This is a genomic window from Fertoeibacter niger (genome assembly GCF_009380135.2).
In the GTDB taxonomy this organism is placed as follows: Bacteria; Pseudomonadota; Alphaproteobacteria; order Rhodobacterales; family Rhodobacteraceae; genus Fertoeibacter; species Fertoeibacter niger.
In genome coordinates this window covers 114098-171070 of sequence record NZ_WHUT02000008.1, presented here as the reverse complement: position 1 = coordinate 171070, position 56973 = coordinate 114098, and the positions used below count along the sequence as shown (strand labels likewise).

General features: G+C 64.7%; 54 protein-coding genes and 1 riboswitch (2 of these 55 only partly in view). Of the genes, 34 read left to right on the top strand and 20 right to left on the bottom strand.

The features are described 5' to 3' along the window. The 5 genes from GEU84_RS14365 to katG form a co-directional block, all read right to left on the bottom strand. On the bottom strand, positions 1-967 hold the 5' portion of the coding sequence (locus tag GEU84_RS14365) for an ABC transporter permease subunit (protein WP_174539885.1). Its footprint begins 272 nt before the window's first position; the window shows 967 of its 1239 coding nt (coding positions 1-967); it begins with the start codon at positions 965-967; its stop codon lies beyond the left edge, outside the window. Next, positions 964-1782 (bottom strand): ATP-binding cassette domain-containing protein, encoded by an 819-nt coding sequence (locus tag GEU84_RS14360; RefSeq protein ID WP_152827269.1) that lies wholly within the window; start codon positions 1780-1782, stop codon positions 964-966. Before GEU84_RS14360 ends, GEU84_RS14365 begins: the two co-directional genes overlap by 4 nt. A gap of 74 nt (positions 1783-1856) precedes the next feature. Beyond that, the gene (locus GEU84_RS14355) at positions 1857-2903 is read right to left on the bottom strand and encodes an ABC transporter substrate-binding protein (protein ID WP_152827267.1); all 1047 of its coding nucleotides are present in this window, start codon (positions 2901-2903) and stop codon (positions 1857-1859) included. 217 nt (positions 2904-3120) lie between these two features. Beyond that, positions 3121-4005 carry an AraC family transcriptional regulator gene (locus tag GEU84_RS14350; RefSeq protein ID WP_152827265.1) on the bottom strand — a complete coding sequence of 295 codons (885 nt, stop codon included), beginning with the start codon at positions 4003-4005 and terminating at the stop codon, positions 3121-3123. A gap of 317 nt (positions 4006-4322) precedes the next feature. Next, positions 4323-6557 (bottom strand): catalase/peroxidase HPI, encoded by a 2235-nt coding sequence (gene katG, locus GEU84_RS14345; protein WP_152827263.1) that lies wholly within the window; start codon positions 6555-6557, stop codon positions 4323-4325. A 201-nt stretch (positions 6558-6758) separates the two neighbouring features. Here katG and GEU84_RS14340 point away from each other — a divergent pair, with 201 nt between their 5' ends. The 3 genes from GEU84_RS14340 (at position 6759) to GEU84_RS14330 (ending at position 9121) form a co-directional block, all read left to right on the top strand. Continuing rightward, positions 6759-7691 carry a LysR substrate-binding domain-containing protein gene (locus GEU84_RS14340; RefSeq protein ID WP_152827261.1) on the top strand — a complete coding sequence of 311 codons (933 nt, stop codon included), beginning with the start codon at positions 6759-6761 and terminating at the stop codon, positions 7689-7691. 330 nt (positions 7692-8021) lie between these two features. Beyond that, a complete protein-coding gene (locus GEU84_RS14335; protein ID WP_152827259.1) occupies positions 8022-8342 on the top strand; it encodes a nuclear transport factor 2 family protein in 321 nt (106 codons plus the stop codon). Further along, positions 8342-9121 (top strand): SDR family oxidoreductase, encoded by a 780-nt coding sequence (locus GEU84_RS14330; RefSeq protein WP_152827257.1) that lies wholly within the window; start codon positions 8342-8344, stop codon positions 9119-9121. Before GEU84_RS14335 ends, GEU84_RS14330 begins: the two co-directional genes overlap by 1 nt. A 148-nt stretch (positions 9122-9269) precedes the next feature. Here GEU84_RS14330 and GEU84_RS14325 read toward each other — a convergent pair whose 3' ends face one another. The 11 genes from GEU84_RS14325 to GEU84_RS14275 form a co-directional block, all read right to left on the bottom strand. Continuing rightward, on the bottom strand, positions 9270-10784 hold the full coding sequence (locus GEU84_RS14325) for an FGGY-family carbohydrate kinase (RefSeq protein ID WP_338144803.1): 1515 nt from the start codon (positions 10782-10784) through the stop codon (positions 9270-9272). Then, on the bottom strand, positions 10774-11619 hold the full coding sequence (locus GEU84_RS14320) for a class I fructose-bisphosphate aldolase (RefSeq protein WP_152827255.1): 846 nt from the start codon (positions 11617-11619) through the stop codon (positions 10774-10776). The genes GEU84_RS14325 and GEU84_RS14320 overlap by 11 nt, the downstream gene beginning before the upstream one ends. Beyond that, entirely contained in the window at positions 11616-13301 is a 1686-nt protein-coding gene (locus GEU84_RS14315; RefSeq protein ID WP_152827253.1) for a glycerol-3-phosphate dehydrogenase/oxidase, read from the bottom strand. Before GEU84_RS14315 ends, GEU84_RS14320 begins: the two co-directional genes overlap by 4 nt. A 59-nt stretch (positions 13302-13360) precedes the next feature. Continuing rightward, positions 13361-14353 (bottom strand): aldo/keto reductase, encoded by a 993-nt coding sequence (locus GEU84_RS14310; protein ID WP_152827251.1) that lies wholly within the window; start codon positions 14351-14353, stop codon positions 13361-13363. After that, positions 14350-15312 (bottom strand): sugar-binding transcriptional regulator, encoded by a 963-nt coding sequence (locus tag GEU84_RS14305; RefSeq protein ID WP_152827458.1) that lies wholly within the window; start codon positions 15310-15312, stop codon positions 14350-14352. Before GEU84_RS14305 ends, GEU84_RS14310 begins: the two co-directional genes overlap by 4 nt. 5 nt (positions 15313-15317) lie before the next feature. Continuing rightward, the gene (locus GEU84_RS14300) at positions 15318-16304 is read right to left on the bottom strand and encodes an ABC transporter permease (RefSeq protein ID WP_152827249.1); all 987 of its coding nucleotides are present in this window, start codon (positions 16302-16304) and stop codon (positions 15318-15320) included. Next, on the bottom strand, positions 16301-17794 hold the full coding sequence (locus GEU84_RS14295; RefSeq protein ID WP_241427699.1) for a sugar ABC transporter ATP-binding protein: 1494 nt from the start codon (positions 17792-17794) through the stop codon (positions 16301-16303). Before GEU84_RS14295 ends, GEU84_RS14300 begins: the two co-directional genes overlap by 4 nt. A gap of 88 nt (positions 17795-17882) precedes the next feature. Further along, a complete protein-coding gene (locus tag GEU84_RS14290) occupies positions 17883-18893 on the bottom strand; it encodes a substrate-binding domain-containing protein (protein ID WP_152827245.1) in 1011 nt (336 codons plus the stop codon). A gap of 350 nt (positions 18894-19243) precedes the next feature. Then, positions 19244-20071 carry an alpha/beta hydrolase gene (locus tag GEU84_RS14285; RefSeq protein ID WP_152827243.1) on the bottom strand — a complete coding sequence of 276 codons (828 nt, stop codon included), beginning with the start codon at positions 20069-20071 and terminating at the stop codon, positions 19244-19246. A gap of 9 nt (positions 20072-20080) precedes the next feature. Next, on the bottom strand, positions 20081-21541 hold the full coding sequence (locus GEU84_RS14280; RefSeq protein WP_152827241.1) for an NAD-dependent succinate-semialdehyde dehydrogenase: 1461 nt from the start codon (positions 21539-21541) through the stop codon (positions 20081-20083). Between the two features lie 14 nt (positions 21542-21555). Then, positions 21556-22755: an iron-containing alcohol dehydrogenase gene (locus tag GEU84_RS14275; RefSeq protein ID WP_152827239.1), complete on the bottom strand. Its 1200-nt coding sequence runs from the start codon at positions 22753-22755 to the stop codon at positions 21556-21558. A gap of 268 nt (positions 22756-23023) precedes the next feature. On the opposite strand from GEU84_RS14275, the gene GEU84_RS14270 reads away from it, so the two are divergent. Both GEU84_RS14270 and GEU84_RS14265 read left to right on the top strand, forming a co-directional pair. Next, positions 23024-23707: a GntR family transcriptional regulator gene (locus GEU84_RS14270; protein ID WP_241427698.1), complete on the top strand. Its 684-nt coding sequence runs from the start codon at positions 23024-23026 to the stop codon at positions 23705-23707. A 119-nt stretch (positions 23708-23826) separates the two neighbouring features. Then, positions 23827-24414, top strand: a complete 588-nt coding sequence (locus tag GEU84_RS14265; RefSeq protein WP_152827235.1) for a DJ-1/PfpI family protein — start codon at positions 23827-23829, stop codon at positions 24412-24414. 403 nt (positions 24415-24817) lie between these two features. Here the strand turns inward: GEU84_RS14265 and GEU84_RS14260 are convergent, their stop codons facing one another. After that, on the bottom strand, positions 24818-25918 hold the full coding sequence (locus GEU84_RS14260) for a ParB/RepB/Spo0J family partition protein (RefSeq protein WP_152827233.1): 1101 nt from the start codon (positions 25916-25918) through the stop codon (positions 24818-24820). Further along, the gene (locus GEU84_RS14255; RefSeq protein WP_152827231.1) at positions 25915-27219 is read right to left on the bottom strand and encodes an AAA family ATPase; all 1305 of its coding nucleotides are present in this window, start codon (positions 27217-27219) and stop codon (positions 25915-25917) included. The genes GEU84_RS14260 and GEU84_RS14255 overlap by 4 nt, the downstream gene beginning before the upstream one ends. A 478-nt stretch (positions 27220-27697) precedes the next feature. Between GEU84_RS14255 and GEU84_RS14250 the strand changes: the two genes are divergently transcribed. From GEU84_RS14250 to GEU84_RS14185, 14 genes are all read left to right on the top strand, one after another. Beyond that, positions 27698-28378 (top strand): DnaA N-terminal domain-containing protein, encoded by a 681-nt coding sequence (locus GEU84_RS14250; RefSeq protein WP_152827229.1) that lies wholly within the window; start codon positions 27698-27700, stop codon positions 28376-28378. Between the two features lie 40 nt (positions 28379-28418). After that, a riboswitch (TPP riboswitch) is annotated at positions 28419-28519 on the top strand. A 54-nt stretch (positions 28520-28573) separates the two neighbouring features. Further along, positions 28574-29377, top strand: a complete 804-nt coding sequence (thiD, locus tag GEU84_RS14245; RefSeq protein WP_152827227.1) for a bifunctional hydroxymethylpyrimidine kinase/phosphomethylpyrimidine kinase — start codon at positions 28574-28576, stop codon at positions 29375-29377. Then, positions 29374-30348: an FAD-dependent oxidoreductase gene (locus GEU84_RS14240; protein WP_152827225.1), complete on the top strand. Its 975-nt coding sequence runs from the start codon at positions 29374-29376 to the stop codon at positions 30346-30348. Before thiD ends, GEU84_RS14240 begins: the two co-directional genes overlap by 4 nt. Next, entirely contained in the window at positions 30332-30529 is a 198-nt protein-coding gene (gene thiS, locus GEU84_RS14235; protein ID WP_152827223.1) for a sulfur carrier protein ThiS, read from the top strand. Before GEU84_RS14240 ends, thiS begins: the two co-directional genes overlap by 17 nt. A gap of 2 nt (positions 30530-30531) precedes the next feature. Continuing rightward, positions 30532-31299, top strand: a complete 768-nt coding sequence (locus GEU84_RS14230; RefSeq protein WP_152827221.1) for a thiazole synthase — start codon at positions 30532-30534, stop codon at positions 31297-31299. Beyond that, positions 31296-31892, top strand: a complete 597-nt coding sequence (locus tag GEU84_RS14225; RefSeq protein WP_174539883.1) for a thiamine phosphate synthase — start codon at positions 31296-31298, stop codon at positions 31890-31892. Before GEU84_RS14230 ends, GEU84_RS14225 begins: the two co-directional genes overlap by 4 nt. Further along, positions 31871-32848, top strand: a complete 978-nt coding sequence (locus GEU84_RS14220; RefSeq protein WP_241427696.1) for a HesA/MoeB/ThiF family protein — start codon at positions 31871-31873, stop codon at positions 32846-32848. Before GEU84_RS14225 ends, GEU84_RS14220 begins: the two co-directional genes overlap by 22 nt. Next, positions 32845-33780, top strand: a complete 936-nt coding sequence (locus tag GEU84_RS14215; RefSeq protein WP_152827217.1) for an ABC transporter substrate-binding protein — start codon at positions 32845-32847, stop codon at positions 33778-33780. Before GEU84_RS14220 ends, GEU84_RS14215 begins: the two co-directional genes overlap by 4 nt. 13 nt (positions 33781-33793) lie before the next feature. Next, entirely contained in the window at positions 33794-34513 is a 720-nt protein-coding gene (locus GEU84_RS14210) for an ABC transporter ATP-binding protein (RefSeq protein ID WP_152827215.1), read from the top strand. Then, positions 34510-35241, top strand: coding sequence for an ABC transporter permease (locus tag GEU84_RS14205; RefSeq protein WP_152827212.1), 732 nt, complete (start codon positions 34510-34512; stop codon positions 35239-35241). The genes GEU84_RS14210 and GEU84_RS14205 overlap by 4 nt, the downstream gene beginning before the upstream one ends. Positions 35242-35296: 55 nt before the next feature. Further along, positions 35297-35938: a TetR/AcrR family transcriptional regulator gene (locus GEU84_RS14200; RefSeq protein WP_152827211.1), complete on the top strand. Its 642-nt coding sequence runs from the start codon at positions 35297-35299 to the stop codon at positions 35936-35938. A gap of 54 nt (positions 35939-35992) precedes the next feature. Beyond that, entirely contained in the window at positions 35993-37507 is a 1515-nt protein-coding gene (locus GEU84_RS14195; RefSeq protein ID WP_217438577.1) for an MFS transporter, read from the top strand. Positions 37508-37540: 33 nt separating this feature from the next. Next, on the top strand, positions 37541-38017 hold the full coding sequence (locus GEU84_RS14190) for a VOC family protein (protein ID WP_152827208.1): 477 nt from the start codon (positions 37541-37543) through the stop codon (positions 38015-38017). 10 nt (positions 38018-38027) lie between these two features. Then, positions 38028-38381, top strand: coding sequence for a DUF1428 domain-containing protein (locus tag GEU84_RS14185; protein WP_152827206.1), 354 nt, complete (start codon positions 38028-38030; stop codon positions 38379-38381). Between the two features lie 17 nt (positions 38382-38398). Here GEU84_RS14185 and GEU84_RS14180 read toward each other — a convergent pair whose 3' ends face one another. After that, positions 38399-40333 (bottom strand): MacB family efflux pump subunit, encoded by a 1935-nt coding sequence (locus GEU84_RS14180; RefSeq protein ID WP_152827204.1) that lies wholly within the window; start codon positions 40331-40333, stop codon positions 38399-38401. A gap of 1 nt (position 40334) precedes the next feature. After that, positions 40335-41522, bottom strand: coding sequence for an efflux RND transporter periplasmic adaptor subunit (locus GEU84_RS14175; RefSeq protein WP_217438576.1), 1188 nt, complete (start codon positions 41520-41522; stop codon positions 40335-40337). 167 nt (positions 41523-41689) lie between these two features. On the opposite strand from GEU84_RS14175, the gene GEU84_RS14170 reads away from it, so the two are divergent. From GEU84_RS14170 to GEU84_RS14100, 15 genes are all read left to right on the top strand, one after another. Next, on the top strand, positions 41690-42949 hold the full coding sequence (locus GEU84_RS14170; protein WP_338144809.1) for a glycerate kinase type-2 family protein: 1260 nt from the start codon (positions 41690-41692) through the stop codon (positions 42947-42949). A 108-nt stretch (positions 42950-43057) separates the two neighbouring features. Beyond that, a complete protein-coding gene (locus GEU84_RS14165; RefSeq protein ID WP_152827201.1) occupies positions 43058-44107 on the top strand; it encodes a substrate-binding domain-containing protein in 1050 nt (349 codons plus the stop codon). 187 nt (positions 44108-44294) lie between these two features. Further along, on the top strand, positions 44295-45527 hold the full coding sequence (locus GEU84_RS14160) for an ABC transporter substrate-binding protein (protein ID WP_174539882.1): 1233 nt from the start codon (positions 44295-44297) through the stop codon (positions 45525-45527). Positions 45528-45623: 96 nt separating this feature from the next. Continuing rightward, on the top strand, positions 45624-46571 hold the full coding sequence (locus tag GEU84_RS14155) for a carbohydrate ABC transporter permease (protein ID WP_152827197.1): 948 nt from the start codon (positions 45624-45626) through the stop codon (positions 46569-46571). Between the two features lie 5 nt (positions 46572-46576). Further along, a complete protein-coding gene (locus tag GEU84_RS14150) occupies positions 46577-47401 on the top strand; it encodes a carbohydrate ABC transporter permease (RefSeq protein ID WP_241427695.1) in 825 nt (274 codons plus the stop codon). Between the two features lie 3 nt (positions 47402-47404). Next, positions 47405-48409, top strand: a complete 1005-nt coding sequence (locus tag GEU84_RS14145) for an ABC transporter ATP-binding protein (protein ID WP_152827193.1) — start codon at positions 47405-47407, stop codon at positions 48407-48409. 72 nt (positions 48410-48481) lie between these two features. Next, positions 48482-49267 (top strand): ThuA domain-containing protein, encoded by a 786-nt coding sequence (locus GEU84_RS14140; RefSeq protein ID WP_152827191.1) that lies wholly within the window; start codon positions 48482-48484, stop codon positions 49265-49267. 4 nt (positions 49268-49271) lie between these two features. Then, the gene (locus tag GEU84_RS14135; protein ID WP_152827189.1) at positions 49272-50330 is read left to right on the top strand and encodes a Gfo/Idh/MocA family protein; all 1059 of its coding nucleotides are present in this window, start codon (positions 49272-49274) and stop codon (positions 50328-50330) included. Positions 50331-50475: 145 nt separating this feature from the next. Next, positions 50476-51528: a LacI family DNA-binding transcriptional regulator gene (locus GEU84_RS14130; protein WP_152827187.1), complete on the top strand. Its 1053-nt coding sequence runs from the start codon at positions 50476-50478 to the stop codon at positions 51526-51528. Positions 51529-51663: 135 nt separating this feature from the next. Further along, positions 51664-52986 carry an ABC transporter substrate-binding protein gene (locus GEU84_RS14125; protein ID WP_152827185.1) on the top strand — a complete coding sequence of 441 codons (1323 nt, stop codon included), beginning with the start codon at positions 51664-51666 and terminating at the stop codon, positions 52984-52986. Positions 52987-53105: 119 nt separating this feature from the next. Continuing rightward, entirely contained in the window at positions 53106-54035 is a 930-nt protein-coding gene (locus GEU84_RS14120; RefSeq protein ID WP_152827183.1) for a carbohydrate ABC transporter permease, read from the top strand. Further along, positions 54032-54970 carry a carbohydrate ABC transporter permease gene (locus tag GEU84_RS14115; RefSeq protein WP_152827181.1) on the top strand — a complete coding sequence of 313 codons (939 nt, stop codon included), beginning with the start codon at positions 54032-54034 and terminating at the stop codon, positions 54968-54970. The genes GEU84_RS14120 and GEU84_RS14115 overlap by 4 nt, the downstream gene beginning before the upstream one ends. A gap of 64 nt (positions 54971-55034) precedes the next feature. After that, entirely contained in the window at positions 55035-55223 is a 189-nt protein-coding gene (locus GEU84_RS14110; protein ID WP_152827179.1) for a hypothetical protein, read from the top strand. A gap of 2 nt (positions 55224-55225) precedes the next feature. Further along, positions 55226-56314, top strand: coding sequence for an ABC transporter ATP-binding protein (locus GEU84_RS14105; protein WP_152827177.1), 1089 nt, complete (start codon positions 55226-55228; stop codon positions 56312-56314). Between the two features lies 1 nt (position 56315). Next, positions 56316-56973, top strand: the 5' portion of a protein-coding gene (locus GEU84_RS14100) for an ABC transporter ATP-binding protein (RefSeq protein WP_152827174.1). 338 nt of this gene lie beyond the right edge of the window; the window shows 658 of its 996 coding nt (coding positions 1-658); the start codon lies at positions 56316-56318; the stop codon falls past the right edge of the window.

Below are 56973 nucleotides of genomic sequence, written 5' to 3'. Positions count from 1 at the left end.
GACGCGCCGATGACATCACCCCACCCAGTGCTGCGAACATCGAACACAGCATGAACGCGCTGATGTAGATGCGCCGCACATTGATGCCCGCGCGGCGTGCCGCCTCGGCATTGCCGCCAACGGCCTTCATTGACCGGCCCCATTGCGTGCGGGTCAGCGCGTAGTCCATCACCACCACCAGACCCACGAACAGCCCGAACATCCAGGGCAACCCGCGCCCAAGGTTCAGATAGGCAACCACCGCCACCAGCACCGCCGTGGTGATCGCGGCTTTCAGCAGCAGCCCGCCCGATGATCCTGCCGACAGATTGGCCGCCCGCCGCCGCGCATTTGTGCGCAGGCCGCTTGCCACCATCACGACCCCCGGCACCAGCGCCAGCGCATAGGACAACCAGGCGGGCATCATCAGCAACTGGCCGAAATTCACGAACCCCGACCCGTAGGGCAGGTTGATGGAACCCGTCGAACCCAGCATGTAAAGCTGCAATCCCAGCAGCGCCAACAAGCCCGACAGGGTAGAGACGAAACTCGGCATGCCCAGACGGTTGCGCAACGTGGCATAGGCCGCACCGATCAGCGCACCCAGCCCCAGCGCCACGCCGATGGCCACGGGCAAAGGCACGCCCTGCCCCACCCACAGCACACCCACCATGGCAGAACCAACCCCGCTCATCGAGCCCACGCTCAGGTCAATCTCGCCCAGCATCAGCACGCAGACGATGCCCAATGCGATGATGCCCACGGTGGAGCAGTCAAACAGCAGGTTCACCAGGTTGTTGGGCGACAGGAAAATCGGGTTCAGCGCGGTGAACACCGACCAGATGATCGCCAGCCCCACCACCACGGGCAATGACCCCAGATCGCCCGCCTTTACCCGGTTGAAAAAGGCGCGGATGGTGCCGCCAAGACCGGTGGCATGGGTGACGCGGCTGTCGCCACGGTCCAGTTGAATTTTCGGTTCGGTCACAGTGCATCCTCCGCCTGCGCGCGTCCGGCCTGAATGCGGCCCTCGCGCCGGGATACGGCATTGTCGGTGGCGCCGGTGATGGCACCCACCAGTTCCTGATTGCTGGCATCGGGGGTGAAAACGCCGTTGTTGCGCCCCAACCGCAGCACCACGATCCGGTCGGCCACTGCGCGCACATCTTCCATGTTGTGACTGATCATGATCACGCCCAGCCCCTTTTCGCGCACCCGTTCCACCAGGTTCAGCACCTCGGCGGTCTGGGCCACACCCAGCGCGGCGGTCGGTTCATCCAGCATGATGATGCGCGGATCCATCAGCAGCGAGCGTGCGATGGCCACGGTCTGCCGCTGCCCGCCCGACAGGGATGCAATGGGTTCGCGCACGGATGGAATGCGCGCGGCCAATTCGTGCAGCAGCGTCCAGGCCCGCACCTCCATCGCCACCTCATCCAGCCTGAGCGGGTTCAGCTCCTGCCCCAGAAAGATGTTGGCCACCACGTCAAGGTTTTCGCACAGGGCCAGATCCTGAAACACCGTGGCGATGCCCAGGTCCAGTGCCGCACTCGGACTGGCCATGGTCACGGGGCGGCCCTGAAAGGTGATCGTGCCCGATGTGGGCTGGTGCACCCCGGCCAGCACCTTGACCAGCGTGGATTTTCCTGCACCGTTGTCGCCCACAAGCGCCACAACCTCACCTGCATGCACGTCAAGGTCGATGCCGGTCAGCGCCGATACCGCCCCGAAATTCTTTGATATGCCTCTGAGGCTCAGCAAAACCTCGCCGCGCGGGGTGCGTCCGGTCGGTCTGTGCGCCATGGTCTTGTGTCCTTTCATGCGGGGTGGCCGGTGCCGTCCGGCGGGCCAGGGCCAGCCGGACGGCGGTTCATGCGTCATTCGATGCCAAGCTCGGCGCAACCGGCGGCATAGCGATCCACGCATAGTTCAGCGGCGGTGTTGATGCCCTTGTCGATGATTTCCGCCTTCAGGTTGTCGCGCGTGACCACGGCGGGCACGAAGAGTTGCGAGGGCGTGTCATACAGCGTCATTTCCGCAGCCGGGGTTTCGCCGTTCAGGAACTGCACGGCAATGTTGGCCGCCGCTGCCGCCACGATTTCCGAGGGTTTGGAAATGGTGTTGTACTGGTCGCCCGCGATGATCAGTTGCAGCGCCGCGATCGTGGCATCATTGCCCGTGACCGGCGGAACCGGGTCAACCCCCGCCGCCTTGAACGCCGCAATCGCGCCGCCGCCGGTGCCGTCATTCGCCGCCACGACGCCGATGATGTCAGCCCCGAACCGGGTGATCTGGCCCGAGGCCCATTCCTGCGCTTTTGGCGGGGCCCAGTCGGGGGTGTCAAACTCGGCCAGCGTCACATAGCCCGAGGCATCCAGCGCCTCGTCAATCCCGTCGCGGATAAGACCGGCCGCCGCATCGGTGGGCGAGCCGTTGATCTGCAACACGCCTGCGCCCGCCGGCACGCCGTCAGCCTTCAGCTTGTCCACCAGCGATTGCGCGATGGCCTTGCCGATGCCCTGATTGTCAAACGACACATAGTAATCGGCGGTCTTGCCGGGAATCGGGCGGTCATAGGCGATCACCTTGATGCCCTGCGCCTGCGCCAGGCTGACCAGCGAGGCGGCGGCGCTGCTGTCAACCGGGTCAAGCACGATGACCGTGGCACCTTGTGTGATGACTGAATTGAACTGCTGCTGTTGCAGCGCCACATCGGCATTGGCGTTTTGGTAGATTACCGTGCAATCGGGGCAAAGCCTGGTCATTTCGGCCTGAAAGCCGGGAAAGTCATGCTCTTCATAGCGGGTCGATGCCTGGTCGGGCATCAGAAAGGCCACGGTGCCGGTGGTCTGGGCAAAGGCGGCGCTGCCCAGCAGGCCCGCCATCAGCGCTACAGCGCCCGTCAGTTTCGATGTGCAAGTCATTGATCATCCTCCATGTTGACCGCGTGATTGTGGTGCGGCCAGACGGCGCGGGCCGCCGCCGTCAGGCCGTGGTGTGGCAGAGCGGCAGGCATGGCAAAGCTGTCCGGTGAAGGCTCCTCCGCCACCGTTGCCCTATCTGCTGGTCTGGCCGGGTATGCGCCGCGCCGCGCGGACCATGGGCCCGTTGCGCCGCAGCCGAAATCCTTTCCCCTTGGGGTTACGCCGCTTCGGCGGTGCTGTGGTTTTCCGCCAGCAGGTCGCGGAAGCGCGAGGGCGTCATGCCCTTTTGCACCTGAAACTGCCGGTTGAAGTTGGATATGTTGTTGAAACCCGACGAAAAGCACACATCAGTGATCTTCATCTGGTCGGCCCCCATCAGCAATTGGCAGGCCAGGTTGATGCGCAACCGGTTGACGTATTTCACCAGTGCCAGCCCGGTATGGCGGCGAAAGCTGCGCGAAAACGTGCTGGGGCTAAGGCCGGCGATCGCCGCCAGATCCTTTTCATTGAACGGTTCGGTCAGGTTGGCGTTGATATAGGCCAGCGCCTCGTTGATGCCCGTGGACATGAATCCCGAGGGATCGGGCAGATAGCTGGCGCTGGTCAGCGGGCGCATGTCGGCGGCGCGGCAAAGGATGCCCAGAAGGCCGATGAAAATCTCGATCCGCCGCAGGCCCTGCGCCGTGACCAGTTCGGCCAGCAGCGGCCCTGCGGCGCGGGCTGTGGCAGGGCCAAAGCAAGCGCCACGGCGGCTGGTTTCCAGCAGCGGCTCGCAGGCGGCCAGTTCGGGCAGCAGGGCCATCGCATCGGCGATGAACGGCTCGGAAAATTGCACCACGCGGCTGCGCAGCGGCACATCGGCCCCATCGGCCACGTCGCTGACCCAGTTGTGGGGCAGGTTTGGCCCGGTCAGCACCAGATTGCCCGGCTCGAACGACCCGATGAAATCGCCGACAAAATAGTGGCCGCTGGTGGCGACGACATGGTGGATTTCGTATTCCGGGTGAAAATGCCAGCGCACCGTATGATACGGATAGCCGTGTTCCCACGCCTTGAACGATTCCGATCGCCCGATCTGGACGACCTCAAGATCCGGTTTCATCCGCGCCTCCTCCCCGCGCCGATGCAGGCTTTCAGCCTGTTCAGCGCCCCCCGTCCGGCGGGTATACCCGTCTGGACATGGGCAAAGACTACGCCCCGACTCGGGGGTGGTCTACTACAGCCCTTGCAGTTTGCTGATACTTTTTTGCGCTTTTGGCCATGCCGCGGTGCGTCATTGACCAGCGGCACCGGCATGTCGCACCGATGCGGACCCCTGCAAAAAGCCAGGGCGGCGCTTCTTTTGAAGCGCCGCCCTGTTTCAGCGGGTGTGTCCGTCCCTATCTCCGCCGCCAGACGCGGCAGACCTGCGGCAAGGCATCAAGCCAGATCGAACCGATCCGCATCCATCACCTTGGCCCAGGCCGCCACGAAATCGCGCACAAAGCCCGCTTCTGCACCAGCACAGGCGTAAACTTCGGCCAATGCGCGCAGTTGCGAGTTTGACCCGAACACAAGGTCAACCCGCGTGCCGGTCCAGCGCAGCGCGCCGCTGGTGCGGTCGCGCCCCTCGTAGACGCCATCCGCCTCGGCGGCGGGTGCCCAGACCGTGCCCATGTCCAGCAGGTTGACGAAAAAGTCGGTCGTCAGCGCATGGGGCCGGGTGGTGAACACGCCATGCTGCGACTGCCCGGCATTGGCGTTCAACACGCGCAGGCCACCGACAAGAACGGTCATTTCCGGCGCGGTCAGGGTCAGCAGCTGCGCCCGGTCCACCAGCATCGCCTCGGCGGGAACGGTCAGTTCGGTCTTGAGGTAGTTGCGGAAACCATCTGCCACAGGCTCCATCACCGCGAATGATTCCACATCCGTCTGATCCTGCGTGGCATCGGTGCGGCCCGGGGTGAAAGGCACCTGCACCTCATGCCCGGCGTTTTTGGCCGCCAGTTCCACCGCAGCAGCGCCGCCCAGCACGATCACATCGGCCAGCGACACTTTCTTGCCGCCGGTCTGGGCAGCATTGAACGCGGTCTGGATGCCTTCCAGCGTGGCCAGAACCTGTGCCAGTTGGGCCGGCTGGTTCACCTCCCAATCCTTTTGCGGGGCCAGGCGGATGCGCGCGCCGTTGGCACCGCCCCGCTTGTCAGAACCCCGGAACGTCGAGGCCGAGGCCCAGGCCGTGCCAACCAGTTGCGGGATCGACAGGCCAGAGGCCAGGATAGTGTCTTTCAGCGCCGCCACATCCTGCGCGTCGATCAGCGCGTGATCCACCGCAGGCACCGGATCCTGCCACAGCAGTTCCTCGGCTGGAACAAGCGGCCCCAGATAGCGCGACCGTGGCCCCATGTCGCGGTGGGTCAGTTTATACCACGCGCGGGCAAAGGCATCGGCGAACTGGTCGGGGTTTTCATGGAACCGGCGCGAGATCGGCTCATAGATCGGGTCCATCCGCAGCGCGAGGTCACTGGTCAGCATGGCCGGGGCCTGACGCGCCGCACCCTCATGTGCCGCAGGCACGGTGCCCGCACCGGCACCGCCCTTGGGTGTCCACTGATGGGCACCGGCGGGGCTTTTGGTGATTTCCCATTCAAAACCGAACAGGTTGTCGAAATACTCATTGGTCCACTGGGTCGGCCGGGTGGTCCATGTCACTTCCAGACCGCTGGAGATGGCATCACCCGCCTTGCCCGATTTGTAGCTGCTGGCCCAGCCAAAGCCTTGCTGTTCCAACGCGCCTGCCTCGGGTTCCTTGCCGACCAGCGCCGCATCGCCTGCGCCATGGGTCTTGCCAAAGGTATGGCCCCCGGCAATCAGCGCCACGGTTTCCTCGTCATTCATCGCCATCCGGGCAAAAGTCTCACGGATGTCGCGGGCGGATGCCAGCGGGTCGGGGTTGCCATCGGGGCCTTCAGGGTTGACGTAGATCAGGCCCATCTGCACGGCGGCCAGCGGGTTTTCCAGCTTGCGCGAGTCGGCATAGCGGTTGTTCAGGTTGGTCGGGTCATTGCTGGCGATCAGCCACACATCCTCGGACCCCCAGTAGATATCCTCCTCGGGTTCCCACACGTCTTCGCGGCCACCAGCAAAGCCGAAGGTCTTGAAGCCCATGGATTCCAGCGCAACGTTGCCGGTCAGGATCATCAGGTCGGCCCAGGAAATCTGGTTGCCGTATTTCTGCTTGATCGGCCAGATCAGGCGGCGGGCCTTGTCGAGGTTCACGTTGTCGGGCCAGGAGTTCAGCGGCGCAAAGCGCTGCGTGCCCGAAGACGCGCCGCCACGCCCGTCACCCGTGCGGTAGGTGCCCGCAGAATGCCAGGCCATGCGGATGAAAAACGGGCCGTAATGGCCAAAGTCGGCGGGCCACCATTCCTGCGACTGCGTCATCAGCGCGCGCAGATCCGCGGTGATCGCGGCGATGTCCAGCTTGGCGAATTCTTCGGCATAGTTGAAATCCGCGCCCATCGGGTTCGACAGGGGCGAATTCTGGTGCAGCACCTTCAGGTTAAGCTGGTTGGGCCACCAGTCGCGGTTCGTGCGCCCGGCAAAGGTGGCCTGTTTGGCAACACCGTGCATCACAGGGCATTTGCCGCCGGTCCCGTTGTCATTTCCGTCCATCATTCTCTCCGTTCGTGGCTGCATGGGTCGCGCTGCGAGGCCGTGTTCGCGTGGTGACGCGGGGCAACGGGGGCTAGCAGTCATCGGCCCCGAATCCTTGCAGGCGAAACCTGCCTGCATTTCACGTCATTGCCGTAACTCTAGCAAAGCCCGCTGATTAGTTTAAGTTTGATTTTCTGATGAAGGCTATAAGGTTTGGTTATGAACAACCTGACACTGAAGCAACTGCGCTATTTCGAGGCCCTCGCACGCCACGGCCATTTCGGGCATGCGGCCGAAACCTGCGCCATATCGCAGCCCGCCCTGTCGATGCAGATCAGGGAACTGGAGGATACGCTGGGCACAGAACTGTTCGAACGTGGCGCGCGCCAGGTGCGGCTGACGAGCTTTGGTGAGGATTTCGCCCTGCGCGCCCGCGACATCCTGCGCGGGGTGGACGAGTTGGAGGATCTGGCCCGTGCGGCCCGCACCGGGCTGGTGGGCCGCCTGCGCATCGGGGTCATCCCCACGGTCGCCCCCTATCTGTTGCCGACGATCATCGGCAACCTGATGCAGATGAACCCCAGCCTTGATATCCATGTGCGCGAAACAGTCACGCCCAAGCTGATACAGGAGCTGGCGGGCGGGCGGCTGGATACGGCCATCGTGGCGTTGCCGCTGTCGGAACCCTCGCTGACCGAAGTGGCGCTGTTCACCGAGGATTTCGTGCTGGTGCGCGCCGCCGAAGAGGCGGGCAAGCCGGTGCCCAACCGCGACATGCTGCGCGAAATGCGCCTGCTGCTGCTGGAAGAGGGGCATTGCTTCCGGGATCAGGCGCTGTCGTTCTGCAACCTGCAATCGACCGCCCCGCGCGAATTGCTGGATGGCAGCTCACTTTCAACGCTGGTGCAGATGGTCGGAGCGGGGATCGGCGTGACGCTGATCCCTGAAATGGCGGTTGCGGTGGAAACACGCTCTGCCTCGGTCTGCATCGCGCGGCTGAAAAGCCCGCAGCCGTCGCGCACCATCGGCATGATCTGGCGCAAGACCAACCCGCTGGCCGCCCAGCTTGGCCAGATTGCCGAGGTTGTGCGGCAATCTGCCGACACCCTGCGTCGGAAAAATGCGCCGACCGGACCCTGCGACAATCCTTGACCCGTCATGTCCGGCAGTCGCCGCCACAGCGTATGAAAGGCCGAAAACCCGGCCGAGTGGTTGCGACGGGCAGGACAATGCGGGCTGAAACGGGGGCGTGGCGGCGGCCAGTCAGGCAACAGGCGGATCATGCGGGCGGTGCCACCATCCGCCACATCCGGCACGCCGCGCAAAATGGCCCAGGCCGCGCGATGGTTGGCATCACCTGCGGCGCTTTCAGCCCGGGCTCCGTCATTGTCCCGATGCTGTCATCATCAGATGCCGTTCTATACCGGTTATCGCCGCAAGTGCCGCGATCTATGTTGCCGTCAGACCAGACAGGAGCATGGCATGACCCTTCCCGCCCCGATACAGACCTATTTCACCGCCCAAGCCCCACAGGATGGCGCGGCCCTTGCCGCAGCCTTTGCCCCTGATGCCGTGGTGCTGGACGAAGGCGCTACGCACAATGGCCCCCAGGCGATCCGCCTCTGGTGGCTGGCGGCCAAGGCAAAGTATCGCCACAGCGCCGAGCCGCTGGACCTGACCGAAACCGGCGGAAAGACGGTGGTTCGCGCCCGGGTCAGCGGCGAGTTTCCCGGCAGCCCGGCGGTGCTGACATTCACCTTCGGGCTTGCGGATGACCGCATCCGCGATCTGAGGATCGGCTGATGGGCGGGTTTCTGAACTTGCAGGGCAAGCGCACCCTGATCACCGGCGGCACACAGGGCGCGGGTGCCGCCACGGTGGCGCTGTTTCGTGAACTGGGGGCAACGGTGCTGACCACAGCCCGCAGCCGGACCGCGACCCTGCCGGCCGAAATGTTCGTCGCGGCCGATCTGACAACGGTTCAGGGCTGCCAGGTGGTCGCCGGTGCCGTTCAGGACCGGCTGGGCGGGGTGGATATCATCGTTCACATGCTGGGCGGGTCATCCGCGCCGGGCGGTGGCTTTGCCGCCCTCGGCGAGGCGGAGTGGCAGGCGGAGTTGAACCTGAACCTGATGCCCGCCGTGCGGCTGGACCGTGCCCTGCTGCCGGGCATGGTGGCGCAGGGCAGCGGCGTAGTGATCCATGTCACCTCGATCCAGCGCCTGTTGCCCCTGCCCGAAGCGACCACGGGCTACGCCGCCGCCAAGGCCGCGCTGTCGGTCTACAGCAAGAGCCTGTCAAAGGAGGTCGCGCCAAAGGGCGTGCGGGTGCTGCGCGTGGCCCCGGGCTGGATCGAGACCGAAGCCTCGGTCCGGCTGGCCGAACGCCTGGCAGAAGAAGCGGGCACCGACACCGAGGGCGGCAAGCAGATCATCATGCAAGCCTTGGGCGGCATACCCCTTGGCCGCCCTTCGACCCCCGCCGAAATCGCAAACCTGATCGCCTTCCTTGGGTCTGACCGCGCGGGCAGCATAACCGGAACGGAATATGTCATCGACGGCGGCACAGTGCCCACCGCCTGAGGGTGAGAACCGGGCCGGGCAGCCGTGGCTGCGGCGCAATCGGGCAGGGCCTGCACCGACACGACCCGCGGCATGGCACAGTTGCGGTCAGACGGCAGGCCAGCACGACGCCCGCCATGCACGCGCCCTTGATTTGGCCATGGTGCCGTCATTGGTCGTGGCTGCGCAATCCTGCAAGATCGGCCCAGAAAGGCTCCATCCTTTCGGTCAGGCGCTGCCACACGGCAAAGCGGCGCTCATGCAGGGCGCGGCGCGCAGGATCGGGGAAAAGCTGCGCCTTGCACGTGGTCATCGCCGCAACTGCCGCCTCCTCGTCAGGGAAAAGCCCTACTCCGACGGCAGCGGCCATCACACCGCCAAGCGCCCCGGTTTCCTCGGCGATGCCAAGGCTGACCGGCAGGCCCAGCACATCGGCCATCATCTGCGGCCAATGTGGTGATCGCGTGCCGCCGCCCGACAGGGCAACCTCGGTGATCGCCGCCCCGGCGGCGGTCAGCACACCGACATGGCGGCGATGCTCGAACGCCACACCTTCATAAAGCGCGCGCAGCATGTGCCCTTCGTCATGCCAGCCTGCCAGACCGTAGAACCCGCCGCGCTGCTGCGCGCCGTGGCGGCCACCATACAGAAACGGGTGAAACATCGGGTCATCCGGCGCAACCCCGGCCCGGCCCACCAGATCATTCACCATGGCAAAAGGATCGTCATGATGCGCGCCCCGCTCGATCAGCGCGCGGACATACCATTCCAGATTGGCCGCCGACGTGGCGCTGTTGTCCATATTGGCAAAGCGCCCGGGGCCAAACGCCGCCACCATGAACACATCCGCATTGCGCACAGGTGCATCGGCAAACACCTGGTTGACCGACCAGCTGCCCAGCACAACAGATGCCGCCCCTGCCCCGACCGCGCCCGACCCCAAGGCGGAAGCCACCACATCGAAATATCCGGCAACCACCGGCGTGCCCTCGCGCAGCCCGGTTGCGGCAGCGGCGGCTGGCGTCACATGGCCCACCACATCGGTTGGCAGTTTCAGCGGCGGCAGCAGGGGCATCGCATCGGCTAGCCCGTAAAGCGCCATCAGCCCCGCGTCATAACGGGCCGCGGGCAGGCACAAAAGCCCGGCCCCCGACATGTCGGAAATCTCGGTGGCGCGCTGCCCTGTCAGGTGGCAGGCGATGATATCCTTGGCAAAGCACAGGGTTGCGGCCTTTGCATAGACCTCTGGCCGGTGCGCCTTGACCCAGGCCAGCAGCACGGGGGTTTGCGCGGGCCAGGGCCGTTGCAGGCAGATCGCATGCAGATCGGGCCCCACCGCACGGTCAAGATCGGCGGCCAGACCGGCGGCACGGGTATCAAGTGACTGGATACCCAGCAGCGCCGCGCCGTCACGATCCAGCAGGTAAAGCCCGTTGCCATGCCCGGCCAGACCCACGGCGGCAATCCGTGCCGGATCGGCCCCCGCCGCCGCCAGACAGCCGGAAATGGCCACCTGCGCATCGGCCCAAAGCCCGGCCACCGGGCGCTCGACCATGGCGGGCGCGGGTTTCAGGGTGGCACCATCCACGCCATGCCGCGCGATCTGGCGACCTGCCAGATCGAAAAGCACCGCCTTCACCACGGTATTGCCGATGTCGATGCCCAGCAGCAGGTCACGCGCCACGGTTGTATACCTCCCACGCGGCTTCGCCGCTGGCACCCTGATGGATGATCGCCATCAACGCCGCAACCACTGCCCCCGGATTGGCATGTTGATAGATGTTGCGGCCATAAACGAGCCCCCTTGCCCCCTGCGCCACCAGTGCCGCCGATTTTTGCAGAACAGCGCGCAAATCCTCTTTCCCGCCACCGCGCGCCAGCACGGGCACGCGGGCAGCCTCGACCACGCGATGAAAATCCTGCGGGTTCGACGTGGGATCGGCCTTGATGATGTCAGCCCCCATTTCCGCCGCCAGCCGCACCAGAGTGACGATCTTTTCCGCGTCACCGTCCACCTGATAACCGCCGCGCACGTCATTGGGCAGCATCACCAGCGGCTCGATCATCAGGGGCATGCCATAGCGCGAACAATCGGCGCGCACCCGTGCGATGTTCTGCACGCATTGGCGGAACAGTTCCGGCTCGTCGGGCAGCATGAACAGGTTGACCACCACGCAGGCGGCATCCATCTCGACCGCCGGCAGAACAGGGTCGGCGGCGTTCTGCAACTCGGCCCACATGACGCGGTGGCGCGTGGCGTTATAGGGGTTGCCCATGTCCAGCCGCAGCACCAGCGCGGGTTTGTCACGCTCGGGGCGGGTTTGCAGCAGATCGGCCTGACCATAGGCCATCTGGATCGCATCGGGCCGCGTATCCACCAACATGCCCACCACGCGGCCCATATCCTCCAGCCCGTTCAGAAAGCCGGGCTCGTTGCAGACGCCGTGATCGACGGCCACATCCAGACAGCCGCCGTTGCGGAACATGCGGTTCATCCGAACCTTGGGGGTGATCTTCATGGCAGGGCTCCTTCCGGTTGGGTCAGCCTGACCCCGTGATAGGTTTCAAGGTCGCTGAGAAAGCGCGTGATTTCGGCCGTTGTCCGTGCGTCGGACCAGCCGCATTCGCGCGCCATGACGCGGGCGGTGGCGCTGATCAGCGGCAGCGACAACTGGCCACGGATCGCCAGCGGGCTGCGCCGTTGCAGCACGTCGGCCAGATGACAGGCATGTTCATGCCGGATGGCCCAGACCACCTCGCCCGCTGTCATCGGCACGCCCGGCAGCGGGTCATCCTGCCCGGTGCAAAAGGTGGCAACCGCTGCGGCGCGGCTTCCGTAGAGATCCGCCAGATGCGCCGCGCGGTGATCCGACAGCCCGTGGTGCAGGGTCAGGTTTTCCACCAGACCGGGGCCATATCCGGCCCCGCCGCCGATGGGCAGGTCGCGGGTGCTGACACTGCGGGCAAGGCCAAGGTCGGCCAGCACAAGATCGACGGTATCCTCGGCAAAGGCGCGGTAAGTCGTCCATTTGCCGCCCACCATGCCGATCTGCGGCACCGCCCCGCCCAGCCGCCGCACCGCATGCCCGCGAGAGATGCGCCCGGTGAAATCGGCGTCGCTGACCGGCAGCGGGCGGATGCCCGCATAGCTGTAGACGATCTGCGCGGCGTTGATCGGGACGCCGGGAAACAGCGCACCGATTGCGGCAAGGATATAATCCCGCTCCTGCGGGCTGCACGCCGTCCGGCCCGCCTCGTTCACCCGCAGATCGGTAGACCCGGCCAGCACCCGGCCCAGATAGGGAAACACGATGCAAACCCGGCCATCGGCATTCTCGAAATAGATCATGTGGCCGTTCAGCGCCGCCGCCAGCGCCGGATTGTCGAGAATGAGGTGCGACCCCTTGGTGCCCGACACCAGCCTTTCGTTCAGCCGCGCACCCAGCGATGCGGCGGTGTCGTCAATCCAGGCGCCGGTGGCGTTGACAATCATCCGGGCGCTGACAGGCAGGGTTTGCCCGGTTTCGCTGTCGGTCAGCACAAGCCCCCGTGCCCCATGCGTCAGCCGGGCATAGTTCAGCGCAACGGCACCCGCGTTCTGCGCGCTGGCATCGCCGATCAGTTCCAGCCCCAGGCGTTCCGGGTGCGAAATCCAGGCGTCGTGATAGGTGGCCGAAAACCGCAGGTCGGGCCGCAGATCGGGAAAGGCCGCCCGTGTTGCCATCCGGCCGCGAAAGCGGTGGCGCGGCAACACCCGCCTACGCCCTGTGATCGCATCATAAAGGGCCAGCCCCAGCTTGATCGGCAGCGCACCGCGTGGGCGCGGCCGGCCGGTAAAACCCAGAAACCCCAGTGCGGCATTCGCCAGACCCGAGGCGAAACGGTCGATGGGAATCGTCGTCGGCAGCGGCCGCACAAGATGCGGGGCGTTGCGCAACAGCCGGTCACGCTCGATCAGGCTTTCGCGCACCAAGGATATCTCGCCATTCTCCAGATACCGCAGGCCACCATGGATCATCCGCGAAGGGGCCGCGGAACAGCCGGAACAGAAATCGCTCATCTCGACCAGCAGCACCCGCAGGCCCTGATGCGCCAGGTCGTGAAAGACGCCGATGCCATTGATCCCGCCGCCCACGACGATCACGTCAAAGGCCGGGTTGGCTGTGATGCGGTCGATCCTTTCTTGCCGGGCGTCAGACATGACTTCTTCCTTTGCGGGAACGCGCCCCGCATCTGTGGTCTTGCAACATTGCTTTCAGTTCAGGTGGTTGCCGGTTCCAGGTGGGTCCGGGCGGCTACTGTGATCGCGTCAATCTCGGCTGGGGCAAGGTGCAACTGCCCGGCTTCGGCATTCTCGCGCGCCTGCTGGGCGTTGCGGGCGCCGCACAGCGCAAAGGTCAGCCCCGGCTGCGCCAGTGTCCAGGCAATCACCACCTGCGCCGGGCTTGCGCCTTGGTCCGCCGCAATCGGGCGCACCACCTGCATCACCCGGTCCACCCGCCCGCGGTTTTCCGGGGAAAAGCGCGGGTTGCCTTGCCGCTGGTCATCCCCGGCAAACACCCGGTCAGCCCCGATACGCCCGGACAGAAGGCCAAGCGCCAGCACCGAATAGCCCATCACCGCAATGCCCGCATCGCGGCAGGCGAGCAGATGGGTTTGTTCAATACGGCGTTCGACCATCGAGTATTCCTCCTGCACCGCTGCAATGCCGCCCTCTGCACGGTAGGCGGCCAGATGATCGGGCGTGGTGTTCGAGGCGGCAAAGGCCAGTATCTTGCCCTCGCGCTGCAAATCCTTCAGCGCGGCCACCGTTTCGGCGACGGGGGTGGTGGGGTCTTGCCAGTGGGTGATGTAAAGGTCGATCCGGTCGGTGTTCAGCCGGGTCAGGCTTTGCTCCACCTCATGCCGGATCGCAGCGGCGGAAAGATCACGGTGCACCGGCAAGCCGCCTTGCGAAAAGAAATACGGCCCGCGCTGCGTGTGCCAGACCAGCCCGCATTTGGTGGCCAGCACCACCTGATCGCGCCGCCCCTTCATGGCGCGGCCCACCACCGCTTCGGCATGGCCAAGGCCATAGGCGGGTGCAGTGTCGATCAGCGTGATCCCCGCATCAAGGCCCGCGCGGATGGCATCTTCGGCCGCCGCATCATCGGTGCCGCCCCACATCCATCCGCCGATGGCCCAGGTGCCCAGCCCCACGGCCGAAGCCATGATGCCCGTTTCCCCGATCTCGCGTTTCAGCATCCCGGTCATGCGGAATCTCCGTTCGTTGCAAGAATTGTTGTTGCCGTGTCTTCATCCGTCACCAGAACAGACACATAGCCCCCGCGCAGCACCGATCTGACCGGCCCCACCTTGTCTTCACCCGCCGCAACCGCGATGACGCGACCGCAGCGGCGGATCTCGTCGGGGCGCAGCGCGACAAGGCGCTGGTTCAGCGCGAAATGCGCAACCTGACCCCGGTCATGCACCAGATGGCCCAGAAACTCGGCCATGACACCCATGCCGGGCAGCATCGCGCGGTCGGGCGCTGACAGCGGATGCAGATCGAAATAGGATGATCCCGGCGTGGTGATCGACCCGATGCCCACCAGACAGACGGTTGCGCGGCGGCCCAGATCCATCACCTCTTTCACGGCGCCAAGGTTCATCAGCATCTCGCGCTGATCGGCGCGTTCGGCAAACAGCGGCGCGTGGAGTTGCAGCGACCGACCGCCCAGCCGTTCCGCCATGCGCGAGGCCAGGTTGTTCACATCGGTGTGGAACTTGCCCTGCACCCCGCCGGTCAGCGGCACCACCTGCACGTCGATGGCGCGTTCGACCGACAGCGCATCAACCACCGCCGCCACCGCCTTGCCGCCCGAAATGCCCAGAATGTCGCCGTCGCGCAGCGTTTCGGCCAGATGCGCCGCTGCCGCCTGCCCCACCTGTGCCAGCCGTGTGCCGTCATTGTCCGACACCGTGGGCGACACGATGGCCTCACGCACCAGCCCGGTCGCCGCCAGCTTTTGCTCGATCTCCATCAGGCGCTGGAACGGGGTTTCGATGCTGATCTTCACCATCCCCGACCGGCGGGCCTGCGCGATGATGCGATTCACCTTGGAGGTGGACAGGTTCATCGCCTCGGCAATCTCCGCCTGTTTGCGGCCCTCGATGAAATGGCGCACCAGCACGGCATGCATCTGCCGCAGCGAGGTGAAATCTTCGTTCATGTCGTTCACGCCCTGCCTCCTGCCGCCTGCCGTTTCACGAGGTAGTGGTCAAGGGTGACGGCGGCCAGCAGGATCGAGCCGCGGATGATATCCTGCCAGTAAACCGACACGTTCAACAGCGCGAGCGAGGATGAGACCACCGACAACAGAATGGCCCCCAGTATCGCGCCAAAGATCGTGCCCTTGCCGCCCGACAGGCTGGCGCCGCCGATCACCGCCGCGGCAATCACGTTCAACTCCATCCCCACACCGAAGGTGGGTTGCGCGGACCCGAACCGCGCCATGTAGATGATCCCCGCCACCCCGCAGAGCGTGGAACACAGCACCGTGGTCAGAAAGATCACGCGCTTTGTGCGGATGCCGGAATAGGCGGCGGCCTTTTCGTTGCTGCCGGTGTAGTAGACCAGCCGGAAGGCCGTGGTGCGACGCAACAGAAAGTCGAACACCGCGACCACGATGACAAAGATGATGATCGCCACCGGGATCACGCCGACAGACCCGATGCCGATCCACTTGAAACCGGCGGGCAGTTCGAACAGCCCCAGCGGCCGCCCCCCGGTGCCCAACAGGCACAGCCCGCGCGCGATCACCATCGCGGCCAGCGTCACGATGAAATGGTGCAGGCCCACATAGGTCACAAAGAACCCGATCACCGCGCCGATGCCCGCGCAGACGGCTATGGCCATCAGTGCCGCCACCCAGGGGTTCACCCCATTCAGGAACAACAGCCCCGCCACCACCATGGCCAGCGCCGTGACCGAACCAACCGACAGGTCAATGCCGCCCGAAATCAGCAGGATCGTCATGCCCACCACAACAATCGCCTCGACCGAAAAGGCCATGGTCATGGCCCGCATGTTCGTCCAGGTCAGGAAATGCGGCGAGGCAAAGGACATGATCAGGAACAGCACAAGGATGATCAGCACCAGGCCGGTTTCCCGTGCGCCGAAAAGGCGGGCCAACAGGCTGCGGTCTTGGGTCGTCGTGGTCATTGCATGGCCCCGGCTTTGGCCAGCGCACCGGGCGCGGCGAGTGTCATGATGTTGGTTTCGGTCATGTCGGGGCCGGAAAGCCCGCCCACGATGCGGCCCTCGCTGACCACCAGAACCCGGTCACACAGCCCGATCAGTTCGGGCAGTTCGGACGAGATCACCGCGATGCCCACCCCGCTGTCGGCCAGCCCGCGCAGGATGGCATGGATTTCGGCCTTGGCGCCCACATCGACGCCGCGCGTGGGTTCATCGAGGAAGATCACCTTTGGCTGCACCGCCAGCAGTTTCGCCAGCGCCACCTTTTGCTGGTTGCCACCCGAAAGGCTGGCCACCCGGTGCGCCATGCTGGCCGCCTTCAGCCGCAGGCTGCCACCGATGCGCTGCGCCTGCGCCGCCTCACGCGCGGGGTTTATCACACCGAACCGCCCCGCCACGCGGCGCAGATCCAGCGCCGCGATGTTGGCTGCAATCGGCAGGTCCAGAAACACACCGTCGCCCTTGCGGTCCTCGGACAGATAGACGATGCCGCGCGCGATGCAGTCGGCATAGTCGCGCAGGTTCACCTCTTGCCCATGCAGCCAGATGCGGCCCTTTGCGGCACCTTCCAGCCGCATCAGCCCGCGCGCGATTTCGCTGCGCCCGGCCCCGATCAGCCCGCCAAAACCCAGTATCTCGCCCGCGTGCAGGGCAAAGGACACATCTTGGAAGCGCCGGTCAGTCAGCCCTGCAACCCGCAGGATTTCCGGCCCCGGCGTGCCCTGCATCTTTGGCGGATAAAGCGTGTCCAGCTTGCGCCCCACCATGGCGTTGACCACATCGGCGGGCGTGATGTCGGCCGTGCGGTCGGTGCGGATGTGCTGGCCGTCGCGCATCACCGTCACGCGGTCGCAGATGCCGAAAATCTCGGCCATGCGGTGCGAGATATAGATGATGCCGATGCCGCGCGCTGCCAGTCCGCGCAGGATGGTGAACAGCTTTTGCGCCTCATGTTCCGTCAGCGCGGCGGTCGGTTCGTCAAAGATCAGGATGCGACACTCCAGCGTCAGTGCCTTGGCGATCTCGACCAGCTGCTGCTGGGAAATCGACAAAAGCCCGGCGGGCAGGCGCGGGTCTATCGCAGCCAGCGGGGCCAGAACCTCGGCGGCTCTGGCGATCAGATCGGCCCCACCCATCAAGCGCCTGCGGCTTTGCGCCGTCTCGGACATGAAGATGTTCTCGGCCACCGATATGTCGGCGCAAAGCGCGATTTCCTGATGGACAAACCCGATGCCCAGCCGCTGCGCCATGGCCGGGCTGTCGATCTGCACAGGCTGGCCGTCGATGCGTATCGCGCCGCTGTCGGGCCGCAGGATGCCGTCGAGGATGTTCATCAGCGTCGATTTGCCCGCCCCGTTTTCCCCGGCGAGCGCATGGATCTCCCCGGCCCGCAGGTCCAGCTGCCCGGACCGCAGCGCGCGGATCGCGCCAAAGGATTTGGCGATGTCGGTCATCTGCAATAGCGGTGGCGCGGGATTCATGGGTGCCTTTGGTTCCAGAGGTGGGGCGCCCCGCCGCGCGTGAACGGCGGGGCAAAGAGTGTCAGTTCCGGGCTGCCATATAATCCTCAAGCACAAAGCTGGCGGCATTGTCCTTGGTGATGACGGCAAAGCCATTGTCTACAAAGGGGATCTGCATCGGGTTGTAGCCCGACACCTTGTAGTCGTTGAACGGGTCGATCAGGCCGGGGCGCGCACCCAGAAAGGTGTTCATGAAGCCCATAAAGCCCTGGATGCCCTGATTGGGGTTCAGCGCCATGTGGATGTTGCCTGCCTTGATTTCCTCCAGCGTGGTGGGCGAAATATCGGCATGCACGATCATCAGCGTGTCACCCGCAGCTTTCACCGCGGCGACCGCCCCCTCGGCGGAACCGGATTCCGGGATCCACAGCGCCGCAAGGTCCGGGTTGGCCTGCAACATCGCCGACACGGCGGTGAAGGCGGCGTTCGGATCCTGGTTCGTGGCCTGCCGCCCGACCAGCTTCATGTTGGGATAGTTCGCCTCCATATAAGCGATCAGCGCCGTCACCCGCAGGTCGTGGTTCGATTGGCCGGGGTTTTCCAGCACTGCATATTCGGCGCTGTCACCCACGGTTTTCACGATCTCTTCCGCCGCGAATTTCGCTTCGGCCAGGTTGTCTGACGTGATGTAGGCGGTGCGCTTCGACTTTGGCGAGTCGGCGGCAAAGGTGGTGACGGAAACGCCTGCATCAATCGCGCGGTTGATCGGGTCGATGAACGGGTCGGCCTGCATCGGGTGCAGCAGAATGCCCTTGGGGCTGGTCACAAGGTCTTGCTCGAACGAGGCGATCTGCTTGGTGATGTCGTAATCCGGGGTGCCCGAGAACACAGCCTCGCAGCCCAGGGCGGCTGCGGCCTGCTTGAAGCCTTCGAACACCGGCACCCAGTAGGGATGCCCCATCACCATCACGTTCATTACATAGGTTTCACCCGGTTCGCAGGCCAGCCCGCCTTCGGCCTTGGCCGCCGGCGACGCCCCGAGAAGTGCTGCGGCGGACGCCCCGCCCAGAATCAGTGCCTTGACATAGCTCATGTGTTCCTCCCTTGACGACGGCGCTTGGCGCCATTCTTGCAATTTATTGCGCATGCCGAAAGACATTGCATCGCTGTGGTAGGATCGGCCAACGCAACCGTCAACAAGGTTCAACATTTTTATCTTTGTGTGAAATTTATTGCAGGCCATCGAGCCCTGGAGCCGCCCTGCGCATGGCATTTGCCACCAGTGATGAATCCACAGACCATGCGGCGGGCCAGAACATGAACCGCCCCTGCGGCACAGGGATGCAGGATTGTTACATGAAGACAGTGGCTTGGCTGTTTCCAAGGCCGGGGTCATGCCCTGCATCGCGCGGGTGCGGGCCTGCTGCAACCAGAACGCCAGTCTCAATCGGCGCTGAGCGCCCCCAGAACGCCACCCAATGCCGATGCCGGATCGGCAAGCGCCAAAACGATGGTCATGTGGTTCAGATCAGGTTCAACACGCAGCTTGCAGGTCTGCCCCGCGGCATCAATCACGCTGGCAAAAGCACTGGCCTGATCGTGGAAGGGCGCAGTTTCATGCGCGCCCCTTGTAACGATGCGCATTGGCAGCGCGGATTGCGGCGATGTCAGTGGCGACCATGCTTCGGCCTCCGCCACGCTCATCCGCGCTTCGTCCTTCAGAAAGCTGGCGGGAATGCCGGACAGGTCGTAAATGCCGCTGACCATCAGGATGCCGCGCAGCACCGGCAATTCGGGGCGCATCCGCTCCTCCGGGCCGTGGGCCGCAAGATAGCTTGCCAGATGTGCGCCCGCGGAATGGCCGCTGGCGGTAAACCGTGCGGGGTCGGCACCCAGATCGGGCGCGATGGCCAGAAGGTGCCGCGCTGCGGCCCGCACCTGCGCCACGATCTGCCCCAGACGGGTGCCGGGCATCAGGTCATAACTGGCAATCGCGGCGATGCCGCCTGCCGCCAGAACCGGCGCGGCGACAAGATGATGATCCGCCCTGCACCCAGACCGCCAGTATCCGCCATGGATGAACATGTGCAGCGGGGCATCTTTTGTGCGGTGCGGGGGAAACAGGATGTCAATCCGCTGACGCGGGGACGGGCCGTAGGCAACATCGGCCCGCATCTCGACCCGCGATGCCAGTTCGCGCGAGCGGGCGGCGGTTTCGGCCAGGATCGCGTCGAAATCCGGAATGAAATCGCGGTTGCGGTATGGATCCATGGCGTGCCCCTAGAAATTCACCGCGAAATACTTCGGCTCCATGAATTCAAGGATGCCGGTCACGCCACCCTCCCGCCCCAGCCCGCTTTGCTTGGCCCCGCCGAACGGGGCGGCGGGATCAGACATCAGGCCCCGGTTGATCGCCACCATCCCGGTTTCAATACCCTTGCCCACCCGCAGAGCGCGGGAAAGGTCGCGCGAATAGACATAGGCCGCAAGGCCGTATTCGGTGGCATTGGCCAGGCGGATGGCCTGTTCCTCGGTGTCAAAGCGGTAGACCGGGGCCACCGGGCCAAATATTTCCTCATGCGCCAGTTCGGCATCTTCTGGCACATTCTCCAGCACGGTCGGCGGATAGAAATAGCCTGTGCCCGGCAGCGGTGCGCCGCCCGTCGTCACCCGCGCCCCACGTGCCACCGCCTGTTGCACCAGCCGGTCGATCTTGGCCACCGCCTTGGTCGTGATCATCGGGCCCACCTGCGTTGCAGGGTCGGTGCCCGGCCCCACCCGCAGCGCCGCCATGCGCGCGGTCAGGCCCGCAACAAAGGCATCATGGATGCCGGATTGGACGTAAAAGCGGTTTGCGGCGGTGCAAGCCTCGCCCGCGTTGCGCATCTTGGCAATCATCGCGCCATCCAGCGCCGCATCCAGATCGGCGTCGTCGAACACCACGAAAGGCGCGTTGCCGCCCAGTTCCATCGAACAGGACACAACGGTTTTCGCAGCCTCGGCCAGCAGGGTGCGGCCCACGCCGGTCGATCCGGTGAACGACAGTTTTCGCACGCGGGGATCGGCCAGCATCGCATTCACCACCGCACCGGGCTGCGTTGTGGTCAACACGTTGACCACACCGGGCGGCACCCCGGCTTCGGCGCCCAGGCGAGCCATGGCATAGGCGGTCAGCGGGGTTTCCGTCGCCGGTTTCAGGATCACTGTGCAGCCTGCCGCCAGCGCCGGGCCGATCTTTCGGGTGGCCATCGCGGCGGGGAAGTTCCACGGCGTGATCAACACGGCAATGCCGATCGGGTCATGGTCCACCAGAATGCGGTGCGCGCCCGAGGGGGCATGGCGAAACTCGCCCGCGATGCGCACCGCCTCTTCGGCATACCAGCGAAAGAATTCGGCGGCATAGGCCACTTCGCCGCGCGCATCGGGCAGCGCCTTGCCGTTTTCCAGCGAGATGAGTGTGGCCAGCTCCTCGGCATGCTGGGTCATCAGCTGGAACCAGCGACGCAGGATTTCCGCCCGCTGGCGGGGCGGCGTGGCCCGCCAGCCTGCGGCGGCAGCCCCGGCTGCATCCACCGCCTGCATGGCATCGGCGACCGAGGCATCCGGCACCTCGGCCAACACCAGCGCCGTTGACGGGTTTGTCACCGGAATGCCGTGGCCGGGCAGCCAGCGGCCACCGATGAACAGGCCATGAGCGTGCAGCGATGGGTCGGCAAAGCTGGAAGGGCTATCAAGGGTCATCATCTGTCTTTCGGTTATCGGATCACGCCGTGGTCGCCGCTGAACGCGGCAATCAGCAAAAGGTCCATTTCGGCGCGGCGAATGGGCCGCGGGTTGTTCTGTATCAGCCGTTCGATCCCGCAGGATTGCTCGGCCACCCAGGGAATGCGGTCTTCGTCCAGGCCAAGTGCCGCCAGCGTCGGTGGAATGCCGATCCGGGCGAACAGGCCGGCTATGGCCGGGATCACCGCATCGGCATCTGCCACACCGATGACGCTGGCGATCTGCGCCAGTTCGGTGCCGATCACCGGGCGGTTCCATTCCATGACCCAGGGCATCAGACAGGCCACGCCCAGCCCGTGCGGTGTATGGGTCAGCGCGCCGACCGGGTATTGTATGGCATGCGCCGCAGCCGTTCCCGCCACGCCAAAGGCCAACCCGGCAAAGGTCGCCCCCTGCATCACCTGCGCGCGCGCGGTGGTGTTTGCGCCGTCGGTGCAGGCCGCCTCCAACCCCTGCCACAGCAGGGAAATCGCCGTCAGCGCGAACTGGTCGGAAATCGCGTTCTTGCCGATGAACACCCGCTCTTGCGTCAGCCCTGCCGTCACCGGGCGGCGGGTGGCGGTAAAGGCCTCGATGGCATGGGTCAGCGCATCTGCCCCGGCAATGGCGGTGAGGCCGGGCGGGCAGGTCAGCGTCAGATCGGGGTCGCAGATCGCCACGGTGGGTATCAGATATGGGCTGGAGATTCCCACTTTCAGGCTGCGCTCGGCATCCGACAACACGGCCACCGGCGTCACCTCAGACCCCGTGCCGGCGGTGGTGGGGATGGCAATCAGCGGCAGCACCGGACCGGGCACCTTCAGCTCGCCATAGTAATCCTGTGGCCGCCCGCCATGCGCAATCAGCAAAGCCATGCATTTCGCCATGTCAAGGCAAGACCCGCCGCCCACCGCGATCACCAGATTTGGGGCAAAGCCCCGTGCAGCCTCGGCAGCACTGACGGCTGAATCCACCGGCACATCGGGCAAGGTGCCCGCCTCGATGCGCAAGGTCAGGCCAGCCTTGGCCAGATCCTCCATCATGGCAAGAAAATCGGCATCCCCCGCCAGCCGTGCATCTGTGACGACCAGCGCGCGTTTGCCCAGCCGGGCCGCCACCGTGCCAAGTGCCCGACGCTGGCCAGACCCGAAGAGGATCTCGCGCGGGGCCCTGATCGTGCCGAAATGGTCCATGGTTCCGTATCCTTTGGTTCGGGGTCAGGTGGCCTGCCGGGCCTGCATTCAGTTCATCACGTTGTCTGGCACGTCGTGGCCACCACGCCGGTCCTGCACCGGAACCATGCCAGCAGTATCAACGCAGCCAGCCATGGAAGATCAGGGTTTGAGGTGGTCATCCAAATCCTATATCGGATCGTATATGATATTATGTTTGACATTTGATACCATATTTGCGACTCAAAGCGTTGTGTCAAGTCGAAGATGCCGGGGTGTCGGAATGGGAATGGCAGCGGATCGGGCAGGCAAGCGGACGGCATCCCTGCGCCCCGCAAGCATCGTCGATGGCGTCTATGACAACATCTATGAACGCCTGATGTCGCTGGAAATCGCCCCGGGTGCGCGTATCCCGATTGATGTGATTGCCCGCGATCTGGATGTTTCACCGACCCCGGTGCGTGAGGCGCTGTCGCTGCTGGAACGTGAAGGCTTGGTGCGCAAGGCGCATCTGATCGGCTATTCCGCAGCCCCGCAATTGACGCGCAAACAGTTCGACGACCTTTACACATTCCGCCTGCTGCTGGAGCCTGAGGGCGCACGGCTGGCCGCGCTCAACATGACCACGGATACGCTGAAACTGCTGGAGGATGCCGCAGCTGACATGGGGCACGGTGACGCCCCGGTTGACCGGACCAGCCGCTATTCCCGTTTTGCCCGGGCGGATGCCGACTTTCACGATGCGATCCTGAAGATTGCCGGGAACGAGGTGATCCGCTCGACCCTGTTCAACCAGCATGTGCATCTGCACATCTTCCGCCTGATGTTCCACACCCGCGTCACCCAGGAGGCGCTGGAAGAGCATGAGGATCTGCTGGTGGCGTTTCGTGCCGGCGACCCCTTGGCCGCCGAGGCGGCGATGCGCAACCACATCCTGCGCTCGCGCGACCGGCTGCTGTCTGCGTTCGAATGATCATGGGCACCCCGCCTGTGCCGCAGATTGTTCCGAAACAGCCGCGACGGGCCGCGCCACCGATGCGCTGTCCTGATGCTCAACTGCACCCCGCCTTGCCATTCCAAAGGAGTCTCTGAATGCCCGGTAAAAAAATCCTCATGCTTTGCGGCGAGTTCACCGAAGAATACGAAATCTTTGTGTTCCAGCAGGGGATGGAGGCCGTGGGCCACACTGTCCACGTGATCTGCCCCGACAAGAAAAAGGGCCAGCGCATCCAAAGCTCGCTGCATGATTTCGAGGGCCACCAGACCTATATCGAGCGTTTTGGCCATCTGATCGAGATCAACAAGACATTCTCGGAAGTGGTGGTCGAGGAGTATGACGCGGTCTATTGTGCCGGCGGGCGCGGCCCGGAATACATCCGCACCGACAAGCGCATTCAGGCCATGGTGCGCCACTTCCACGACGCGCAAAAGCCGATCTTCACGATCTGCCACGGGGTGCAGATCCTTGTTGCCGTTGACGGCGTGGTGCGCGGCAAGAAGGTCGCGGCACTTGGGGCCTGTGAGCCGGAAGTGATCCTGGCCGGCGGCACCTATATCGACGTGGCACCCGACGAGGCCTATGTCGACGGCACGATGGTTTCGGCAAAGGGCTGGACCGGGCTTGCCGCCTTCATGCGCGAATGCCTGAAGGTGCTGGGAACCCAGATTTCCCATAGCTGAATCGGCTGCCTGCGGCCCTTCTGCGCGTTCGGGGTGCGGAAGGGCCAAAACCTGCGGCGGCACCTGATCCGCCACTTCTTCGGACATCTCGCCACCGTGCCTGCGCACCGTTGCAGTCACGCCCGCATTTGAATGACTTTGGCGGTTCTGGAATTTCACCAGACGGCATCACAGGCAGCGGATCAAAATACGCATAAAACATTCATTTTGCGCACTACATGGATGACTTGTTCGCGGCCAATTTGCCCAACGATGCACCGGCGCTGCCTGTGCCGCAGCAGGGCAGGAATGCGCAGCACCCGTTGGGCCGTGCAGAGACAATTTTGGCTGATCCCTGCCCCGGATGTGCGCGTGACGCGCTTGCTGACCTCACACCCGGCCCGAAGCGCCGGGTGTGACCTGATCAGCGCCCCGGCGGCCTGCCCGTCGCATCGTCCAGCGCGTTCAGAAATGCGGTGACGGCCTCTTCCAGCCGGTGACGGTCGATCGAGGAAAAGTCGCGGTCCATCCGCAATTCCACCCGGCCATCCGTTGCCGTGCAGCGCGCCACGTCGCCACCGCGTGTCACGCGCAGGCTGGTCTTGGCGGCGGGGTTGGCTGGCCCGCGTGGCTTTTCCACGGCCTCGGCATCGCCCCCTGCCCCATCGGCAAAGTCGCGCAGGATTGCAAGCTCTTCGTCCTCGCTGCGGGCTGGCCGGGCGGCCAGCAGCCGTTGCAATGCCGACCCCGCGCCCGGCTCGCGGTCAATCCGCTTCAACAGCGCAAGGCCAAGCGCGCGCGGCAGCGCATGCGGATGCGCCAGATGCCCGCCAATCCGGTCCAACAAGGCCGCGAAGTTGCGGATGTAAACCCGCTTCTGCCGCCCGGCAGATCCATAAAGCGTGGCAATCGCCTGATCCAGATCGGTCACGCCGGTATCAGGATCAGCCAGATAGGCACGCGCAAGTTGCGCCATTTCGGCAAAGGAAATGTCGCGCCGCACCAGATTTTCATCCACCATCCGACGATACAGCGACTCCAGCGTTTCGCCCTTGGCAAGCAGCCCGGCGGGTATGGTCGCATAACGCGCATCACCGGTTTCGGCATGCAGTTCGGCATAGGCGGCCAGACGGCGAAAGCCCTGCACCAGTTCAAACCCGCCCTCACCCGCCTCGACCCGGATGGGATTCGACAGGCCAACCGCCTTGATCGATTCCTTCAGCTCGTCAAGCTCGGGGTCACGGCCCGAGGCACGGTCGCGCGTCAGCTTCGTGGTGCGGATCGCGTCCAGCGGAATCAGATCGACGATCAGGCCCAGCTTTTTAAGCCGCACCAATTCATGCGCCAGCCGATCATTTTCGTCGCGGATCAGTGCCTCGGCCTGCTGGCGCTCGCGCAGCGCGGTGGCGTTTTCGGTGATCGCCGCCGCCATCGGGCCACGCCGCGTCTCTGTCCCAGCGGGGACAACCGGGGGCTCATCCGCACCTTCGGGAAAGTCGATGTCGAACATCCGCCGTTTTGTCATGCCTCATCCTCCATCTGATCCCAGGCGGCCACCAGATGGCCGCGAAATTCCTCATAGGCCTTGTCAAACGACAGCCGCGCGCGCCGCCAGGTTTCACGGGTCATCGCGCGGTAATCCGTCTCATAGATCGACGACAGGAAACGGCCCGACTGCTCCACCGCGCGGGTCATCTCGATCGGGTTGTCCGTCACCCTGCCCTCGAACACTTTCTTGAACGCGGCATACATCGCGCGGTGCAGATCGTTGTTCGGCTCATACCGCGTCAGCAGAAACCGCAGGTCCAGAAACGCCTTGGGCAGCTTCATTGTCCCCGCGGGGACAAGCGCCGAAAATTGCGAAAGATCGGCCAGCGCCTCGGACAATTGCCCGATGAAGGATGTCGTGCTGTCATACTCCCAATAGCCAGGGCCAGAGGGCACATACAGCACATCCGCCGCAAACACCGCGTTCATCGACTGATAGCCGATGGCGGGCGGGCAATCGAAGATCACGATGTCATAGGCATCGGCGGCCAGTGTATCCAGATAGCGCGACACGGCTGCAAAGAACGACCACTCCGGGTTCAGGTGCCGGTATTGCGCGCTGGCGAATTCGACAAAGGCCGCGTTGGCACAGCTGGGAATGATGTCGATGGTGGGCCAGCTTGTGGGCTTGATGAAATCCGATCCGCGCAGGTCGGCCAACCCCATATCCGTGATCGCGGCGGGCAGGCGGCGCTGGGGCAGGGTAGTGCCGCTTTCGGCCCCCCGCGCGGCGGCGTTCATCCGCTCTGTCTCGCGGATCAGGTCGCGCGCCATGATGCCCCAGACGGTGAATTCTTCGGAAACGTCTGACAGACCCATGCTGTGCGAAAGCGTCGCCTGCGGGTCGAAATCCACCGCCAGCACACGGTAGCCATCCAGTGCGGCCGCATGCGCGAAATGCAGCGCCACGGTGGATTTGCCGGCACCGCCCTTGAAATTCGCCACCGCCGCCCGGATCGCCCGCTTGCCCGCAGGGCGCGGCGGCAGCAGGCTGCGCCGGTTGATCTTCAGCCTGCGGCGAATTTCGTTGATCTCTTCCAGCGTATACCAGTGCTGGCGGCCATCGGCCTCGACAATGCCCTGAGGCAGCGATGGGTCCATCGCCATGCGGCCCCGCAGGGTGGATTGGTTGACCTTGAAGATCAGCTCTCCCAGCTCCCAGCTTGAAAAGCGGCGCAGGGTCTTTTCCATCTCCGGCGAATAGGTCTGCTGCCGGATCCAGCCCTGCATCTTCAGCGATTGGGCCTGCAACCGGGCCAGGTCGTCATGCGTGAACATCCGCGCTCCTGTCAAATCAACGCTAATCAGCGGCGTTTTCTCATTTACGCTGAATTTACAGGAAATGCAAAAGGCAATATTGTGAACATGTCGACTGCCTCCGTCCCCGCAGGGACAGGCCCTTGCGCCATGTTTTCATGCGGCGAAGGCGCGAATCGGTTGCGCGCTAGACACTTGCGCAGGACCACCAACTATTAGGTGACACGGTTGCCACCGAGGCACATCTATTGGGGGACAATTCTGCGCAATTGGGGGACAACCTGTATGTCCCCCAATACCTGTATGACCATAAATTTTGAATGGGCAGGGGAGGCGAAGAAGCCGTCGCGCACAGCCCCTTGACAGAATCGCAAAACAAAACGCTAATTGCTGACATCAGGTGAAAAGCGTTGGTTGACCCCGGCGCCCTCATCCTGAGTAACCGAGGCACGGGACTTCGGAATGTATCAGCCGGTAAAGGCCGGCAGGCGGGGCAGCCATGGCAGTGACACGACCGGTGGGGCAGGGTGCCTCGGCGCGGAAATATGATATCATCAGCGCCATTGGCGCACATGGTCTTGCGGGCGACAAGGTGGCGCAGCGGCTGGCCCTGCGTCTGATCACACTCATCACGGCGCGCTACAACTGGGCGCGCGACGAACTGGCCGTGGGGCAGCGCGAAATCGCCCGGCTCTGGTCGGTGGATGAGCGCACCGTGAAACGCGAAATGGCGCGGCTGCGCGATCTGGGCTGGCTGGTGCTGCGGCGGCAGGGCGCGCGTGGCCATGTCAGCAGCTATGCGCTGAACCTTCCCGCCATCCTCACATCGACGCAAAGCCATTGGGCGGCGGTTGGCAGCGATCTTTCCGACCGGCTGGCGGGCCCTGTCCCCGCAGGGACAGACCTCAACATCATCCCGTTTCCCGCACCGGCGCCCATCGCACCGGCCGAGGGTCGGTGGGCGCGCATCTCGGATCGGTTCCGGGCCGAACAGCCAGCCCTGCATGCGGCATGGGTGCAACCACTGGTGCTGGAATCCGAGGATTCCGATACGCTGACACTGGTTGCGCCCAGCCGGTTTCATGGCTCTTACGTCCGCACTCATCTGCTTGACACGTTGCAACGCCTTTGCCGTGCCGAGGTGCCGGGTGTCAGCGCGCTGTTCATAACCCCGCTTTGACCACACTTGCGCCGCGCGCCACCCGCTGCTAGCGTCACGTCATATTCCGTTGGGGTGCCCTGAAAAGGGCTGAGAGGCGCAAGCTAACCCATCGAACCTGATCCGGGTCATACCGGCGGAGGGAACGGAGCATGGGCTGGCGCGCAAGCGTCTGTCTTTCCCTGTTTCCAAAGCCATGTGGAAATGAGGGGCGAGATGACGCAGACCAAGACCGCGCTGACCATTGCGGGCTCCGATTCCGGTGGCGGGGCAGGCATTCAGGCCGATCTGAAAACCTTTTCCGCCCTTGGTGTCTTCGGCACATCGGCCATTACCGCGATCACGGCGCAGAACACCTGCGCAGTCAGTTCCGTGCAAATGGTCGGACTTCCGATGCTGGCTGCGCAGATTGCGGCAGTGCTGGCCGACATTCCGCCCGATTCGGTGAAGATCGGCATGCTGGGGCAGGCGGCGGGGGTAGTGACCGTGGCCGATGCGTTGGCGGCATGTTCCGCGCCGCTGGTGCTTGATCCGGTAATGGTCGCCAAATCAGGTGCCATGCTGTTGCAGGATGATGCGGTGGCGGCGCTTGTGGCCCGCCTGCTGCCCCGCGCCACTTTGTTGACGCCCAACCTGCCCGAGGCCGCCCGGCTGCTGCACACCACCTGCGCCCGCACCACTGCCGAGGCCGCAGCCCAGGGCAGGGCGTTGCTTGCGCTGGGGCCGGCGGCGGTGCTGATGAAAGGCGGGCATGCGGTGGGCGCGGTCTGCACCGATCTGCTCATCTCTGCCGATGGGGTGATTGAACTGTCGGCGCCGCGCATCGCCACGCGCAACACGCATGGCACCGGCTGCACGTTGTCGGCGGCCATAGCGGCGGAACTGGCGCTGGGGCAGGCGCTGCCCGCCGCCGTTGCCCGTGCCCATGGCTGGTTGCAGCGCGCGATAGCGGCGGCAGACCGGCTGGCCATCGGACGGGGCCATGGCCCGGTGCATCATTTCCACGCGGTCTGGCCATGAGGATGACAATCCGCGGGGCGGGCGTCATGGGGCTTTGTGCCGCCGTCGAACTGGCGGGGCGGGGGGTGCAGGTGGTGCTGCAAGACCCGGCACCGCAGGCCGGGCCGCATCAATGCAGTTGGTGGGCGGGCGGCATGCTGGCCCCGATCTGCGAAGGCGAGACGGCGGATGAATCCATCACCCGGCTGGGCCAGCGAGCTGCCGCATGGTGGGCGGCGCAGGGCGTGGAAATCACCGCAAACGGCACTTTGGTGCTGGCATTGGGGCGTGATCGGGCGGAGCTTGACCGTTTCGCCAAGCGCATCGCCAGCCACAGCCCGGTGGACGCGGCGGGCATAGCGGTGCTGGAACCTCTGCTGGCCGGGCGCTTTGACCGCGCATTGCATGTCACCCCCGAGGCGCATCTGAACCCGCGTGCGGCGCTGGCTGCGCTGCGGGCGCGCGCGGCGGCGCTGGATGTCAGCTTCACCACCCCCGGCCCGGCCGAGGGCCAGGTGATCGATTGCCGTGGTCTGGCTGCCCGCGATGCATTGCCCGATTTGCGCGGGGTAAAGGGCGAGATGCTGCTGCTGCGCGCCCCCGGTCTGGCGCTGCACCGCCCCGTGCGGCTGCTGCATCCCCGCGTGCCGATCTATCTGGTGCCGCGCGGGAACGGCGTTTTCATGCTGGGGGCCACGATGGTGGAAAGCGCCGAGCGTGGCCGCGTCACCGTGCGCTCGATGCTGGAGCTTCTGTCGGCGGCCTATGCCCTGCATCCCGGTTTTGCCGAGGCCGAGGTGCTGGAAACCGGCACCGATGCCCGCCCGGCCTTTCCCGACAACCGCCCCCGCCTGCGGCTGCGCGACGGGGTGCTGCACCTGAATGGCCTTTACCGCCACGGTTATCTGATGGCGCCCGTGCTGGCGCAGATGGCTGCGGCTTTTCTGCTGGATGACACGCGACCGGAGTTGATGGATGAAGATCACCCTTAACGGCACCCCCCAAACGGTGCAGGCCACCACATTGGCCGAGGCTCTGGCGGAACTGGGCTATGGCGGCGAAAAACTCGCCACCGCCGTGAACGAGGTTTTTGTGCCCGCCACCGCCCGCGCCTCCTGCGTGCTGCATGCGGGCGACCGTGTGGAAGTTGTCGCACCCCGGCAGGGGGGCTGACCATGCCGGTGTTTTACGGAACCGAAGTGCCGTCACGCCTGATGCTGGGCACGGCGCTTTACCCCTCGCCCGCCGTCATGGCCGATGCCTTTCGCCGCTCGGGTGCGGGGATCGCCACGGTGTCGCTGCGGCGCGAGGCGGGAAACGGGGGCGGGCAGGACTTCTGGGCGCTAGTGGCGGGTCTTGGCGTGCATCTGCTGCCCAACACCGCCGGATGCCACACGGCGCGCGAAGCGGTGACAACCGCCCATATGGCGCGCGAGGTCTTTGGCACAGACTGGATCAAGCTGGAGGTGATCGGCAACGCCGATACCCTGCAACCCGATCCGTTCGGCCTGCTCGATGCGGCGCGCATCCTGACTGACGACGGCTTCCACGTATTCCCCTACATGACTGAAGATCTGGTGCTGGCCGACCGCCTGCTGGCGGCAGGGTGCGAGGTGCTGATGCCATGGGCCGCACCGATCGGCACCGGGCTTGGCCTGATGAACCCCTATGCGTTGCGCAGCCTGCGGGCGCATTTCCCCGATGTGCCCATGGTGATCGACGCAGGTCTTGGCCTGCCGTCACAGGCGGCGGCGGCGATGGAAATGGGCTTTGACGCCGTGTTGCTGAACACAGCCGTTGCCCATGCCGATGACCCGGCGGCGATGGCCGAGGCTTTTGCGCTGGCGCTGCGGGCAGGGCGTCTGGCCCATGACGCGGGCCCAATGGCGCCGCGCGATATGGCTGCACCCTCCACCCCATTGATAGGAAAGGCATTTCTGTGAATCTCGACAGGTTTTACCCGATTTTTGATAATGTGGCCTGGCTGCGGCGCATGCTGCCCCTGGGCGTGAAGCTGGTGCAGTTGCGGCTGAAGGGGCACAGCCCTGCCACCCTTGCCGTGCAGATTGCCACGGCGCGCGACCTGTGCCGGCAACACGGCGCGCAACTGGTTGTAAATGACCACTGGCAACAGGCCATCGACGCGGGCTGTGATGCCATCCATCTGGGGCAGGAAGATCTGGATGCCGCCGATCTTCCTGCCATCCGCCGCGCAGGCCTGCGGTTGGGCATCAGCACGCATGATCAGTCAGAGCTTGACCGCGCCCTGGCGCTGATGCCGGATTATATCGCGCTGGGGCCGGTTTACCCGACGATCCTGAAGCAGATGCCATGGCCCGCGCAGGGGTTGGACCGTCTGACGGAATGGAAACGGCAGGTGGGCCACCTTCCCCTTGTCGCCATCGGTGGCATGACCATTGCCCGCGCCGCCGGGGCCTTTGCTGCGGGGGCAAACTCTGTGGCCGCCGTCACCGACATCACCCTGCACCCTGACCCCGAGGCCCGGCTTGCCGCATGGATCGTGGCCACGCGATGACGCGGTATGTGCGGCAAACCCCGGTGATCGGTGCGGCGGGGCAGGCCCGGCTGGCCGCAGCGCATGTGCTGGTGGTGGGGGCGGGCGGTCTGGCGGCCGCCGTGCTGCCCTGTCTGGTGGGGGCGGGGGTGGGCGCGATCAAGCTGGTGGACCCCGACCGGGTGGAACTTTCAAACCTGCACCGCCAGTCCCTGTTCCGCCTGAAAGACCTTGGCCAGCCCAAGGCGCAGGCCGCAGCAACCCATTTGGCCGGGCTGAACCCCGATTGCCGGGTGGAACCCGTTGTGCAGACGCTTGACCCCGCCAACGCCGCTGAACTCTGCCACGGCACCACGCTGGTGCTGGATTGCGCCGACAGTTTCGCCGTCAGCTACACCCTGTCGGATCAGTGCATGGCGCTTGGCCTGCCGCTGGTGTCCGCCTCGGTCACGGGTATGGTGGGCTATGCGGGTGGTTTCTGCGGGGGTGCGCCGTCGCTGCGCGCGCTGTTCCCCGATCTGCCCGCCCGCGCCGGAAGCTGTGCCGAAACCGGGGTGCTTGGCCCGATGGTGGGTCTGCTGGGCAGCGCGCAGGCGCAGATGGCGCTGGCCGTGCTGGCAGGCCTTGGCCCCACGCCACTGGGCCAACTGGTGATTGCCGATGGGTTGCGGCTGGGTGGCTTCCGCTTTGACGCGGCCACGGAACCGGCGTGGCAGCCGCGTTTCATCGCGCCATCAGCCATCACGCCGCAAGATTTCGCCGTCGATCTGCGCGGCGCGGATGAGGCCGCGCTGATCCACCCCCATGCCATCCGCCTGAGTGCCACGGCCTTTGGCCCCGGTGGCCCCACACCCGCCCACGGCCAGCGCGCCGTTCTGTGCTGCCGTTCGGGCCTGCGCGCCTTTGCCGCCGCCGAACGGCTGCATGCCGTCTGGGATGGCCCCATCGCCCTTGTCGCAACCGGAGAAACGCTTTGAAACACCTGATCTTTCTGGCCACCCTGCTGGCCGCCACCCCCGCGCTGGCGCAAGACAAACTTACGCTGCTGCTGGATTGGTTCGTGAACCCCGACCATGGCCCGGTCATCATCGCCGAGGAGAACGGCTATTTCGCCGATGCGGGGCTGGAGGTGACGGTCATCGCCCCCGCCGATCCGGCCAATCCGCCGAAACTGGTGGCGGCGGGCAAGGCGGATCTGGCGATTTCCTATCAGCCGAACCTGCACATGCAGGTGGCCGAGGGGCTGCCCTTGATCCGCGTCGGCACGCTGATTGCCACGCCGCTGAATTGTTTGGCCGTGCTGAAGGACGGGCCGGTGCAAAGTCTGGCCGATCTGAAGGGCCGCAAGGTGGGCTTTTCAGTGGCGGGCATGGAAGAGGCGGTGCTGGGCGCGATGCTGGCCCGCCACGGCCTGACCAGTGCCGATGTGACGCTGGTGAATGTGAACTGGTCGCTGTCGCCCTCGCTGATGGCGGGGCAGGTGGATGCGGTGATCGGCGCCTTCCGCAATTTCGAACTGACGCAGATGGCGCTGAACGGGGTTGAAGGACGCTGTTTCTACCCCGAGGAGGAGGGCCTGCCAGCCTATGACGAGCTGATCTATGTGGCCAACCCCGCCACGATGGATGCGGCACTGATCCGCCGCTTTCTGGCCGCGACCCAGCGCGCGGCCCAGTTCATCGTGAACCACCCCGACGAAAGCTATGCGATCTTTGCCGCGACCGCGCCCGAATTGCAGGATGACCTTAACAGGCAGGCCTGGCGCGACACGCTGCCACGCCTGTCGCAAAGCCCGGCCGGGCTGGATGCCGGGCGCTATGCCGCGTTCGAGGCGTTTCTGGCCGGGGCGGGTCTGGTACAGGGGCAACGCCGCGTGGCGCAGCTTGCCGTCGATCTGGGTGCGCAATGAGTGGCGCAGGGGCATGACCGCCCTCACGCTGCATCTGGCGGGCCGTGCCAGCGCCGGGGACAGGCCGGTGTTCGGGCCTCTGGCGCTGGATGTTCCGGGCGGGCGGTGGACCTGTCTGCTCGGTCCCTCTGGCGTCGGCAAATCGACGCTACTGCGGCTGCTGGCCGGGTTGAGTGGCGGTGTGCGCTTTGACGGACAGATGGCGGCCAGTGACGGCCTGCCGCTTGCAGGCCGGGTCGCGCTGATGGCGCAGGATGATCTGTTGCTGCCCTGGCTCGACTGCGCGGCCAATGTGATGCTGGGCGCGCGGCTGCGGGGTCTGGCCCCCGATCCCGCCCGGGCCCGCGCCCTGTTGGCCGATGTGGGTCTGGCGGCCGAAATGCGCCGCCGCCCTGCGCAACTGTCGGGTGGCCAGCGGCAGCGCGTGGCGCTGGCCCGCACCCTGATGGAGGACCGCCCCGTCGTGCTGCTGGACGAGCCGTTTTCGGCGCTGGATGCCCGCAGCCGCGCCGGGATGCAGGATCTGGCGGCGCGGTTGCTGGCGGGGCGCACCGTGCTGATGGTCACACATGACCCGGCCGAGGCGGCGCGTCTGGGCGACCGGCTGCTGCTGCTGACAGGCGAAGGCTTGCAGGCCATTTCGCCCCCCGCCGCCGCGCCACCCCGCCGGGTTGATGACCCTGCGACACTGGCGTTGCAAGGCCGCCTCATGGTGCGGCTGATGGCGGCATGAGGGCGCTTCGCCTTGGCGCGGGGTTGCTGCTGGCGCTGGCGCTGTGGCAGGCCTTGGTCAGCCTGTCGGGCGTGCCGCCCTTTCTGCTGCCGGGGCCGGGGCGTGTGCTGGTGGCGCTGTGGACCAACCGCGTGCTGATCGGTGGGCATGCCGTGATGACGCTGACCGGAGTGCTGATCGCGCTGGTTCTGGGCACGATGCTGGGCGCGGCAACAGCGGTGGGGCTGGCGGCTTCGGCGCGCTGTCGCGCGGCCATCCAGCCGCTGCTGGTGGTGACGCAGACGATACCCGTATTCGCGCTGGCACCGCTGCTGACGCTGTGGCTGGGCTATGGGCTGGCGTCGAAAATCGCGGTGGCGGTGCTGGTGATCTATTTCCCGGTGGCGCAGGCGTTTCTGGATGCGATCCTGCGCACGCCGCAAGGCTGGATGGAACTGGCGCAGGTGATGAACGCCACCCCCCGGCAAGTGCTGTGGCGCATCCGGCTGCCCGCCGCGCTGCCGGGGTTGGCTTCGGGGCTGCGGCTGGCGGCGGTCTATGCCCCGCTGGGTGTAGTGCTGGGCGAATTCGTGGGGGCGGCGCGGGGCCTGGGCTATCTGATGCTGCTGGCCAATGGCCGGGCGCGCATCGACCTGCTGTTTGCGGCTTTGCTGGTGCTCTGTCTGCTGACCTGGGCGCTGCACCGCGCGATGGAGGCTCTTTTGCGCCGCCTGCCGCCTGTCGCCTGAAAGCTTGGCACGCCCCGGCTTGACCGACATACCAACCGGTCGGTATAGTCTTGTCATGGAATCACATGACAAGCCCGATGCCCGCTCTGCCCTGCTGTCTGCTGCCCTGCGGGTGATCCGCACACAGGGCTATTCGGCCACGTCGGTCGATACGCTGTGCCGCGCGGCCGGGGTGACGAAAGGCGCGTTCTTTCACCACTTTGCCTCGAAAGAGGCGCTGGCGGTGGCAGCGGCGCAGCACTGGGCCATCACGACCGACGCCTTTTTCGCCGCGGCCCCCTATCACGCCCATCCCGATGCGCTGGACCGGGTGCTGGGCTATATCGACTTCCGCCGGGCGATCCTGCAAGGCGAACTGCCCGACTACACCTGCCTGGTGGGCACGATGGTGCAGGAAACCTATGCCACCGCGCCCGCGATCCGTGACGCCTGCGCGGCCAGCATCACCGGCCATGCCGCCCGGGTAGAGGCGGATATTGCCGCTGCCATGGCCGACCGTGGCCTTCGGCCCGGCTGGACGGCGCGCAGTCTGGCCCTGCACACGCAGGCGGTCTTGCAAGGCGCCTTCATTCTGGCCAAGGCCACCGGCGACGTGACCGTGGCCGCCGACAGCATCGGCCATCTGCGCCGCTATGTGGAACTGCTGTTTTCCCAAGACGATGCTGCGGCAGACCACACCCCGGAACGGCGATCATGACCGGCGCCACCCCGCGCCATCACAGACAGAAAGGCACATGCTATGGCCAGCACGATGACGGTTGACATATCGCCGCGCGCCGGGCGGCGCGAATGGGTGGGGCTGGCGGTGCTGGCATTGCCCTGCATGCTCTATTCGATGGATCTCACGGTGTTGAACCTTGCCATCCCCGAACTGGCGCGCGACCTGCGGCCCACCGCCAGCCAGCTGTTGTGGATCATCGACATCTACGGCTTCATGGTGGCCGGGTTCCTGATGGTCATGGGCTCGCTTGGCGACCGTCTGGGCCGGCGGCGGATATTGCTGATCGGGGCGGCGGCGTTTGGTGCGGCCTCGGTGCTGGCGGCATTCGCGCAGACGGCGGAACAGCTGATTGCCGCGCGCGCGGTGTTGGGCATTGCCGGGGCCACGCTTGCGCCCTCTACCCTGTCACTCATCACCAGCATGTTCCGCGACGAGGGGCAGCGCACCTTCGCCATATCCATCTGGATCATGAGCTTTTCCGTTGGCGCGCTGATCGGGCCGGTGGCGGGTGGCCTGTTGATCCAGTATTTCTGGTGGGGGGCGGTGTTTCTGGCCGGTGTGCCGATCATGGTGCTGCTGCTGATCCTGGGGCCGCTGCTGTTGCCCGAATACCGTGACCCGAACGCGGGGCGGATAGATTTCGCCAGCGCCCTGCTGTCATTGGCGGCGGTGCTGTCACTGATCTATGGCGTGAAACACTGGGCCGATGTGGGGGTGGATGGCCAGACCCTGCTGGCGCTGGGGGCGGGGGCGCTGCTGGTGGTGGTGTTCCTGCGCCGGCAGCGGCGCATTGCCAACCCGCTGGTCGATCTGGCGCTGTTCCGCTCGCGCCAGTTCTCTCTGGCGCTGACGGTGAACACGGTGGCGGTGTTCTTCATGTTCGGCATCTTCATCTTTGTGGCGCAATATCTGCAACTGGTGCTGGGTATGGCACCGCTGGAGGCGGGGCTGTGGTCTTTGCCCGGGGCGGTGGCCTTTACGCTGGCGGCTCCTTTCACCGCGCGGCTGGCCGAACGGTTCCCGGCGGTGCAGGTGATGACCGGCGGTTTGCTGATGGCCGTTGTGGGCTTTGTGGTGATGGGGCTGGCGCAGGGGCTTTTCGCGGTGGTGGCCGCCAATATCCTGATCGGGGTGGGCTTTACCCCGGTGATGGCGCTGACCACCGGCTTTGTGGTGGGGGCCGCGCCGGTGGAAAAGGCGGGCATCGCCTCGGCCATGTCGGAAACCGGGTCGGAACTGGGCGGGGCCACGGGTGTGGCGCTGCTGGGCAGCCTGCTGACGGCGGTGTATCGCGCGCGGATGGCCGATGCGCCGGTGCAGGGCCTGCCGCCCGATCTGGCAATGGCCGCGCAGGCCACGCTGGCGGGCGCGGTCGAGGCGGCGCAGCAGGTGCCCGCCGCTGCCGGGCTGCTGGCCGAGGGCAGGGCCGCCTTTACCGATGCGTTTCATATGACAGCGTTCCTTGCCGCCCTTGCGCTTGCCGCCTTGGCCCTGCTGGTGCTGCGCGTGCTGTCCTCGGCCACACCGCAACCTGCCGGGCATTGAGCCCGCCACCCCGATCACACAAAGGAGCCGACGATGACCGTTCCGCAAGTCTCCACCTGCCTGTGGTTCGCCGATCAGGCCGAACCGGCGGCAATGTTCTACACCGGCCTTGTGCCCGGTTCAGCCATCACAGGGGTGCTGCGCCACGGGGCAGGGGGCCTCTTGCCCCAGGGCACGGCGCTGACCGTATCCTTCCATCTGGCCGGGCGTGCCTTTACCGCGCTGAATGGCGGCATGGAGGTGCCCTTCACCCATGCGCATTCCATGGTGGTCGCATGCCAGACCCAGGCCGAAATCGACGCGCTGTGGGATGGCTTGCTGGAGGGTGGCACCCCGCAGCAATGCGGCTGGCTGACCGACCGCTATGGCCTGTCGTGGCAGATCGTGCCCGCCATCCTGCCCGAACTGCTGGCGGGCGGTGACGCGGCATCGGCCCGCGCCATGGCCGCCATGATGGGCATGGTGAAACTGGATATCGCAACTTTGGAGGCCGCACATCGCGGCGTGTGAGGAGAGAGAGATGAGCTACGTTGACGGGTTTTCCTGCGCCGTGCCCACGGCCAACAAGGACAAATACACCGCCTATGCCTCAAGGGCGGCGGCATTGTTCCGCGAATACGGGGCATTGCAGGTGATGGAATGCTGGGGCGACGATGTGCCCGAGGGCAAGCTTACCTCGTTTCCCATGGCGGTGAAATGCGCCGAGGGGGAAACAGTGGTGTTTTCATGGGTGCGCTGGCCCTCGAAAGAGGTGCGCGATGCGGGCTGGGCCAAACTGATTGCCGACCCCCGCATGAATGACGACGCCAACCCCATGCCGTTTGACGGCCAGCGCCTGATCTATGGCGGCTTTGCGGTGGTTCTGGAGGCTTAGGCCATGGCTGGCGCGGGTCACTCCCGCGCCAGCGCCACCACCGGGTCAAGCTTTGCCGCCGACCGCGCGGGCAGAAACCCGAAGGCCACGCCGATGATGCTGGATGACGCAAAGGCCGACAGCACCGCCACCAGCGAAAAGCTCAGCTCGAACGGCAGGAAACCATTGGCGATCAGGCTGATGCCATAGGCCAGCCCCACGCCAAGAATGCCGCCCATCAGGCACACCAGCACCGATTCGATCAGAAACTGCATCACGATGTCGCCGCTGCGCGCGCCCACCGCGATACGCACGCCAATCTCGCGCGTGCGCTCCGTCACCGACACCAGCATGATGTTCATCACCCCGATGCCCCCAACGATCAGCGAGATCACCGCAATCGCCGACACCAGCAGCGTCAAGAGTTGCGCGGTGCTTTCAATCGTGCTGCGGATCGTGTCGGAATTGGTCAGGAAGAAATCCTTCACCCCATGGCGTTGCAGCATCAGCGCCGAAATCAGCGCCTCGGCCTCGTCCGTGTCGAAATCTTCCGCCACTTTGACAGAGATGGAATTGATGTTGTCCTGCCCCGTGATCCGCCCGGCCACGGTGGTATAGGGCACGAACACATTCAGGCTTTGCCGCCCAAAGGATGCGCCCGAATTCTGCACGACGCCGATCACCCGAACCGGCACCCGGCCCAACTGGATCACCGCACCCAGCGGGCTTTCACCATTGGTGAACAGCGTGCGCGCCGTATCGGCATCCAGCACCGCCACCTGATCGCGCCGCGCCACCGCGGGTTCGCCGAACAGCTGGCCTTCGGTCAGCTCATAGGCGGCAAGGTTGAAATAGCCCTCGGCCACGCCCTGCACCGCCGCCGTGGCCGATACGGCGCGATAGGCCAGCGGCGCAGAGGTGTTGACAGCGGGCGAGACAGACTCGGCATAGGGCTGCAACGCCAGCGCCGCCGCATCGGCAGGCACCAGCGTGTCGATGGCATTGGCCCGCCGGTCGCCAAACCCGGTGCCGGGGCGGATGGAAATGGTGTTGGTGCCGATGGAGGCGATATTGTCCAGCACCTGCTGCTGGCTGCCCGCACCCAAAGCCACCACCAGCACAACAGAGGCTATGCCGATGATGATGCCCAGCATGGTCAGGAAGCTGCGCAGCCGGTGCGCTGCCAGCGACCTGATGGCCATCACGAAAGCCTCGGCCATGCGGGCGGCCCAACTGCCCTGACCGGGCGGCGCCGCCACCACCTGCGCGGGGCTGGTGTTGCGCGGCACCTTGCGCGTGTCGCCCACGATGCGCCCATCGCGGATCTCGATCACCCGTTCGGCGCGGGCCGCCACCTGCGGGTCATGCGTCACGATGATGATCGTATGGCCACGCCGGTGCAGATCGGCCAGCAGCGCCATCAGATCGGCCCCCGATTTCGTATCCAGCGCGCCGGTCGGCTCATCGGCCAGAATGACTTCGCCGCCATTCACCAGCGCGCGGGCCACCGACACGCGCTGTTGCTGGCCGCCCGACAGCGCATTGGGCCGGTGGTCCATCCGGTCGCCAAGCCCCAGCTGGCCCAGCAGATCACGCGCCCGCGCCCTTCGCTGTGCACCGGGCGTGCCGTTGTAGATCGCGGGCACCTCCACATTGCCCAGGGCATCCAGATCGGACAACAGTTGATACCGCTGAAAGATGAACCCGAAATGCGCCCGCCGCAGCTTGGCCCGCTGGTCTGCGGTCATCGCGCCCACATCCTGCCCGTCATACAGGTAAACCCCCTCGCTGGGCCGGTCGAGGCAGCCCAGCACGTTCATCAGCGTCGATTTGCCCGACCCCGAACTGCCGATGATCGCCACCATCTCGCCCGCGTGGATGTCCAGCGTCACGTCATCCAGCACGGTGATCGTTTCATCCCCCGCCGCGAAACGGCGGCAAATGCCGCGCAGGGAAATCAGCGGCGCATCCATGTCAGAACCCCAGCCCGCGCGGCCGGCCGCCTGATGATGTGGCCGCCGCCGCCGCTGCCGTCGTTACCACCCGCTCACCCTCGGCCAGCCCGCTGACCACCTCGGCGGTGACATTGTTGTTCAGCCCGATCACCACATCGCGGCTTTCCGTGGTGCCGCGCGCCGGGTCATAGACCTGCACGCTGTAACCATCCGCCCCCTTCGTCCCCAGTGCCGAGGCCAGCACCGTCAGCACGTCATCGGCGCTGGCGATGCGGATCGTGACCTGCGCCGTCATGCCGATGCGCAGCTTGCCCTCGGGGTTCGCCACATCGAACAGGCCCTTGTAGTAAATCGCCTCTTCCGTCGAAATCTCGTCGCTGTCCTTGATCGATGCCGGTGCAGGCTCGATGTCGCGCACCACCGCGTCAAAGGCCAGATCAGGCTCGCCCAGCAGGGTGAAACTGGCCGCCTGCCCGGGGGCCACGCGCACCACATCGGCTTCGGATATGTCCGCCTTAACCACCATGCTGTCCAGCACGGCAATTTTCACGATCACCGGCGCGTCCGACGATGCGTTGACCGTCTGGCCTTCGCTGGTCACCACCGCCACGATGGTGCCCGCAATCGGCGCGGTGATCTGGGTGCGCTCCAGCTCCAGCCGTGCGGAAGAGATGGTGATTTCCGCCCGTGCCTTCTGCGCCTCAAGCGAGGCCATGCCCGCCCGTGCCACCGCCAGCGCGGCCTCGGCGGCCTCCAGCGCCTCGGTGCTGGACAGGTTGCGCGCGTTCAGCGTCGTGCTGCGTCGGAACGCCAGTTCGCTTTCGCGGATCGAGGCCTGTTTGGCCACGATATCCGCCTCGATCTGCGCAAGGTCAGCTTCGGCCTGCAACACCGCGTTGCGCTGGCTCAGCGAATCAATCTGCGCGATCAGGTCGTCTTTCGCCACCTTCTGCCCCAAAGCCACCGCCAGCGTTTCCACCTGCCCCGACACGCGCGAGCCCACCGACACAAGGCTGTTCGCCTCGATCACGCCCGAGGCCAGCACCGTCTGCTCCACCGTGCCGCGCGTGACGGCCACGGTTGCCGGGGCATTGGCCGTGCCTTCCGCGCCTGCGGCCTGCCACAGGTAAAACCCGCCCGCTGCCACGGCCACCACAACGCCCACCCACCACACCATCTTCATCGCAATCCACGCCCCGCATTCCATCTGCACCCGTTAAACGTAGCGCGGCAGCCTTTCCGTTCCTGCGTTGCGAAGCAAACACACGAAGGGTTCATCGCACCGCCACGCCGCGTGCGGTTCCTGCTGGCAGTTTTGCCGCCGCTGGCTGTATGAAGACCCTACGCCGCCTTCATCCCCGGGAGCATGACGTGATCACCGACCCCCCGCAATTCCTGCGCCGCCTGTTTGATCTGGCCGTGGCCACTGCCGACCCGATGCGCATTGTCGGTGCGCATTTGCCGGCGCGCCCGGCGGGCCGCCTGATCGTGATCGGTGCAGGCAAGGCCAGCGCCCGCATGGCCGAGGCGGCAGAGGCCAGCCTTGGCCCCTGCGAGGGTCTGGTGATAACCCGCTACGGCTATGCCCGCCCCTGCGACGGGATCGAGATTGTCGAGGCAGCGCATCCGGTGCCCGACGCGGCGGGGGCCGCGGCCACGGCGCGGCTGATGGCGCTGGTGGGTGATCTTGGCCCTGATGATCTGGTGCTGGCGCTGATTTCGGGCGGCGGTTCGTCGCTGCTCTGCGCCCCGGCGCATGGGCTGACTCTTGCCGAAAAGCAGGCGGTGAACGCGGCGCTGCTGGCCTCGGGCGCACCCATCGGCGAAATGAACATCCTGCGCAAGCATCTGTCGGCGGTGAAGGGCGGGCAGCTGGCCGCGCTCTGCGCCCCGGCGCGGGTGCTGACGCTGCTGATCTCCGACGTGCCGGGCGATGATCCGGCGTTGATCGCCTCTGGCCCCACCGTGGGCGATGACAGCACGGCGGCCGAGGCGCTGGCAATCGTTGACCGCTGGGCCATCCCGCTGCCCGCGCAGGTGCATGCCGCGCTGCAACAGGGCAGCGGCGTGGTGCCTTGCGGTGATGCCCGGCTGGCCCGTGCCGAAACCCGGGTGATCGCGGCCCCCGCGCAATCGCTGGCCGCCGCTGCGGCCGAGGCTGCGGCGGCGGGGTGCGAGCTGCGCCTGCTGGGCGACGATCTGGAGGGCGAGGCCCGCGATATCGGCTGGGCGCAGGCGCAGATGGCGCTGGCCGTGGCGGCGGGCATGCGCCCGGGCGACAGGCCGGTTCTGCTGTTGTCGGGCGGTGAACTGACCGTCACGCGGCGCGGGGCTGGTTCCGGCGGGCCGAATGCCGAATTTGCCTTGGCGGCGGCGATTGCCCTGGCGGGTGCGCCCGGCATCCATCTGATCGCCTGCGACACCGATGGCGTTGACGGCGCGGCCGAAGTGGCCGGGGCGCTGGTTGGCCCGGACACGCTGGCACAGGCTGCCCGCGCCGGGGTTTCGGCACCGGATGCGCTGGCGGCCAATGACAGCCACGGGTTTTTTGCCGCTGTCGGCGGGCAGGTCATCACAGGGCCCACGCTGACCAATGTGAATGATTTCAGGGCGATCCTGATCTGCCCATCATGATGCCGCGCCGCGGCGTCCGAAAGGTTTCGGATTCTGCAATCGCAGGGCTTTGCCTCAGGTGTTTTGCGAGTATCATCCGGCGCGCGCCCTTCATCAAGATGGAATTCCATGGCCACCCTGAAAGACATCGCAGCCCTGCTCGATCTGTCGGTCACACAGGTCAGCCGCGCGCTGAACGATCATTCCGACGTGAACGAAGCCACCCGGCAGCGAGTGAAAAAAGCTGCCAAATCATTGCATTATCAACCGAATGTATCGGCGCGCAAACTGGTCTCGGGCCGGTCCGGCATGGTGGGGCTGGTGGTGCCGCGCTCGGTTCAGCTTGACCATGACGGGTTGTTTCTGGAGGTGGTCTCGGGCCTGTCCAGCCAGTTTTCCGGGCGCGGCATGCAATTCGTGCTACATATCGCGCAGGATGACGAGCCGGTGCTGTCCGTCTATCAGCGGTTGATCGGCAGCGGCGCGCTGGATGGATTCGTGCTGACCGAACCGCTGGATGACGACCCGCGCATCAGTTTTCTGGCAGCGCAGGGCGTGCCGTTCGTGGTGCATGGCCGCACGGCGCAGCAGGTGGCCTATCCCTATTTCGACATCGACAACCACCGCCTCTCGCAGCATTCGACCGACTATCTGACGGCACGCGGCCACAGGCGGATTGCGCTGATCAATGGGGTGGCCGGGCGGTCCTACGCCACGGCGCGCATCGCGGGCTATCACGCAGGCTTGCGTGCCGCGGGGGTGCAGCCCGATGCTGGCCTGCTGTGCCAGGGCCGCATGGACGAATCGCTTGGTCTGATTTCCACCGTGCGGCTGTTCAGTGGCGATGGGCCGTTTCCCACCGCGATGCTTTGCGGCAACATATTGATTGCAAAGGGTGTTTACCGCGCATTAGAGGCTTTGGGCCTGTCGATTCCGCAGGATGTTTCGGTGATCGCGCATGATGATCACCTGCCCAATCTGCGCGGCTCGGCCTTTTTCCCGGCGCTGACCGTGACCAAATCTCCCATCCGCGACAGTTGGTTGCCGATGGCGGATTTTCTAGCAGGCGCGATTGCGGGCTTGCCATCGGACCAGTTGCAACGTGTGGCGGACTACGAGTTCATCGCCCGCAACTCTGTGGCCGATGCGCCCGCCCGCCAATGTCTGCCGCGCCGCTGAGCAGCACTTTACGAAACTGTTGACGCGAATCAGATGTTAGCGGTATCAGCTTTCCGAAGCGTTTCGGAAAACCCATCCGCACCGCTGGGGAGGAGCGGGGGCCAAACGGCCCCCTGTCAGAAACCGGGAGGAAAACATGCCGAATATCCTGAAAGGCAGGGCCCTGCGCTCGGCCGCCGCCGCAGCCATGGCTGCTGCCCTGTCCGCGCCAATGGCGCAGGCCGACGAGATTTTCTATGTGTCGGGTGCCGTTGGCAATGCCATCGAAAACTTTCGCGTCCTTGTGAAGCCGTGGGAAGAGGCGACCGGCCACACCGTCACCATCGTGCCGATGCCCGCCTCGACCAGTGACCAGTTCGGCCAATACCGCCTTTGGCTGGCCGCAGGCACCGGTGACATCGACCTTTACCAAACCGACGTGATCTGGGCCCCGCAACTGGCCGACCATTTCGTTGACATGACCGAACTGGCCAAGGATCTGGCCCCGCAGCATTTCCCCTCGATCATCGAAAGCCAGACGGTGAACGGCAAGCTGGTGGCTCTGCCGATCTTCACCGATGCGCCCGCCCTGTATTACCGCAAGGATCTGCTGGAAAAGCATGGCGCGACCCCGCCGAAAACCTGGGAAGACCTGACCGCCACCGCGCAGATGATCCAGGATGCCGAACGGGCCGAGGGCAAGGCCGACCTCTGGGGTTATGTCTGGCAGGGCAACGCCTATGAAGGCCTGACCTGCAACGCGCTGGAATGGATTGCATCTTTCGGCGGCGGGCAGATCGTCGAGCCCGATGGCACCATCTCGGTGAACAACGAAAAGGCGATTGCAGCGATTGACACCGTGGCGGGTTGGGTCGGCACGATCTCGCCCGGTGGCGTGCTGTCTTACCAGGAGGAAGAGGCCCGCGGCGTCTGGCAGACCGGCAATGCCGTATTCATGCGCAACTGGCCCTATGCCTATGCGCTGGGGAATGGCGACGATTCCGCCGTGAAGGGCCTGTTTGACGTGGTGCCCCTGCCCACCGGCGGCGGCAATGACACTTCGGCGGCCACGCTGGGCGGCTGGAACGTGGCGGTGTCGAAATACTCCACCAAGCAGGAGGCCGCCACCTCGCTGGCGCTGTTCCTCGCCGGTGCCGAAACCCAGAAACGCCGCGCCCTGACAGAGGGCAACCTGCCCACCATCGTCTCGCTTTATGACGACGCCGAGATTGCAGCGGCACAGCCGATCATCCCGCGCTGGAAAGACGTGTTCCTGCAAGCCGTCCCGCGCCCTTCGGCACCCACCAAGGGCAAATACAATGAAGTTTCCACAAAGTTCTGGTCGGCCGTTCACTCCACCCTTTCGGGCAACAGCTCTGCCGCCGAAAACCTGGAATTGCTGGAGCTTGATCTGGACGACATGAAAGGTTCGGGCTGGTAAGCCCTCCCCTCACCATCCGGACCCCCGGGCAGGGGTGGCAACGCCCCTGCCCTGCCCCCGCAACCCCCCGCCCTCGCGCGGGTCAGGGAGGATGTGATGCCAAACCCCGATCATGGGCCCAGCCTGCAACAGCAGCGCGCCCGCTCCGCCTTTTGGTTTCTTGCGCCGATGTTGATCGCGCTGTTCTGTGTGGCCGCCTGGCCCCTGCTGCGCACCATCTGGTTTTCCTTTACCGACACCACGCTGTCGAACCTTTATGGCGGCAAATGGATAGGTTTCGACAATTACCTGTCGATCCGCACGCTGGAATCGGGTCGGGTGATCTATCGCGGCACGCTGGTCGATCCGGCCTGGTGGAACGCGGTCTGGAACACGGTGCGCTTTTCCGTGCTGTCCGTCACCATCGAAACCGTGCTGGGGCTGATGGTGGCGCTGGTGCTGAACGCCGAATTCAAGGGCCGTGGCCTGGTGCGCGCCGCCATCCTGATCCCCTGGGCCATCCCCACCATCGTCTCGGCGAAAATGTGGGCCTGGATGCTGAATGACCAGTTCGGCATTCTGAACGACATCATGCTGCGCCTTGGCCTGATCACCGAGAAAATCGCATGGACGGCCAGCACCGAAACCGCAATGACCGCCGTGCTGATCGTGGATGTATGGAAAACCACGCCTTTCATGGCGCTGCTGTGTCTGGCCGGTTTGCAGATGATCCCGCGCGACATTTACGAGGCCGCACGGGTCGACGGCATTCACCCGGTCAAGGTGTTCTTCAAGGTCACATTGCCGCTGGTCCGCCCGGCGCTGATGGTCGCCGTGATCTTCCGCATGCTGGATGCGCTGCGCATCTTTGACCTGATCTATGTGCTGACCCCGAATTCGGCCGCCACCAAAACCATGTCGATCATCAGCCGCGAGAATCTGATCGACTTTGACAAATTCGCCTATGGCTCGGCGCAATCGACACTTCTGTTCGCCATCATCGCCATTTTCGTCTCGCTCTACATCTGGCTCGGCAAGGTCGATCTGTCAGGGGGTGGCAAATGAACGCCATGTCTGTTCTGAAAACCATCAGCTTCTACCTGCTGGTTCTGGTGATCGTGGTCTTTGCGGTGTTCCCGTTCTACTACGCCATCCTGACCAGTTTCGAGACGGGAACGGCGCTGTTCGAGGTGAACTATCTGCCGCAAAGCTTTGACTGGTCGAATTACGCCACGGTGCTGAACGGCCGCAATTTCCCGCGCAACGTGCTGAACTCGGTGTTTATCGCCTCGACCACCGTGATTTTCGCGCTGTTTCTGGCCGTCACCGCATCCTACGCTTTGGCGCGGGTGCGATTCCGGGGGCGTGGGCTGCTGTTGATGACCATCCTCGCCGTGTCGATGTTTCCGCAAATCGCGGTTCTGGCCGGGTTGTTCGAGCTGATCCGCTTCCTGGGCATATTCAACACGCCCTGGGCCATGATCCTTTCCTACGTCATCTTCACCCTGCCCTTCACCGTCTGGGTGCTGACCACCTTCATGCGTGATCTTCCGGTGGAAATCGAGGAAGCCGCCATTGTCGATGGCGCAACCCCCTGGATCATCATCACCAAGGTGTTCCTGCCGCTGATGTGGCCCGCCCTGGTGACGACCGGTCTGCTGGCCTTCATCGGCGCGTGGAACGAGTTTCTTTTCGCCCTCACCTTCACCAGTTCGGAAACCACGCGCACGGTGCCGGTGGCCATCGCGTTGTTGTCCGGGGCCTCGCAATACGAAACCCCCTGGGGCACGATCATGGCCGCCTCGGTCATCGTCACCGTGCCGCTGATCCTCCTTGTCCTCTTTTTCCAACGCAAGATCGTGGCGGGTCTGACCGCCGGCGGCGTGAAGGGCTGACCCATGGCACAGATTCAACTGAAGAACCTTACCAAAGCCTATGGCGCCGTTCAGGTGATCAAGGGCATCGATCTTGAAATCCGCAAGGGCGAATTCATGGTGTTCGTCGGGCCATCCGGCTGCGGCAAGTCCACCCTGCTGCGCCTGATCTCGGGGCTGGAGGAGATCACCGGCGGCGATCTGACCTTTGACGGCGAAAGGGTCAACAACCTGATCCCGTCCAAGCGCGGCATCGCCATGGTGTTTCAAAGCTATGCGCTCTATCCGCATATGAAGGTTTATGACAACATGGCCTTCGGCATGAAACTGGCCAAATCCGGGGCTGATGATATCCGGCGCCGGGTAACGGATGCCGCAAAACTCTTGCAGATCGACCACCTGCTTGACCGCCTGCCAAAGGAGCTTTCGGGCGGCCAGCGCCAGCGTGTTGCCATTGGCCGGGCCATCGTGCGCGACCCGCGCGTGTTCCTGTTCGATGAACCGCTGTCAAACCTCGACGCCGCCCTGCGCGTGGCGACCCGGCTGGAAATCGCGAAACTGCACCATTCCATGTCCGGCGTGACAATGATCTATGTCACCCATGATCAGGTGGAGGCGATGACATTGGCCGACCGTATCTGCGTGCTGCGCGATGGCCGCGTGGAACAGGTGGGCACACCCGCCGAGCTGTATGAAGCCCCCAACTCGCTGTTCGTGGCGGGTTTCATCGGCAGCCCGAAAATGAACTTCCTGACCGGCGCGCCCGCCGCTGCGCATGGCTGCACCACACTTGGCATAAGATCGGAACATATCACCATCACCGATGCCGGGCCGCTGTGGCAGGGCACCGTGGTGCATGCCGAAGATCTGGGCTCCGACAATTTCCTGTTTGTCGACATCGGCGCGGGCGAACCCCTGATCGTGCGCCAGCCCGGAAAACTGGCCATTCCCTACGGCACCCGTGTGGGCCTGACCCCGCAACCCCAGCACCTGCACCGTTTTGATGCGGCAGGCCTGCCGATCCGCTGAACCGAACACCGGGCCGGGCCTCCCCCCGCCCCCTACCAACGCGGCCCCGCGCCGCAGACCGGAGACACGAGAATGACGATCCGCACAACCGTCTGGGGCGAGAATGTCCACGAACGGAAAAACCAGGTGGTGGCCGACATCTATCCCAAAGGCATGCACACTTGCATCGCCGATGCGCTGAACGCCGACGCGGGCATCACGGCCAGCACTGTCACGCTGCAAGACGCCGAACATGGGTTGACCGAGGCGAAACTGGCCGAAACCGACGTGCTGGTCTGGTGGGGTCATGCTGCCCATGGCGATGTCGATGACGCGGTGGTGGAACGTGTCTGCAACGCCGTCTGGGGCGGCATGGGCATGATCTTTCTGCATTCCGCCCATTTCGCAAAGCCGTTCAAGCGGCTGATGGGCAGCCCCTGCAACCTTTCCTGGCGCGAGGCGGGCGAACGGGAACGCCTGTGGCTGACCTCTCGCAACCACCCGATCGCCGCCGGCCTGCCCGACCATTTCGAGCTGGAAAACGAGGAAATGTATGGCGAGCCCTTTGGCGTGCCCGAACCCCTTGAAACCGTGTTCATCAGCTGGTTTGCGGGCGGCGAGGTGTTCCGTTCCGGCCTGACCTACAAGCGTGGCGCGGGCAGCATCTTCTACTTCCGCCCGGGGCATGAAACCTATCCCACCTACCACGACGCCAATGTGCAGCGGGTGATTTCGAACGCGGTGAAATGGGCCTACAACCCCGCCACCCGCATCGCCAACCCCAATGATGCGCCCAACACGCCCGTAGACAAGGCGCTGGAGCCGATTACCGAACGCGGGCCCCGTCTGCACCATGACGGCGAAGCAGGGTATCGGTAACACCATGCAAAACATACGCCTTCTTGTCATCGGCACCGGCGGCATGGCCGCGCACCATGCCGCGAACTTTGCCAAAATCCCCGGTGTCACCCTAGCGGGTGGCGTCGATACACGGCCCGAGCAACTGGCCAGCTTCTGCGACCAGTTCGGCATCGAACACCGCTTCACCTCGCTGGATCAGGCGCTGGAATGGGGCGAATTCGACGCCGTGACCAACGTGACCCCCGATGCCGCCCATTACGTCACCACAATGCCGGTGATTGCGGCGGGCAAACATGTGCTGTGCGAAAAACCTTTGTCCACCACCTACCCCCGCGCGCTGGAAATGGCCGAAGCGGCGCAGGTGGCGGGCGTGGTGAACATGGTCAACCTCAGCTACCGCAACGTGCCCGCCTTGCAAAAGGCCGCCGCGATGGTGGCGGCGGGTGACATCGGCACCGTGCGGCATTTCGAGGCCTCCTATCTGCAAAGCTGGCTGACCCAGCCCGCCTGGGGCGAATGGTCAACGGAAGCGCAATGGCTGTGGCGGCTTTCCACCGCGCATGGCTCCAAGGGTGTGCTGGGCGATGTGGGCATCCATATCATCGACTATGCCACCTTCATCGCGGGGTCCGACCCGGTGGAACTGTCTTGCCGCCTGAAAACCTTCGACAAGGCCCCCGGCGGCAAGATCGGCGACTATACCCTTGATGCCAATGACAGTTTCGCCATGCACCTTTCCCTTGCGAATGGTGCGGTGGGCACGATCAGCGCCACGCGCTTTGCCAGCGGCCACCACAATGACCTGCGGTTGCGCATCTATGGCGACAAGGGCGGGCTGGAGGTGCTGTTTGAAAAGAACGAAAGCCGCCTGAACGCCTGCCTGTCCCCCGATCTGCTGACTGCCGCCTGGCAGCCGGTCGAAACCGATCCCGTGCCGTTGGTTTATGACCGCTTCATCGCGGCCATCCGTGGGACCGGCCCGGCGGAGCCTGATTTTGCCCGCGGTGCCGCCCTGCAACAAGTGCTTGATCTGGCCGAAGATTCCGCAAATGCGGGCAGCGTCTCGCTGGCCGTGGCCTGATCTCCGGCCCCAGGCGGGTCCGAAACGCCGCCGCACCCCGTTGCGGCGGCGTTTTCCTGCGCAAACCCCATTGGCGAACGCGCGCGATCCTGCGACACTGATCTTGAGGTGCGTAACACAGAACTGCGGCCGAATGGGAGGAGCCATGCCGACCGACAGACCGGGGCCGCAGACGCGCCCCACCGTGCATGACATCGCGCGCGCGGCGGGCGTCAGCCTGGCCACCGTTGACCGCGTGCTGAACGCCCGCCCCGGCGTGCGCACTGGCACGATCAGCCGGGTGCAGCAGGCCATCGACGACCTGGGCTATGTGCGCGATGCCGCCGCTGCCAATCTGGCCCGGCAGCGCAGCTTTCGCTTTGTCGTGCTGTTGCCCGACCGCGACACCGGCTTTCTGCGCGCGCTCCGGGCCGAGGTGGCTGCGGCGCGCCCCCATGCCCTGCTTGACCGCATCCTGCTGGAACAGCGCGACGTGGCGGCGCAGGATCCGCAGGCCATGGTCGCCATGCTGGATGCCCTCGCCGATGACCGGGTGGATGGTGTGGCCGTGCTGGCCCCCGAAACCCCGCAAACCCGTGATGCCATCCGCCGCCTGCGCGCAACCGGCGCACGCGTGGTCACGCTGGCCTCTGACCTGCCGGGGTCAGAGCGCGATCATTTTGTTGGAATCAACAACTTGGCTGCAGGTCGCACGGCGGGCGTGCTGATGGGCCGCTTTATCGGGCCGGGTGCGGGGCGGGTGCTGGTGCTGGCCGGCAGCATGCTGGCGCGCGACCATGCCGAGCGGCGGCTGGGCTTTGACAGGGTGATCCAGTCGGATTTTCCGCATCTGCACGTCCTGCCCACGCTGGAGGGGCGCGATGATCCGGCGCTGATCGCCGCCATCCTGCCCCGTGCGCTGGCCGCACAGCCCGACATTCGCGGCATCTATTCCATCGGCGCAGGCAACCGTGGCCTGATCCAGTCGCTGCGCGCCATGGGCCGCGCGCGTGATCTGACCGTGGTGGCGCATGACCTGTCGCCCCAGGCCCGCGCCGCGCTGACCGACGGCACCTTTGATGCCGTGATCACGCAGGACGTGGGCCATATGGTGCGCTCTGCCATCCGTGTGCTGCGCGCGCATGTGGAGGGCCGCGACATCATTGCGGCGCAGGAACGCATCCGCATCGAGGTTTTCCTGAAGGAAAACCTGCCCTGACATTGCCCCACCTTTGGCCAGACCAGAAAATTGTAGACATGAGGTACGCACCTCATTTACGTTGATCGCAGAAACGGCGGACCGAGATTCGGAGGGGATCAGCCCGCATGTGTTTCTCAACGGGAGGAAACAGAGATGAAAAGACTGCTTCTGACGACAGCGGCCACGCTGTCGGTGTCTGCCGCTTTCACGCTTTCCGCACAGGCGGAATCGCTGACCCTGTGCTGGGCCGCCTGGGATCCGGCCAATGCGCTGGTCGAACTATCCAAGGATTTTGAAGCCGCCTCGGGCCACACGATGAATTTCGAATTCGTGCCATGGCCCAACTTTGCCGACCGCATGCTGAACGAGCTGAACTCGGGCGGCAAGCTGTGCGATCTGATGATCGGCGACAGCCAGTGGATCGGCGGCGCGGCGGAATCCGGCCATTATGTGAAGCTGAACGATTTCTTTGATGCCAATGCCATCACGATGGATGCCTTTGTGCCCGCCACCGTGACCGGCTATTCCGAATGGCCGAAGAACACGCCGAACTACTGGTCGCTGCCCGCCTTTGGCGATGTGGTCGGCTGGACCTACCGCAAGGATTGGTTCGAGCGGCCTGAAATCGCCGCCGAATTCAAGGAAAAATACGGCCGCGATCTGGTGGCCCCGGCCACCTTCGCCGAACTGCGCGACATCGCGGAATTCTTCCAGGGCCGTGAGATTGACGGCAAGACCGTTTACGGCGCCTCGATCTATACCGAGCGCGGGTCCGAAGGCATCACCATGGGCGCGATGGATGTGCTTTATTCCTTTGGCTTCAAATACGAAAACCCCGAAAAACCCTATGAGATGGAAGGCTTTGTCAATTCCCCCGGCGCCGTCGCGGGGCTGGAATTCTACAAATCCCTCTACGATTGCTGCACCCTGCCCGGCTCGTCCAACGCCTATATGGGCGAGGGGATTGATGCCTACAAATCCGGCCAGGTCGCCTTGCAGATGAACTTTGCCTTCACCTGGCCTGGGTTCGAGGTTGATCCCAACGTGGGCGGCGGCAAGACCGGCTATCTGGTGAACCCCGCCGGCCCGGATGGCGAGCGTTTCGCGCAGCTTGGCGGGCAGGGGATTTCCGTTGTCGCCTATTCTGAAAAACAGGATGCGGCGCTGGAATATATCAAATGGTTCGCCCAGCCCGATGTGCAGGCGAAATGGTGGTCGATGGGCGGTTTCTCCTGCCTGCGCGCGGTGGTTGAAGACCCGTCTTTCGCCTCCAGCCAGCCCTATGCGCAGACCTTCCTCGACAGCATGGCCATCGTGAAGGATTTCTGGGCCGAACCGGCCTATGCGACCCTGCTGCAAGACACGCAGAAACGCTTCCACGATTATGTCGTGGCGGGCACCGGCACCGCGCAAGAGGCGCTTGATGGCCTCGTTGCCGACTGGACCGTGACCTTCGAGGACGAAGGCAAGCTCTGAAACCGGCGCTCCCCCCGCCTTCGGGCGGGGGGAACCCGCAGCGTCACCGTGATTTCGACCGTCCGCCCCCGTGCCCGCCAAGGCCCGAGACCCGGCGACCGTCCGCCAAGGGGCAAAGCATGACCGACACAATTCCCGCGTCCCGGCCCATCCGACGCCGCATCCGCGCGCTGTCAGACCGCAGCATCGCCTGGCTGTTCGTGGCCCCCACGATATTCCTTCTGCTGGCAGTCAACATCTTTCCGCTGATCTGGACGATCCGCCTCAGCTTCACCGATTTCCGCGCCAACCGCCCGAACCGCGAGGTCGAATGGGTGGGGCTGGAAAATTACCGCCGCATCCTGACCGATCCCGACATCTGGAACACCATGCAGGTGACGGCACATTTTCTGGTATGGACGATCGCGTTGCAGGTGCTGATCGGCTTCACCCTGGCCTGGCTGATAAACCGAAAGTTCAGGGGCAACGACCTGTGGACCACGCTCATCGTGCTGCCGATGATGCTGTCGCCCGCCGTTGTCGGCAATTTCTGGACCTTCTTTTACCAGCCGCAGATCGGCCTGTTCAACTACGTCGTCAGCTTCTTTTCCGGGGTTGATCCGTCCTCCTTCACCATGATCGGCTCTGTCACCCTGGCGCCCTGGGCCATCATCATCGTGGATACGTGGATGTGGTCGCCCTTCGTGATGCTGATCTGCCTTGCCGGCCTGCGGTCCATCCCCGACTATATCTATGAGGCGGCCGAGATCGACCGCGCGTCAAAATGGCGGCAGTTCTGGACGATCACCGTGCCCATGGTGCTGCCCTTCCTGATGCTGGCGGTGCTGTTCCGCGGCATTGAAAACTTCAAGATGTTCGACCTCGTTGTGCAACTTACCGGCGGCGGGCCGGGGTCCACCACTGAACTCGCCTCGATCAACCTCAAACGCGAGGCGTTTGAAAAATGGCGCACCGGCTATTCCTCGGCCTTTGCGGTGATCCTTTTCGTGACCGTCTTTGGCCTGGCATCCATCTACGTCAAGGCGCTGAACAAGGTGAAAGACAGATGAGCGGCTCCATCACCGAACCATCATCCCGGCAAAAAACCGTCGCGGGCACGCTGGTCATCCTTTACGCCATCATCACCATCCTGCCGCTGGTCTGGATCATGATGACCGGCTTCAAGACCGGCCCTGACAGCATCAGCTATCCGCCCAAGGTGTTTTTCCAGCCCTCGCTGGAGGGTTATGTGAACCTGTTCACCTCCCGCACCCGCGCCACGCCGGAACAACTCGCCACGCTGCCCGCACCTGCCAATTTCGCCGACGAACTCGCCCGCGACCGGGGCATGATCATCACCGGCCCGTCAAAATTCGGCGAACGGTTCCTGAATTCCGTCATCATCGGTTTCGGTTCCACCTTCCTGTCGATCTTTCTTGGCACGCTGGCCGCCTATGCTTTCAGCCGGTTCAAGATTCCGCTGAAGGATGATCTGTTGTTCTTCATCCTCTCCACCCGGATGATGCCGCCCATCGCCGTCGCCATCCCCATCTTCCTGATGTATCGCAGCCTTGGCCTTTCCGACACGCATCTGGGCATGATCCTGCTTTACACCGCCGTGAACATCTCCCTCGCTGTCTGGCTGCTGAAAGGCTTCATCGACGAGATTCCCCGCGAGTATGAGGAGGCCGCGTTAATAGACGGTTACTCGCGCTTTCAGGCCTTTGTGAAAGTCGTGCTGCCGCAGGCCGCCACCGGCATCGCATCGACCGCGATCTTCTGCCTGATCTTCGCCTGGAATGAATATGCCTTTGCCGTTCTGCTGACCTCGGGCACCGCGCAGACCGCACCGCCCTTCATCCCCACCATCATCGGCGTGGGTGGCAAGGACTGGCCCGCTGTCGCCGCCGGTGCCACGATCTTCCTGCTGCCGATCATGATTTTCACCATTTTGCTGCGCAAACACCTGCTGCGCGGCATCACCTTCGGGGCGGTGCGGAAATGACAACACAATCTGCATCGCCCGTGCATGCGCCGTGCATGCCTTCTGCATCGACCGGAGCCCGCCCATGACCGCGTTTTTCACCGGCCTGATCCGCCTGCGCCGTGGCCCGTGGGAAATGCTGGCCACCCTGCTGATCGCGCTTGGCGTCATCATGCTGATGCAGCCTTTCGTGCTCTGGGCCTTCACCTGGAGCTTCGTCGTCACCCTTGTCGGCACCGTGATGTTCATCATCACCAGCCACTTCCCGGAATAGCCATGGCCGAGATCGTCATCAAGAACCTCCGCAAGGAATTTGGCGCGTTTACTGCCGTGCAGTCGTCATCCTTCACCATCCGGGATGGCGAGTTTTTCATGCTGCTGGGGCCGTCGGGCTGCGGCAAGACCACCACCCTGCGCATGATCGCCGGGCTGGAACTGCCCACCTCGGGCGAGATCTGGCTGGATGGTGAAGAGGTCAGCCAGAAGCCCGCAAGCCAGCGCGACATCGCCTTTGTCTTCCAGATGTTCGCGCTGTATCCGCATATGAACGTGCGGCGCAACATCAGCTATCCCCTTGTTTCGCAAGGCATGAAGCGTGCACAGGTGAAGGCCAAGGTGGCCGAGGTCGCGCGCATTCTGGGTATTGAGAGCATCCTCGACAAGCCGGTATCCGGCCTGTCGGGCGGCGACCGTCAGCGTGTCGCCCTTGGCCGCGCCATCGTTCGCGACCCCAAGGCCTTCATGATGGATGAACCCCTTGGCGCGCTGGATACCGAATTCCGCGAACATATGGCCGAAGAACTGCGCGCCCTGCATGACCGCATGAAGGCCACCACCGTCTATGTCACCCATGACCAGCTGGAGGCGATGCAGATGGGTGACAAGATCGTGGTGATGAACCACGGCGTCATCGAACAATTCGGCACCCCGCAAGAGATCTACGACAAGCCCGCCACGCTGTTCGTCGCCGAATTCATCGGCTCTCCGCCGATGAATTTTCTGCGTTTTCAAGGCGCTGTTACGGCCGGTCAAAACCAGATCACCTTGGGAGAGGCGACCCACGCCGTCCCCGTGCAGCATGACGCGGCCCATGGCCCGCTGGTGTTCGGTGTCCGCCCCGAGCATATTCGCCTGTCCGACACGGCCCCCTACCGGGGCCGGACCATCGCTGTGGAATATCTTGGCACCACCCAGATCGTCACCCTCACCACCCCCCATGGCGACATCAAGGCCCGCATCAGTTCGTCCGACCCGGCCCCCCGCCCCGGCGATGCCGTGGGGTTGGAGTTTCTGGCCCCCACTGTCACCCTGTTCGACCAGAAAACCGGCCGCGCCCTGCGCTCTGCCCTGCACGGAGAGCGTTGATATGGCTGAGGTTTCCTTGAACGGCCTGACGAAAACCTACGGCGCCACCCGCGCGCTGGATGCCGTCAGCTTCACCGTGCCCGACGGCGCATTCGTGGTGCTGCTTGGCCCTACGGGTGCCGGAAAAACCACCACCCTGCGCCTGATCGCCGGGCTGGAACCCGCCGACAGCGGTTCCATCACCATCGCCGGGCGCAATGTCAGCCGTGAAAGCCCGGCAGAGCGTGATGTGGCGATGGTGTTCCAGCAATACTCGCTTTACCCCCACCTGACGGTGCGCGACAATCTGGCCTTCCCGCTGAAATCGCCGATCCTGCGGGTGCCCGCCGCTGAAATCACCCGCAAGGTCAATGAGGTGGCCGAAGTTCTGCGCATCACTCACAAGCTGGACAACAAGGCGACCCAGCTTTCGGGGGGCGAAATGCAGCGGGTTTCCATCGGCCGCGCCCTGGTCCGGTCGCCCGCGATTTACCTGATGGATGAACCGCTTAGCTCGCTCGATGCCAAGCTCCGGTCTGATCTGCGGGTGGAGTTGAAGCGCATTCAGGCCGACCTTGGCGCGACGCTGCTGTATGTGACGCATGACCAGATCGAGGCGATGACCATGGCCACCCATGTGGGCGTGCTGGATCAGGGGCGTCTGGTGCAGTTCGGCACGC

Bases quoted from the DNA above. Each gene is read 5' to 3' on its own strand.
- GEU84_RS14200 (WP_152827211.1), top strand. From the start codon at position 35,297: ATGGAATCACATGACAAGCCCGATGCCCGCTCTGCCCTGCTGTCTGCT.
- GEU84_RS14305 (WP_152827458.1), bottom strand. From the start codon at position 15,312: ATGAACGAAGATTTCACCTCGCTGCGGCAGATGCATGCCGTGCTGGTG.
- GEU84_RS14135 (WP_152827189.1), top strand. From the start codon at position 49,272: ATGCAAAACATACGCCTTCTTGTCATCGGCACCGGCGGCATGGCCGCG.
- GEU84_RS14210 (WP_152827215.1), top strand. From the start codon at position 33,794: ATGACCGCCCTCACGCTGCATCTGGCGGGCCGTGCCAGCGCCGGGGAC.
- GEU84_RS14165 (WP_152827201.1), top strand. From the start codon at position 43,058: ATGGCCACCCTGAAAGACATCGCAGCCCTGCTCGATCTGTCGGTCACA.
- GEU84_RS14240 (WP_152827225.1), top strand. From the start codon at position 29,374: ATGAGGATGACAATCCGCGGGGCGGGCGTCATGGGGCTTTGTGCCGCC.
- GEU84_RS14140 (WP_152827191.1), top strand. From the start codon at position 48,482: ATGACGATCCGCACAACCGTCTGGGGCGAGAATGTCCACGAACGGAAA.
- GEU84_RS14155 (WP_152827197.1), top strand. From the start codon at position 45,624: ATGCCAAACCCCGATCATGGGCCCAGCCTGCAACAGCAGCGCGCCCGC.
- GEU84_RS14220 (WP_241427696.1), top strand. From the start codon at position 31,871: ATGGATCGTGGCCACGCGATGACGCGGTATGTGCGGCAAACCCCGGTG.
- GEU84_RS14260 (WP_152827233.1), bottom strand. From the start codon at position 25,918: ATGACAAAACGGCGGATGTTCGACATCGACTTTCCCGAAGGTGCGGAT.
- GEU84_RS14315 (WP_152827253.1), bottom strand. From the start codon at position 13,301: ATGTCTGACGCCCGGCAAGAAAGGATCGACCGCATCACAGCCAACCCG.
- GEU84_RS14175 (WP_217438576.1), bottom strand. From the start codon at position 41,522: ATGGAATGCGGGGCGTGGATTGCGATGAAGATGGTGTGGTGGGTGGGC.
- GEU84_RS14250 (WP_152827229.1), top strand. From the start codon at position 27,698: ATGGCAGTGACACGACCGGTGGGGCAGGGTGCCTCGGCGCGGAAATAT.
- GEU84_RS14340 (WP_152827261.1), top strand. From the start codon at position 6,759: ATGAACAACCTGACACTGAAGCAACTGCGCTATTTCGAGGCCCTCGCA.
- GEU84_RS14295 (WP_241427699.1), bottom strand. From the start codon at position 17,794: ATGACCGACATCGCCAAATCCTTTGGCGCGATCCGCGCGCTGCGGTCC.
- GEU84_RS14330 (WP_152827257.1), top strand. From the start codon at position 8,342: ATGGGCGGGTTTCTGAACTTGCAGGGCAAGCGCACCCTGATCACCGGC.
- GEU84_RS14350 (WP_152827265.1), bottom strand. From the start codon at position 4,005: ATGAAACCGGATCTTGAGGTCGTCCAGATCGGGCGATCGGAATCGTTC.
- GEU84_RS14230 (WP_152827221.1), top strand. From the start codon at position 30,532: ATGCCGGTGTTTTACGGAACCGAAGTGCCGTCACGCCTGATGCTGGGC.
- GEU84_RS14360 (WP_152827269.1), bottom strand. From the start codon at position 1,782: ATGGCGCACAGACCGACCGGACGCACCCCGCGCGGCGAGGTTTTGCTG.
- thiD (WP_152827227.1), top strand. From the start codon at position 28,574: ATGACGCAGACCAAGACCGCGCTGACCATTGCGGGCTCCGATTCCGGT.
- GEU84_RS14310 (WP_152827251.1), bottom strand. From the start codon at position 14,353: ATGACCGGGATGCTGAAACGCGAGATCGGGGAAACGGGCATCATGGCT.
- GEU84_RS14355 (WP_152827267.1), bottom strand. From the start codon at position 2,903: ATGACTTGCACATCGAAACTGACGGGCGCTGTAGCGCTGATGGCGGGC.
- GEU84_RS14320 (WP_152827255.1), bottom strand. From the start codon at position 11,619: ATGAAGATCACCCCCAAGGTTCGGATGAACCGCATGTTCCGCAACGGC.
- GEU84_RS14105 (WP_152827177.1), top strand. From the start codon at position 55,226: ATGGCCGAGATCGTCATCAAGAACCTCCGCAAGGAATTTGGCGCGTTT.
- katG (WP_152827263.1), bottom strand. From the start codon at position 6,557: ATGGACGGAAATGACAACGGGACCGGCGGCAAATGCCCTGTGATGCAC.
- GEU84_RS14120 (WP_152827183.1), top strand. From the start codon at position 53,106: ATGACCGACACAATTCCCGCGTCCCGGCCCATCCGACGCCGCATCCGC.
- GEU84_RS14255 (WP_152827231.1), bottom strand. From the start codon at position 27,219: ATGTTCACGCATGACGACCTGGCCCGGTTGCAGGCCCAATCGCTGAAG.
- GEU84_RS14280 (WP_152827241.1), bottom strand. From the start codon at position 21,541: ATGACCCTTGATAGCCCTTCCAGCTTTGCCGACCCATCGCTGCACGCT.
- GEU84_RS14195 (WP_217438577.1), top strand. From the start codon at position 35,993: ATGACGGTTGACATATCGCCGCGCGCCGGGCGGCGCGAATGGGTGGGG.
- GEU84_RS14335 (WP_152827259.1), top strand. From the start codon at position 8,022: ATGACCCTTCCCGCCCCGATACAGACCTATTTCACCGCCCAAGCCCCA.
- GEU84_RS14300 (WP_152827249.1), bottom strand. From the start codon at position 16,304: ATGACCACGACGACCCAAGACCGCAGCCTGTTGGCCCGCCTTTTCGGC.
- GEU84_RS14290 (WP_152827245.1), bottom strand. From the start codon at position 18,893: ATGAGCTATGTCAAGGCACTGATTCTGGGCGGGGCGTCCGCCGCAGCA.
- GEU84_RS14275 (WP_152827239.1), bottom strand. From the start codon at position 22,755: ATGGACCATTTCGGCACGATCAGGGCCCCGCGCGAGATCCTCTTCGGG.
- GEU84_RS14270 (WP_241427698.1), top strand. From the start codon at position 23,024: ATGGCAGCGGATCGGGCAGGCAAGCGGACGGCATCCCTGCGCCCCGCA.
- GEU84_RS14285 (WP_152827243.1), bottom strand. From the start codon at position 20,071: ATGGATCCATACCGCAACCGCGATTTCATTCCGGATTTCGACGCGATC.
- GEU84_RS14150 (WP_241427695.1), top strand. From the start codon at position 46,577: ATGTCTGTTCTGAAAACCATCAGCTTCTACCTGCTGGTTCTGGTGATC.
- GEU84_RS14185 (WP_152827206.1), top strand. From the start codon at position 38,028: ATGAGCTACGTTGACGGGTTTTCCTGCGCCGTGCCCACGGCCAACAAG.
- GEU84_RS14160 (WP_174539882.1), top strand. From the start codon at position 44,295: ATGGCTGCTGCCCTGTCCGCGCCAATGGCGCAGGCCGACGAGATTTTC.
- GEU84_RS14205 (WP_152827212.1), top strand. From the start codon at position 34,510: ATGAGGGCGCTTCGCCTTGGCGCGGGGTTGCTGCTGGCGCTGGCGCTG.
- GEU84_RS14125 (WP_152827185.1), top strand. From the start codon at position 51,664: ATGAAAAGACTGCTTCTGACGACAGCGGCCACGCTGTCGGTGTCTGCC.
- GEU84_RS14115 (WP_152827181.1), top strand. From the start codon at position 54,032: ATGAGCGGCTCCATCACCGAACCATCATCCCGGCAAAAAACCGTCGCG.
- GEU84_RS14190 (WP_152827208.1), top strand. From the start codon at position 37,541: ATGACCGTTCCGCAAGTCTCCACCTGCCTGTGGTTCGCCGATCAGGCC.
- GEU84_RS14145 (WP_152827193.1), top strand. From the start codon at position 47,405: ATGGCACAGATTCAACTGAAGAACCTTACCAAAGCCTATGGCGCCGTT.
- GEU84_RS14180 (WP_152827204.1), bottom strand. From the start codon at position 40,333: ATGGATGCGCCGCTGATTTCCCTGCGCGGCATTTGCCGCCGTTTCGCG.
- thiS (WP_152827223.1), top strand. From the start codon at position 30,332: ATGAAGATCACCCTTAACGGCACCCCCCAAACGGTGCAGGCCACCACA.
- GEU84_RS14265 (WP_152827235.1), top strand. From the start codon at position 23,827: ATGCCCGGTAAAAAAATCCTCATGCTTTGCGGCGAGTTCACCGAAGAA.
- GEU84_RS14110 (WP_152827179.1), top strand. From the start codon at position 55,035: ATGACCGCGTTTTTCACCGGCCTGATCCGCCTGCGCCGTGGCCCGTGG.
- GEU84_RS14130 (WP_152827187.1), top strand. From the start codon at position 50,476: ATGCCGACCGACAGACCGGGGCCGCAGACGCGCCCCACCGTGCATGAC.